The sequence below is a fragment of the Tumebacillus flagellatus genome, from assembly GCF_000714935.1.
In the GTDB taxonomy this organism is placed as follows: Bacteria; Bacillota; Bacilli; order Tumebacillales; family Tumebacillaceae; genus Tumebacillus; species Tumebacillus flagellatus.
The window spans coordinates 1-56,027 of sequence record NZ_JMIR01000031.1 but is presented as its reverse complement, the minus strand read 5'-3'; the positions used below and the strand labels follow the sequence as shown (position 1 = coordinate 56,027).

62 protein-coding genes, 1 tRNA gene, 1 pseudogene and 1 riboswitch (1 of these 65 running past the window's edge) are annotated in these 56,027 nt (G+C 57.5%); of the genes and pseudogenes, 50 read left to right on the top strand and 14 right to left on the bottom strand.

Features of this window, described 5'->3' with window-relative positions:
• Positions 1-345, top strand: the 3' portion of a protein-coding gene (locus EL26_RS24685) for a polymorphic toxin type 15 domain-containing protein (RefSeq protein ID WP_161780749.1). It extends 1,083 nt beyond the left edge of the window; only the last 345 of its 1,428 coding nucleotides appear in the window; its start codon lies beyond the left edge, outside the window; the stop codon is at positions 343-345.
• 14 nt (positions 346-359) lie between these two features.
• Complete coding sequence (locus EL26_RS17625) at positions 360-908, top strand: T6SS immunity protein Tdi1 domain-containing protein (RefSeq protein ID WP_038091912.1); 549 nt, start codon at positions 360-362, stop codon at positions 906-908.
• Between the two features lie 48 nt (positions 909-956).
• Here EL26_RS17625 and EL26_RS17620 read toward each other — a convergent pair whose 3' ends face one another.
• The 4 genes from EL26_RS17620 to EL26_RS17605 all read right to left on the bottom strand — a co-directional run bounded on the left by EL26_RS17620 (position 957) and on the right by EL26_RS17605 (position 4,231).
• The gene (locus EL26_RS17620; protein ID WP_038091909.1) at positions 957-1,349 is read right to left on the bottom strand and encodes a hypothetical protein; all 393 of its coding nucleotides are present in this window, start codon (positions 1,347-1,349) and stop codon (positions 957-959) included.
• A 92-nt stretch (positions 1,350-1,441) separates the two neighbouring features.
• Positions 1,442-1,981, bottom strand: coding sequence for a DUF1697 domain-containing protein (locus EL26_RS17615; RefSeq protein ID WP_038092126.1), 540 nt, complete (start codon positions 1,979-1,981; stop codon positions 1,442-1,444).
• Positions 1,982-2,085: 104 nt separating this feature from the next.
• Positions 2,086-2,958 carry a YheC/YheD family protein gene (locus tag EL26_RS17610; protein ID WP_038091906.1) on the bottom strand — a complete coding sequence of 291 codons (873 nt, stop codon included), beginning with the start codon at positions 2,956-2,958 and terminating at the stop codon, positions 2,086-2,088.
• Positions 2,959-3,049: 91 nt separating this feature from the next.
• Entirely contained in the window at positions 3,050-4,231 is a 1,182-nt protein-coding gene (locus EL26_RS17605) for an MFS transporter (RefSeq protein WP_038091903.1), read from the bottom strand.
• A gap of 208 nt (positions 4,232-4,439) precedes the next feature.
• Here EL26_RS17605 and EL26_RS17600 point away from each other — a divergent pair.
• From EL26_RS17600 to EL26_RS26280, 6 genes and pseudogenes are all read left to right on the top strand, one after another.
• Positions 4,440-4,516 (top strand) — tRNA-Asp (locus tag EL26_RS17600).
• Positions 4,517-4,614: 98 nt separating this feature from the next.
• Entirely contained in the window at positions 4,615-5,571 is a 957-nt protein-coding gene (gene gluQRS, locus EL26_RS17595) for a tRNA glutamyl-Q(34) synthetase GluQRS (RefSeq protein ID WP_081857305.1), read from the top strand.
• 99 nt (positions 5,572-5,670) lie between these two features.
• A complete protein-coding gene (locus EL26_RS17590) occupies positions 5,671-6,561 on the top strand; it encodes a WXG100 family type VII secretion target (RefSeq protein ID WP_038091898.1) in 891 nt (296 codons plus the stop codon).
• 163 nt (positions 6,562-6,724) lie between these two features.
• Positions 6,725-6,997: an HNH endonuclease signature motif containing protein gene (locus EL26_RS26745; RefSeq protein ID WP_420802072.1), complete on the top strand. Its 273-nt coding sequence runs from the start codon at positions 6,725-6,727 to the stop codon at positions 6,995-6,997.
• Positions 6,998-7,021: 24 nt separating this feature from the next.
• Positions 7,022-7,492 carry an SMI1/KNR4 family protein gene (locus EL26_RS17585; RefSeq protein ID WP_038091896.1) on the top strand — a complete coding sequence of 157 codons (471 nt, stop codon included), beginning with the start codon at positions 7,022-7,024 and terminating at the stop codon, positions 7,490-7,492.
• Between the two features lie 129 nt (positions 7,493-7,621).
• Positions 7,622-7,819 (top strand): annotated as a pseudogene (locus EL26_RS26280) (SMI1/KNR4 family protein); the annotation flags it as partial.
• A gap of 40 nt (positions 7,820-7,859) precedes the next feature.
• On the opposite strand, the gene EL26_RS17575 reads toward EL26_RS26280, so the two are convergent.
• Together EL26_RS17575 and EL26_RS17570 are read right to left on the bottom strand one after the other, a co-directional pair.
• Positions 7,860-8,345, bottom strand: a complete 486-nt coding sequence (locus EL26_RS17575) for a CBO0543 family protein (protein ID WP_038091895.1) — start codon at positions 8,343-8,345, stop codon at positions 7,860-7,862.
• Entirely contained in the window at positions 8,335-8,835 is a 501-nt protein-coding gene (locus EL26_RS17570; protein ID WP_038091894.1) for a CBO0543 family protein, read from the bottom strand. The genes EL26_RS17575 and EL26_RS17570 overlap by 11 nt, the downstream gene beginning before the upstream one ends.
• 112 nt (positions 8,836-8,947) lie before the next feature.
• On the opposite strand from EL26_RS17570, the gene msrA reads away from it, so the two are divergent.
• The 5 genes from msrA (at position 8,948) to EL26_RS17545 (ending at position 13,336) form a co-directional block, all read left to right on the top strand.
• The gene (msrA, locus tag EL26_RS17565; RefSeq protein ID WP_038091892.1) at positions 8,948-9,919 is read left to right on the top strand and encodes a peptide-methionine (S)-S-oxide reductase MsrA; all 972 of its coding nucleotides are present in this window, start codon (positions 8,948-8,950) and stop codon (positions 9,917-9,919) included.
• Between the two features lie 133 nt (positions 9,920-10,052).
• Entirely contained in the window at positions 10,053-10,988 is a 936-nt protein-coding gene (locus EL26_RS17560) for a hypothetical protein (protein ID WP_038091890.1), read from the top strand.
• Positions 10,989-11,077: 89 nt separating this feature from the next.
• Positions 11,078-11,551, top strand: a complete 474-nt coding sequence (gene ybaK / locus EL26_RS17555; RefSeq protein ID WP_202962866.1) for a Cys-tRNA(Pro) deacylase — start codon at positions 11,078-11,080, stop codon at positions 11,549-11,551.
• 141 nt (positions 11,552-11,692) lie between these two features.
• A complete protein-coding gene (locus EL26_RS17550; RefSeq protein ID WP_038091879.1) occupies positions 11,693-12,121 on the top strand; it encodes a MarR family winged helix-turn-helix transcriptional regulator in 429 nt (142 codons plus the stop codon).
• A 42-nt stretch (positions 12,122-12,163) separates the two neighbouring features.
• On the top strand, positions 12,164-13,336 hold the full coding sequence (locus EL26_RS17545; protein ID WP_038092122.1) for an MFS transporter: 1,173 nt from the start codon (positions 12,164-12,166) through the stop codon (positions 13,334-13,336).
• Between the two features lie 21 nt (positions 13,337-13,357).
• On the opposite strand, the gene EL26_RS17540 is transcribed toward EL26_RS17545, so the two are convergent.
• Entirely contained in the window at positions 13,358-14,233 is an 876-nt protein-coding gene (locus EL26_RS17540; protein ID WP_052036530.1) for a GNAT family N-acetyltransferase, read from the bottom strand.
• Positions 14,234-14,304: 71 nt separating this feature from the next.
• On the opposite strand from EL26_RS17540, the gene EL26_RS17535 reads away from it, so the two are divergent.
• Positions 14,305-14,802, top strand: coding sequence for a VanZ family protein (locus EL26_RS17535; protein WP_152559308.1), 498 nt, complete (start codon positions 14,305-14,307; stop codon positions 14,800-14,802).
• A gap of 27 nt (positions 14,803-14,829) precedes the next feature.
• Here EL26_RS17535 and EL26_RS17530 read toward each other — a convergent pair whose 3' ends face one another.
• On the bottom strand, positions 14,830-15,648 hold the full coding sequence (locus EL26_RS17530) for a YhfC family intramembrane metalloprotease (RefSeq protein WP_038091876.1): 819 nt from the start codon (positions 15,646-15,648) through the stop codon (positions 14,830-14,832).
• Positions 15,649-15,811: 163 nt separating this feature from the next.
• On the opposite strand from EL26_RS17530, the gene EL26_RS17525 reads away from it, so the two are divergent.
• Entirely contained in the window at positions 15,812-16,960 is a 1,149-nt protein-coding gene (locus tag EL26_RS17525; protein WP_038091873.1) for a P-loop NTPase family protein, read from the top strand.
• 31 nt (positions 16,961-16,991) lie between these two features.
• Here EL26_RS17525 and EL26_RS17520 read toward each other — a convergent pair whose 3' ends face one another.
• Both EL26_RS17520 and EL26_RS17515 read right to left on the bottom strand, forming a co-directional pair.
• Positions 16,992-17,246, bottom strand: coding sequence for a hypothetical protein (locus EL26_RS17520; RefSeq protein WP_038091871.1), 255 nt, complete (start codon positions 17,244-17,246; stop codon positions 16,992-16,994).
• 69 nt (positions 17,247-17,315) lie between these two features.
• Positions 17,316-17,702, bottom strand: a complete 387-nt coding sequence (locus EL26_RS17515) for a VOC family protein (protein ID WP_038091860.1) — start codon at positions 17,700-17,702, stop codon at positions 17,316-17,318.
• A gap of 90 nt (positions 17,703-17,792) precedes the next feature.
• On the opposite strand from EL26_RS17515, the gene EL26_RS17510 reads away from it, so the two are divergent.
• Positions 17,793-18,260, top strand: coding sequence for a GNAT family N-acetyltransferase (locus EL26_RS17510; RefSeq protein WP_238546144.1), 468 nt, complete (start codon positions 17,793-17,795; stop codon positions 18,258-18,260).
• Between the two features lie 118 nt (positions 18,261-18,378).
• Positions 18,379-18,918, top strand: a complete 540-nt coding sequence (gene lepB, locus EL26_RS17505; protein ID WP_038091851.1) for a signal peptidase I — start codon at positions 18,379-18,381, stop codon at positions 18,916-18,918.
• 63 nt (positions 18,919-18,981) lie between these two features.
• On the opposite strand, the gene EL26_RS17500 is transcribed toward lepB, so the two are convergent.
• Positions 18,982-19,287: a YciI family protein gene (locus EL26_RS17500; RefSeq protein WP_038091849.1), complete on the bottom strand. Its 306-nt coding sequence runs from the start codon at positions 19,285-19,287 to the stop codon at positions 18,982-18,984.
• Between the two features lie 72 nt (positions 19,288-19,359).
• Between EL26_RS17500 and EL26_RS17495 the strand changes: the two genes are divergently transcribed.
• A complete protein-coding gene (locus EL26_RS17495; RefSeq protein WP_038091848.1) occupies positions 19,360-19,878 on the top strand; it encodes a DoxX family protein in 519 nt (172 codons plus the stop codon).
• 86 nt (positions 19,879-19,964) lie between these two features.
• Here EL26_RS17495 and EL26_RS17490 read toward each other — a convergent pair whose 3' ends face one another.
• Complete coding sequence (locus tag EL26_RS17490) at positions 19,965-20,582, bottom strand: GNAT family N-acetyltransferase (RefSeq protein WP_038091846.1); 618 nt, start codon at positions 20,580-20,582, stop codon at positions 19,965-19,967.
• A gap of 170 nt (positions 20,583-20,752) precedes the next feature.
• On the opposite strand from EL26_RS17490, the gene EL26_RS17485 reads away from it, so the two are divergent.
• From EL26_RS17485 to EL26_RS17475, 3 genes are all read left to right on the top strand, one after another.
• Positions 20,753-21,676, top strand: coding sequence for a MerR family transcriptional regulator (locus EL26_RS17485; RefSeq protein WP_052036528.1), 924 nt, complete (start codon positions 20,753-20,755; stop codon positions 21,674-21,676).
• 39 nt (positions 21,677-21,715) lie between these two features.
• On the top strand, positions 21,716-22,198 hold the full coding sequence (locus tag EL26_RS17480; RefSeq protein WP_038091844.1) for a DUF1722 domain-containing protein: 483 nt from the start codon (positions 21,716-21,718) through the stop codon (positions 22,196-22,198).
• A 119-nt stretch (positions 22,199-22,317) separates the two neighbouring features.
• Positions 22,318-23,829 (top strand): DUF4077 domain-containing protein, encoded by a 1,512-nt coding sequence (locus EL26_RS17475; RefSeq protein ID WP_038091842.1) that lies wholly within the window; start codon positions 22,318-22,320, stop codon positions 23,827-23,829.
• 167 nt (positions 23,830-23,996) lie between these two features.
• Here EL26_RS17475 and bluB read toward each other — a convergent pair whose 3' ends face one another.
• On the bottom strand, positions 23,997-24,635 hold the full coding sequence (bluB, locus tag EL26_RS17470; RefSeq protein ID WP_038091841.1) for a 5,6-dimethylbenzimidazole synthase: 639 nt from the start codon (positions 24,633-24,635) through the stop codon (positions 23,997-23,999).
• Positions 24,636-24,657: 22 nt separating this feature from the next.
• Positions 24,658-25,581, bottom strand: coding sequence for a DUF4097 family beta strand repeat-containing protein (locus EL26_RS17465; protein WP_038091838.1), 924 nt, complete (start codon positions 25,579-25,581; stop codon positions 24,658-24,660).
• 148 nt (positions 25,582-25,729) lie between these two features.
• Here EL26_RS17465 and cobT point away from each other — a divergent pair, with 148 nt between their 5' ends.
• From cobT to EL26_RS24040, 29 genes are all read left to right on the top strand, one after another.
• Complete coding sequence (gene cobT / locus EL26_RS17460; RefSeq protein WP_038091836.1) at positions 25,730-26,749, top strand: nicotinate-nucleotide--dimethylbenzimidazole phosphoribosyltransferase; 1,020 nt, start codon at positions 25,730-25,732, stop codon at positions 26,747-26,749.
• 59 nt (positions 26,750-26,808) lie between these two features.
• A riboswitch (cobalamin riboswitch) is annotated at positions 26,809-26,993 on the top strand.
• Between the two features lie 163 nt (positions 26,994-27,156).
• Positions 27,157-28,953 carry a precorrin-3B C(17)-methyltransferase gene (cobJ, locus tag EL26_RS17455; protein ID WP_038091834.1) on the top strand — a complete coding sequence of 599 codons (1,797 nt, stop codon included), beginning with the start codon at positions 27,157-27,159 and terminating at the stop codon, positions 28,951-28,953.
• A 16-nt stretch (positions 28,954-28,969) separates the two neighbouring features.
• Positions 28,970-29,935, top strand: a complete 966-nt coding sequence (locus tag EL26_RS17450; protein ID WP_038091833.1) for a sirohydrochlorin chelatase — start codon at positions 28,970-28,972, stop codon at positions 29,933-29,935.
• Complete coding sequence (cobK, locus tag EL26_RS17445; protein WP_052036527.1) at positions 29,932-30,759, top strand: precorrin-6A reductase; 828 nt, start codon at positions 29,932-29,934, stop codon at positions 30,757-30,759. The genes EL26_RS17450 and cobK overlap by 4 nt, the downstream gene beginning before the upstream one ends.
• The gene (locus EL26_RS17440; RefSeq protein WP_038091830.1) at positions 30,707-31,369 is read left to right on the top strand and encodes a precorrin-8X methylmutase; all 663 of its coding nucleotides are present in this window, start codon (positions 30,707-30,709) and stop codon (positions 31,367-31,369) included. Before cobK ends, EL26_RS17440 begins: the two co-directional genes overlap by 53 nt.
• 2 nt (positions 31,370-31,371) lie before the next feature.
• Positions 31,372-32,508 (top strand): cobalt-precorrin-5B (C(1))-methyltransferase, encoded by a 1,137-nt coding sequence (locus tag EL26_RS17435; RefSeq protein WP_038091827.1) that lies wholly within the window; start codon positions 31,372-31,374, stop codon positions 32,506-32,508.
• The gene (gene cbiE / locus EL26_RS17430; RefSeq protein WP_173424627.1) at positions 32,471-33,700 is read left to right on the top strand and encodes a precorrin-6y C5,15-methyltransferase (decarboxylating) subunit CbiE; all 1,230 of its coding nucleotides are present in this window, start codon (positions 32,471-32,473) and stop codon (positions 33,698-33,700) included. Before EL26_RS17435 ends, cbiE begins: the two co-directional genes overlap by 38 nt.
• Positions 33,697-34,419, top strand: coding sequence for a precorrin-2 C(20)-methyltransferase (gene cobI / locus EL26_RS17425; RefSeq protein ID WP_038091822.1), 723 nt, complete (start codon positions 33,697-33,699; stop codon positions 34,417-34,419). Before cbiE ends, cobI begins: the two co-directional genes overlap by 4 nt.
• A complete protein-coding gene (cobM, locus tag EL26_RS17420) occupies positions 34,416-35,210 on the top strand; it encodes a precorrin-4 C(11)-methyltransferase (RefSeq protein ID WP_038091820.1) in 795 nt (264 codons plus the stop codon). The genes cobI and cobM overlap by 4 nt, the downstream gene beginning before the upstream one ends.
• Complete coding sequence (locus EL26_RS17415) at positions 35,203-36,336, top strand: cobalt-precorrin 5A hydrolase (protein ID WP_038091818.1); 1,134 nt, start codon at positions 35,203-35,205, stop codon at positions 36,334-36,336. Before cobM ends, EL26_RS17415 begins: the two co-directional genes overlap by 8 nt.
• A gap of 35 nt (positions 36,337-36,371) precedes the next feature.
• Positions 36,372-37,769: a cobyrinic acid a,c-diamide synthase CobB gene (locus EL26_RS17410; RefSeq protein WP_038091817.1), complete on the top strand. Its 1,398-nt coding sequence runs from the start codon at positions 36,372-36,374 to the stop codon at positions 37,767-37,769.
• Between the two features lies 1 nt (position 37,770).
• Entirely contained in the window at positions 37,771-38,316 is a 546-nt protein-coding gene (cobO, locus tag EL26_RS17405; RefSeq protein WP_038091815.1) for a cob(I)yrinic acid a,c-diamide adenosyltransferase, read from the top strand.
• Positions 38,317-38,378: 62 nt separating this feature from the next.
• On the top strand, positions 38,379-39,512 hold the full coding sequence (gene cobD / locus EL26_RS17400; protein ID WP_052036526.1) for a threonine-phosphate decarboxylase CobD: 1,134 nt from the start codon (positions 38,379-38,381) through the stop codon (positions 39,510-39,512).
• Positions 39,497-40,243 (top strand): bifunctional adenosylcobinamide kinase/adenosylcobinamide-phosphate guanylyltransferase, encoded by a 747-nt coding sequence (locus tag EL26_RS17395; protein ID WP_081857300.1) that lies wholly within the window; start codon positions 39,497-39,499, stop codon positions 40,241-40,243. Before cobD ends, EL26_RS17395 begins: the two co-directional genes overlap by 16 nt.
• On the top strand, positions 40,240-40,980 hold the full coding sequence (gene cobS, locus EL26_RS17390; RefSeq protein WP_038091813.1) for an adenosylcobinamide-GDP ribazoletransferase: 741 nt from the start codon (positions 40,240-40,242) through the stop codon (positions 40,978-40,980). The genes EL26_RS17395 and cobS overlap by 4 nt, the downstream gene beginning before the upstream one ends.
• Positions 40,971-41,567: a histidine phosphatase family protein gene (locus EL26_RS24045; protein WP_052036525.1), complete on the top strand. Its 597-nt coding sequence runs from the start codon at positions 40,971-40,973 to the stop codon at positions 41,565-41,567. The genes cobS and EL26_RS24045 overlap by 10 nt, the downstream gene beginning before the upstream one ends.
• The gene (locus EL26_RS17380) at positions 41,564-43,081 is read left to right on the top strand and encodes a cobyric acid synthase (protein WP_052036524.1); all 1,518 of its coding nucleotides are present in this window, start codon (positions 41,564-41,566) and stop codon (positions 43,079-43,081) included. The genes EL26_RS24045 and EL26_RS17380 overlap by 4 nt, the downstream gene beginning before the upstream one ends.
• Positions 43,057-43,725, top strand: a complete 669-nt coding sequence (locus EL26_RS17375; protein ID WP_081857298.1) for an adenosylcobinamide amidohydrolase — start codon at positions 43,057-43,059, stop codon at positions 43,723-43,725. Before EL26_RS17380 ends, EL26_RS17375 begins: the two co-directional genes overlap by 25 nt.
• Positions 43,726-43,923: 198 nt before the next feature.
• A complete protein-coding gene (gene cbiB, locus EL26_RS17370; protein ID WP_238546142.1) occupies positions 43,924-44,922 on the top strand; it encodes an adenosylcobinamide-phosphate synthase CbiB in 999 nt (332 codons plus the stop codon).
• Between the two features lie 23 nt (positions 44,923-44,945).
• On the top strand, positions 44,946-45,695 hold the full coding sequence (gene cobA / locus EL26_RS17365; protein WP_038091811.1) for a uroporphyrinogen-III C-methyltransferase: 750 nt from the start codon (positions 44,946-44,948) through the stop codon (positions 45,693-45,695).
• A gap of 92 nt (positions 45,696-45,787) precedes the next feature.
• Positions 45,788-46,858 carry an FG-GAP repeat domain-containing protein gene (locus EL26_RS17360; RefSeq protein WP_038091809.1) on the top strand — a complete coding sequence of 357 codons (1,071 nt, stop codon included), beginning with the start codon at positions 45,788-45,790 and terminating at the stop codon, positions 46,856-46,858.
• Between the two features lie 220 nt (positions 46,859-47,078).
• Complete coding sequence (gene gatC / locus EL26_RS17355) at positions 47,079-47,369, top strand: Asp-tRNA(Asn)/Glu-tRNA(Gln) amidotransferase subunit GatC (protein WP_038091805.1); 291 nt, start codon at positions 47,079-47,081, stop codon at positions 47,367-47,369.
• Positions 47,370-47,371: 2 nt separating this feature from the next.
• Complete coding sequence (gene gatA / locus EL26_RS17350) at positions 47,372-48,814, top strand: Asp-tRNA(Asn)/Glu-tRNA(Gln) amidotransferase subunit GatA (RefSeq protein ID WP_038091802.1); 1,443 nt, start codon at positions 47,372-47,374, stop codon at positions 48,812-48,814.
• A gap of 14 nt (positions 48,815-48,828) precedes the next feature.
• Entirely contained in the window at positions 48,829-50,274 is a 1,446-nt protein-coding gene (gatB, locus tag EL26_RS17345) for an Asp-tRNA(Asn)/Glu-tRNA(Gln) amidotransferase subunit GatB (protein WP_038091799.1), read from the top strand.
• Positions 50,275-50,346: 72 nt separating this feature from the next.
• Complete coding sequence (locus EL26_RS17340; RefSeq protein WP_038091796.1) at positions 50,347-51,255, top strand: diacylglycerol kinase; 909 nt, start codon at positions 50,347-50,349, stop codon at positions 51,253-51,255.
• Positions 51,252-51,854, top strand: coding sequence for a cyclodeaminase/cyclohydrolase family protein (locus EL26_RS17335; protein WP_038091793.1), 603 nt, complete (start codon positions 51,252-51,254; stop codon positions 51,852-51,854). Before EL26_RS17340 ends, EL26_RS17335 begins: the two co-directional genes overlap by 4 nt.
• A 12-nt stretch (positions 51,855-51,866) precedes the next feature.
• The gene (rlmD, locus tag EL26_RS17330) at positions 51,867-53,258 is read left to right on the top strand and encodes a 23S rRNA (uracil(1939)-C(5))-methyltransferase RlmD (RefSeq protein ID WP_038091792.1); all 1,392 of its coding nucleotides are present in this window, start codon (positions 51,867-51,869) and stop codon (positions 53,256-53,258) included.
• 191 nt (positions 53,259-53,449) lie between these two features.
• Positions 53,450-54,658, top strand: a complete 1,209-nt coding sequence (locus tag EL26_RS17325) for a DNA cytosine methyltransferase (protein ID WP_152559306.1) — start codon at positions 53,450-53,452, stop codon at positions 54,656-54,658.
• A 3-nt stretch (positions 54,659-54,661) separates the two neighbouring features.
• Positions 54,662-56,027 (top strand): ATP-binding protein (locus EL26_RS24040; protein WP_173424626.1); only part of this gene is annotated, 1,366 nt, incomplete at its 3' end.

Below are 56,027 nucleotides of genomic sequence, written 5' to 3'. Positions count from 1 at the left end.
GGAAGGGCTCTTGAAGGGAATTCTGCTCAGCAAGCTGCAAGAGAGAATGCCTACTTAGAGAAAGTGAGTGAATTAAGAAGACAAGGGCTCTCTAAAGCAGAAGCTGAAAAGCAAGCATCAGAATGGATGGATACTCAAGCTGCACTTCATAATCCAGACCAAATTGCAGGTGGGGACCCATTACATATTGGAGGTATGGGCGATAAAGCGATAAACTCCTCTATCGGATCGCAATGGAAATATCGTATAGATACAATAGACGAACAAGTTCGGAAAATGGCTGAAACCATGACAGAGTTTGAGCGACAAAATACGTTTTTGAATATAAAATTCAATTTTGGTTGAGAAGGAGAAGGACGATGAGCGATAAGATTTTTCAAGACTTCGTACTAGAGAACCAAGTTCCACAGGAAACTGCAGATAAATTTGCTGGAAAAATCCCCGCAGAGCTCGCAGCGATCTGGCAACAATACGGCTTCGGAACCCTCCTCACCGGGTATCTCAAAATCATCAACCCGGATCAATTTCAAGACGTGCTGCACACCTCCTACTTCCGCAGCCGTGTCGCCATCCCGATTTTGGCGACGGCGATGGGCGATTTGATCACATGGGAGGAAAACCGCTACGTCCGACTTGTGAACTACCGCAAAGGAAAGTTTCAAGGGATCTCGGCGGGCTTTGAGTTCTTTTTCTCCGATCTGGAAGACCCCCAATTTCTGACAAAGGACCTAGACGCCGCCCCGTTTCTGGAAGCCGTTCGAGAATACGGAGCGCCCAAGTACGACGAATGCTTCGGCTATGTCCCGCTTCTCGCCCTCGGGGGTGCGGAGAAAGTAGAAAACTTGAAAAAAGTGCAACTCCTCGAACACCTCCGCCTCATCACCGAGCTCGTGGGCCCCATCGAATAAAGCAAAAAGGCTCCCCCTCCAAACCATCACCAAGGGGAAGCCTTTTTCTCATGAACTCCAAACCGCAACCAACAAACACATCACACAAGCAACGCCCGTCAGCGGGGCCATCACCACTTTCTCCATCCGGCTCTTCGACGCGAGATTCCCGAGCGTGTTCAAGCCCATGAACGCCGTGATCACCCAAACCAACACCAACGTCACCGTGTGATTCACATCCATCGCCAGCAAGCCGCTTCGCACCAACAACACCAGCGTCAAAAAAACCAACACACACGCAGCGAGCAGACTTGCCAACCGCATGTGCCCCGGCAACACGCCTTGGTGCTTGCCGCCCCAGCTCAGATGCGCGAACGGCAGCCCCGCTGCGAGCAACAGCTGAAACAACGCCACCGCGCCAAAAATCACGGCGCTGATCACCGCAGGGATTTGAGCATTCATCTCCAGACGTCCCCTCTCCCAATCCCTCACTTCCAATTTAAACCAATTATAGCACAACTCCCGCAAAAGTGCGTTTTTTACTTCCCTCAACTTCACTCCATTGCCCGCACCATCTCATACAGCTTCACCATCGTCTTCAAATTGCGCGACGTCTGCGGGAGGAGCTTCTGAAATTTCTTCGGCACGTTGGATTCCAAGATGCTCTGCCGCAACAGCATGTACAACTCCCGCCCGATCAGCCGGTACTCGTCGTCGCCCAGCGGCAAGTCCGGCAACTTCTCCAACACCTCCTGCGCGGGTGCCACTGTCAACAGGTTGATGTGGATGCTGTCCCCCTCGCCCAACGTCTCCGCTTGAAACGGCGATTCCTCCACGATTCGCTTGAATTCCTCACCCGTGCGCACCAGCACGGAGATGGACATCCCGAACGCCTGCCGAATTCCTTCCTCGATCTGCCGCTCCAGCGACTCGGGCGTGCTCTCGTCCGCCTCAAACACTACATTCCCGCTCTGGATATACGTCTGGACCCGGCGCAAACCTGTCTCTTCCAATAACTTGCGCAAGTCGGCCATTTTGATTTTGTTGTTCCCGCCGACATTGATTCCTCGCAACAACGCTGCATAGATGGTCATCGTGATGTACACCGCCCCTTTATTTTTTTACTCCGAAATTATACCACAAGCACCACGCAAAAAAGAGAACGGGCCCGCATCGCTCCCGTTCTCCACGCTTTTTGCTAGTGTTCCTCGTCCGTCTCTTCCTCGAACTCGCCGTCCACCGTCATCTCCATCGCGCCAAACAGCAGTTCCAAAAAACCTCTCTGGCGCGCATGGTACCGCTCCATCATCTGCTCATACAGCGTCTGATCCGGCAGTTTCGCAAACAGCTCATGACTCGGCCCGCCCAGCGCGTCGTTGGCGTTGACTTCGATCAGCCAGAGACCGCCGTCGGCATCGAGGCACACATCAAATCCGATTTCCACAAAGTGCGGCACATGCTCCAGCAGTTCGCAAACCGCGAGGCTCCCGTCCTCCAGTTCTTCCCGAAGCGACTCCGCGCAAATCCCGCCGGAATCGGACTCCGTGCCGGCCTCGCCAAACACTTCGCGAACCATCTCCTCCAGCGTCATCACCTGCCCGCCGCTGATCTCCACGTTCGAGACCACGCCAACGCCTCCGCCGACGCGAACGAGTTCGCCCGCATACACCCAGCCGCCGCCGTCCGGGTCGCGCTGCAGATGCGTCCGGATATCAAACGGACGCCCTTGAAAAAATACAACAGGCGCCGCCTCCTGCACGATCGCGTCAATGCCGTCATACGCCGCCACGACCGATTCCAACTCCACTTCTTGCGCTTCTGCACCTTGCAAGCGCCAGATCAAACGGCCCTCGACTTCTTGAAGCATTCCAACGCTGCGCCCGCCCCACGTGTCCACAGGCTTGAGAAACACGGACGAAAACCGCGCCAACATCCCGCGCACCGCGTCCAGGCTCAACGCCTCCGTCACCGGTAGATGAAACGGGCCAAGGTCTTCGCCCTCCAACAAGCGGTACATCTCCCACTTGGTGTAGTTTCCACGCTCTTCGTCATACCGCGCTTTTTCCTTCATGAGCCGCCTCCTGCTTCTGCCACGAGTTGGCATGTTTTTGCAGGATACCATATGAAAAAACAGCGGGTTTCGTTTCTGTGTTTCGGTGTCTTTACCCGGCGCGTCGTTCCAATCCTCGGCTCCAAGCGGTCAGCACGACCGCCGCCAGCACCATCAGTCCGCCGATCCAGCCGGTGTGTATCAGGCCGATCGAATCGGTGATCAGCCCGCCAAAGTACGACCCGATGGCGATCCCGGCATTGAACGCCGCGATGTTGATCGCCGACGCCACGTCCACGCCGCTCGGAACATAGCGCTCTGCCAAGATCACGACATACACTTGCAACCCCGGCACATTCATAAACGCAAACAAGCCCATCAAGAGAATCGTCAGCAAGCCCGCGATTTGAAACGGTGCGGTCAACGACAACACCGCCAACACCACAGCTTGTACGACAAACATATAGAACAGCGCGCGCAACGGATTGCGGTTTGCCGCTTTTCCGCCCAGCACGTTCCCGACGGCGATGGCGATCCCGTACGCGAGCAAGATCACCGTCACGGCCGATTCGCTGAATCCCGTGATCGTTTGCAGCAGGGGAGAGAGGTACGTAAACACCACAAACGTCCCGCCGTACCCGAGCGCCGTGATGAGGAACATCAGCAGCAGACGCCCGTTCGTGAGCAGTTTGGCTTGGTCGCGGAACGTAGTTCGCCCTCCTGGACGCAGGTTCGACGGCACGAGCAGAGCATTGGCGAGAAACGCCGCCACTCCGATCGCGACAATCGCCCAAAACGCAATCCGCCACCCGAAGTGCTGTCCGAGAAACGTGCCGATCGGCACGCCGGTGATCGTCGCCACCGTCAGACCGGAGAACATGATCGAGATCGCGCTCGCCCGGCGGTTTTCCGGCACGAGATCGGCGGCGATCGTCGAACCGATCGACATGAAGACACCGTGCGCGAACGCCGACACCACGCGCCCGATCAACAAGAGCGCAATCGAGCCGGCACTCGCCGCCGCGCTGTTCCCCAGTAAAAAAACAACCATGATCCACAACAGCAGCGATTTGCGCGACATCCGCGACGTCAACGTCGTCAAAATCGGAGCGCCGAGCGTCACGCCCAGCGCATACAGCGAAACGGTCAACCCCGCCGTCGTGATCGGGATGTTCAAGTCCTGCGAGATCAATGGCAAGAGGCCGACGCTAATAAATTCGGTCGTCCCGATGGCAAAGGCACTGACGGCCAACGCCAAGAGGGACAACGTGCTTGTTCTTTTTTCCATGTTCATGACTTTCCCTCCTTAGAGTTATTTTGCCGGTGTGAGCCAGCCATGAACTGTATTATCGGGCATACAGACGGTGGAGGATAGAACGTACTTTTTTGTGATATAGGCACGAAAAAGTTCCTGTCCCGCGATCCCGGCAGTGCAGGTAATTTTTTCTGTGAAAAAGGTCTTGCATACGCCAGTGTATTTTGCTATGATACGGTTGTAACGAGGAGCTGTGGTGTAGAGGCCTAACATGTCCGCCTGTCACGCGGAAGACCGCGGGTTCGAATCCCGTCAGCTCCGCCACTTTAATTTCAGAGACATTTGGAAATGCAGGGGAAACCCTGCATTTTTTGCTATTTACCTACCTACCTACCAACTTCCCATACTGGGGGATGCGAACGATGAGACGAGGACGATTTGCTCCCACTCCTTCTGGACGACTTCATATCGGCAATGCCCAAACCGCCCTGCTCGCGTGGTTGCAGATGCGCGCTGTCGGCGGGGAATTTGTGTTGCGCATGGAAGACATCGACCGCCCGCGCTGCAAGCCGGAATATGCCGAGCAGATGCTCGACGACCTCCGCTGGCTTGGACTCGATTGGGACGAAGGGCCCGACACGGGCGGCCCGCACGCGCCGTATGTGCAGAGCCAGCGCGTAGACTTGTACGAGCAGGCTGTGGACAAGCTTTGGCAGGACGGCCGCTTGTATCCCTGCTACTGCTCCCGCGCCGAATTGCACGGCATCGCGGGCGCTCCGCACGGGCTGACTTCCGAAGGTCCGGTGTATCTCGGCACCTGCCGGAATCTGAGCCCGGAGGAGCGCGCCGCCAAGGAGAAAGTCAAAACTCCGTCTTGGCGCTTCAAGTTGCCGGAGCATCCGCTTGCGTTTACCGACGGAGTGTTGGGAGAGCAGCACGTTCCGGCGGGAGCGGGCGGTGATTTTGTGGTCAAGCGGGCGGACGGGATTTTTTCCTATCAGATCGCGGTGGTTGTGGACGATGCGCTGATGGGAATCACCGACGTGTTGCGCGGCGCAGACCTGCTCGATTCCACGCCGCGTCAACTGCTGCTGTATGAAGCGCTGAGTTGGCAGGCTCCGCAGTTTGCGCACGTCCCGATGCTGCACGGCCCCGACGGAGCGCGCCTCTCCAAGCGCGACGGCGCCGTGATGCTGACCGAGATGCGGCAAGCGGGCACCCGACCGGAGAAACTGCTCGGCTGGCTGGCGTACTGGTGCGGCCTCCTCGACCGCCCCGAGCCCGTGCAAGCGTCCGATTTGATCCCCGCTTTCGATCTCGCCAAACTCGCGCAAGCCCCCGTCTCCGTCACCGAGTCCGCCCTTCGCGACTTGATGTAAGAAGACCTGAAAAGCCCAGACTCCGCTCACTCACGGGGTCTGGGCTTTTTTGAAGTTTCCGATTTTGGTAAGATTGAGAGAAAAAGGGTGGTCGGTTTTGTGTTTCAAGCGGACTCCTACAATTTACGATACGTGGCCCATCAGTTTACGGCGGGGGCCAACGCGCTGAGGGGACAAGGCAAGCGGTACAGCGACGCGTCACATCACCTTTTACAGTATTGGAAAGGCGATGCGGCTCAAAGTTTTAACCGAGTCCATGAACAAATGGCGGGAGATTTGCAAAAGGTAGCCAGTGCTTTAGAACAAGCGGCAACACAACTTCAAACACTTGCCAATCGGAATGACCACATTCAAGATTTAAGAAGACAAGCTCAACAGGTTGAATGGCAGTTGCAAAATCTTAATACTTCTGACCCCCACTATGAGAGTGAGTCTCATAGCATCCGACAAAGGGCGCGTGACCTATATTATGCGGCTGAGATGGAAGCGCGTGCGGCAGATGAGCAGGCAGCGACAGCTTTGCGGGAAATTGAGCCTGTGCTGCATTCGCTGTTTGTCTATGCGGTACAAAACCATGCACCGAGTCAAACGTCAACGCCAAAAGTACGTCATTGGTGGGAAAAAGCGCTGGATTTTTTGACAGGTGTCGAATATGCGGTTGCATCTTCGGAGACTTGGGGATTGCTTGACCTCGTTGTTGATGACAAAGCGGATTTTAGAAGTGATGAATATGTGCAGGGCAAGATCGTCGGTGACTATATTTCAACCGGGATCGGAGTTGTAACGGCCTTGGACGGTCTTCTTCTGGCAGCGGGAGGGCGTGCTGCTTTCATGGACGGGAGTTGGGGCGGTCGCAGGAGCCGGCGTTTCTGCGGTAGGTGTAGCAGAAGCTGCTTATGGTGCAGGAGCGGCCCTCAAAGGACTCAACAATCTTCAAAAAGACGAAACGCTATTAGAAGCCCGCAGAACTCAATCTGGTTCAGCACCTAGTAATCAAGAAGTTAAAGTGACAGCCGATGATTATGCAAATGTAGTCAATTCAAATCGGCCTTGGAAGTGGAGTGACATTCCCGGAGGAGAAAATCTGACGGCAGGTCAAAAAACTGCTTTGAAACGAGAAGCAGTCGAAAAGGGACTTATTCCTGAGATCACCATGAAGCCAGGCACACAATACCCTGATTTCGAAAAAGCAGGTGTCATCCAAAAGGTTGATGAACTGCCGGAGAGTATGTGGCAGTCCTCGGATAGTGCTCAATTTGAGTGGCTAGACTCACGCATACCAGGCGGTCGTCCAAAAGGAACAACGTGGCATCACTCTGAGATACCAGGTAGAATGGAATTGGTTCCATTTGGAGTTCATAACATTACCTTTCATAAAGGCGGTAGGAGCCCAGGTTTATGGGCATATAGGCCGTCTGGAAGATAGTAAGTAAATGGAGGAGGAATCAGAATGAAGTTTTTAGAGGAAAGCATCTTACCGCCCCCGACAGACCAGAGATTGAAGTCCTTTGAGAGGGCTTGCAGAGTCGAGTTGCCGAGTGAATTTCATGACTTATTGAAAACGTATCATGGAGCAACTCCGATCACGAATGTATTTCATGGTAAGGGGAGGGAGTTTTTGATCGAGAGACTTCTTTGCCTCTTAGAAGATCCTGCTTCAGATGAGACTCATGGGTGGTATGACATCGAGGTTGTATTGTCACAAATTGATACACGGCTTACTGATGATGAGAACTTAGTGGGTGCAAATGTCATCCCGTTTGCCAGTTTATTCGCAGGCGATTTTGTGTGCTTGGACCTGAGGAATCAAGGAAAACAATCGGTTGTTGTGTGGCTTCATGAAGAATCTGAAGATTTCAACCCCGTGTTTCTAAACGTTGCCGGAAGTCTGTCGGAGTTTTTCTCGATGTTGTCTGAATAATGGGGGCCGTCTCTTTGATCGAATCCATCCCGTCTTCTTGGCGGGCCATTTTCACAACAACAGAGTCCTCCAAGCGGATCGAACTTCTGTTGCAAATCTGGAAAGCGCATTCGGGGTCTGAACTGCGGAATACCATCCCCCGTCCAGATCGACCTGACCACAACGTACGGCTTTTTTCACAACGGCATGGGAACCTACGTCGCCATTGACACGCAAAACAGCGACAACGGCAATGCCGTGTTGTGGTCTTCAAAAAAAAAGCCCCGCTACCACATCAACTTCTGGGATGTTGTCGACGAATGGATCGTCATCGGCTTCCAAAAATAAAGCAGGTCGCGTTCAACCTGAAAAGCCCAGACTCCGCAACTCACGGGGTCTGGGCTTTTTTCTCTTGTACGAGACCTTGGCGGTACCACTCGGTAAACACATATGTCAGCGCGATTTTCATGAAGAACGCCACCCACGACGCAAACCAATTCCAGTGCCGATACGCGCTCAACGATGTATAGATCTCTACCAGATCCGCGAACGTCGCAAGTCCCGCTCCCGCCAACAACAAGAACAACAGATTCTGCCAGCGCGTCCGCGGGGCGTACAAAACCGCCAGCATCACAACCGTCGGATACGCGATCGTGAAAAGCGTATAATTGATCCTCGTCGCATGAGGAAACTCGCGCACCGGGTATTCCACCCACCGCATCTGGACGACGATCAATTCAACCATCCACCCCAACATCTGATAAAAAAACCCCGCCATCAGCGCCTCGCGGATTTTGTTCCTCGGGACGAGCAAAAACCAGAGGAGAAGCGACACGACCCCGGAGGCAACCAACACCCAACGTTCAAGGGACACGGGCATCACCTCCGGGCAACGCTTTGCGAAACCACAAGTAAAACACCCGCGTGATCCAAAACGTCAGCCAGATCGAAACAAACGTCCAATACCACTCCCACTTGATGTAGCGGATCAAGTCCGTATACACTTCCAACACCTTCTCATACGCCGTAATCCCCGACGTAAACAACAGATAATGCAACAACCCCCGTGCGAGACCTTTGCCTTCGGGGTAATGGAGGTTGAACAACACACACAGCGCCGGATACGCATAAAACTCAAACACAAAGCTTGTCGAATTGGCATAGCTGAATTCCCGCACGGGGTATTCGAGCATCCGTTTCTCCACGACGAACGGACCTCCGGCGCCGGTTATAATCTGGTTGAACAAAAAAATCACCCATGCATCCCGCAGCCGCTCTCTCGGCACAAACTTCCACAGCAACAACGCGATGACCAAACAGGAACCAACGAGGATCATCTTCTCCACCCAAAGCAAGGGCGCCATCCCCCTCTGGAAAAACACATCTTCACGCAAAGTGTGCCACATCCAGCACGGAATATCCTTTGGTGATACAATGAAAGGTATCAGGCTGCAAAAGCAAGAGGAGGTTGTGTCAATGAGCGAACAGGTAACGTCCGAACGCCGCGAACTGGCGACGTTTGCCGGAGGTTGTTTTTGGTGCATGGTGACCCCGTTTGAGGAGTTGCCGGGCATCCACGGCATCGTGTCCGGCTACATCGGCGGGCACACGGAGAATCCTACATACGAAGAGGTCTGCTCGGAAACCACCGGTCACGCCGAAGCGGTGCAGATCACGTTTGACCCGGCGGTGTTCCCGTACACCAAACTGCTCGACATCTTCTGGCGGCAGATCGACCCGACCGACGCGGGCGGCCAGTTTTACGACCGCGGCGAATCGTACCGCACGGCGATTTTCTACCACAACGAAGAACAGAAGCGTCTCGCCGAGGAATCCAAGCGCGAACTGGAAGCGAGCGGCGTGTTTGACAAGCCGATTGCCACCCAGATTGTGCCCGCAGGCAGGTTCTACCCGGCAGAAGAGTACCACCAAGACTACCACAAGAAAAATCCGGCGCACTACAAGCGCTACCGTCAGGGCTCCGGGCGGGACGCCTTCATCGACCGCCATTGGACCTTGCGCAAAAATCACGAAGAACTCCGCGAGAAGTTGACGCCGATCCAGTACGCCGTCACGCAGGAAAACGGCACCGAGCCCCCGTTCCGCAACGAATTCTGGAACCACAAGGAAGAGGGCATCTACGTGGACATCGTCTCCGGCGAGCCGCTTTTCTCTTCGCTTGACAAGTTCGATTCCGACTGCGGGTGGCCGAGCTTCACCAAACCGGTCTCGATGTCCAACGTGACCGGACAAGTGGACACGTCGCACGGCATGGTGCGCATGGAAGTCCGCAGCCGGCATGCCGATTCGCACCTCGGCCACGTGTTTGACGACGGGCCGGGCCCGGACGGTTTGCGTTTTTGCATCAACTCCGCCGCGCTGCGCTTCATTCCCAAGCAGGATTTGGAGAAGGAAGGGTACGGGGAGTATCTGGAGCTGTTCAAGTAATTTTGCCGGAGCAAAAAGGCTCCCTGTGCCAAGCGTGCGCAGGGAGCCTTTTTTGCGTGGATGATTCTGGAAAAACGTGGTATAGTGTATCTTTGGAAAAAGAGATAGAGTACAGAAGGGGTAGGGTGAACCTATGAGTAAAAAAACTTGGATCATCACACTGGCAGCCGTCAGCGTCTTGCTGAGCGCGGGGTGCAGCGCATCCACCTCGGGTAAGGCCGCGACCGATGAAGAACGGCAACAGGAGTACACGTTGTATCACCAGTGGTGGATTGGAACCATGAGCAGCGAAGCGTCCATCCAAAACTATGCCAAAGGCGTCCTGCCTCTGCTCGATGAATCGAGTTCTGTCAAAAAAGGGTGGACAGAAGCGGCCAACAGTTATCAAAAATTGATTGAGGAAAACCGTGCAGAGTCCAGAAAACTGTCCCCGGAATTGAAAGCGGTTCATGACAAGTATGCGGACTACCTGAAGCAGGAAATGGACTACTACAAGACACAGGCCAAAAGCAACACGCACCACGGAAAAGAGATCCTGTCAGACCTGACATCCCATTACAAAAACGACGCGGCCGCCGAGGCCAAACTCTATATGGACGCTGACAAACAGTATGTGAACGAGCACCGCTTGCAAGATACTGCCAGCGTTCCCAGGGGGGCTGCGGTGCTTGACAAAGACCGCGATTACGAGTGGCAAGTGTACCAGCAGGCGATGATCCCGATTCGCCTCAAGGATGTCAAGCCAGGCTTGGTGGCTGGCGTAAACGGGAAGGACGATCCGGCAAACGGGAACTTCGACATGGAAATCAGCGCGCTCGGCCCGGCGTATCAGGAACTGTACACGAAGGTCAAAGCGGAGTCCAAAAACCTGAGTCCCGAATTGAAAAAAATCAACGACGAGTACGCGAAGTATTTCAAATTTCAAGCTGACTTCTACAAGCGGGCGAAGATCACCAAGAACAACGACAAAGACCTGCTGCTGTTCGGAAGCCACGGCAAAGACGCCGCGATGATGAATCGGGCCTATCTGAGAGATCTCAATCTCTACTTAACTACATACCAACTGTAAACGTCATCTGTATCAAACGCTCCCTTCCGTTGAGAGAAGGGGGTGTTGGCCCTCAATTTCGGATTTACGATCTACCGGCAGAAAGGACGATCTCCATGAAAACCACAGCGTGCCGCATCTTGGACACGATGAAGATTTCGTATACGCTGCATGAATACACTGTCAACGAGGACGAACTCGACGCGGTGACGGTGGCGGGCAAAGTGGGACTGCCGCCGGAGCAGGTGTTCAAGACGCTGGTGCTGCGCGGCGACAAAACCGGCGTGCTGATGTGCTGCATCCCCGGCAACGCTGAACTCGATCTCAAAGCGATCGCCGCCGTCTCCGGCAACAAAAAAACCGAAATGGTCCCCGTCAAGGAAATCCAAGCTCTCACCGGCTACATCCGCGGCGGCGTCTCTCCCCTCGGCGTGAAGAAACGCTACCCGTTCTATCTCGAAGCAAGCGCCGAACATCTCGACACGATCTCCATCTCCGCCGGAAAGCGCGGCTTGCAAATCTTCCTCTCCGGTCCCGACCTCATCCGCGCCACCGAAGCGAAACTCGTTGAGATCTCCCGCTGACGAGGTTCGGAGTAACAACCCCGACGGCAAGGCAATCTAAGAAAAGTCCAGCCCGCACTCGCTTGGGCAGGACTTTTTTTCTTGACTCGAAATATATGTTAGACATATAATTGTCATGACAAGTAAAAGGAGCGACGCACTATGGACACACCCATCGGCTTCCTCATTTCCCAAACGTTTCGCAAGATCACGCAGTTGCTCACGATGCGTCTGCGCGAACACGACATTACACCGGAGCAGTGGTCGGTGTTGTTTCGCGTGTGCGAAACAGACGGTCTGAACCAAAAAGAACTCGCGATGCGCGCCGCCAAGGACCAGCCCACCACCGCCCGCATCCTCGACGCCCTTGGCAAAAAGGGCTTGATCGAAAAACAACCCAGTCCCACAGACCGCCGCGCTTTCCTCGTCCACGCGACGGCGAAAGGCCAAGCGTTGATGGAACGAACCATTCCGCTGGAAGCGCAAGCGATTCAAGACTCCGTGGAAGGACTGGACGCCGGGCAGCTCGATTTGCTTCGGCAGATGCTCGGACAGATGATTCGAAACGTAGAGAGATACGAGAAAGACTAGGAGGTTCAGGGAGTGGAAGAATCCAGAGGGACAACGAAAGAGATGCCCCAAGAAAAACTATGGACGAAAAACTTCATCGTCCTGACGCTGTGCAACTTGTTCCTGTTCATGAATTTGCAGATGGTGTTGCCGGCGCTGCCTTCGTATGTGAAAGACCACTTTCACGCCAGCGACGTGACGGCGTCGCTCGTGACCACGCTGTTTGCTTTATCCGCCATCGTCTCCCGCCTGATCGCGGGCCAAGCGCTGCAACGCGGCAAGCGCAATCTCGTGCTGTTTCTCGGCATCTGCATCGCGCTGCTCGCGACCATGGGCTACTACTGGTGCGGCACCATCGCGATGTTTTTGCTGATGCGCGTGCTCTACGGCATCGGCTTCGGCATGGCGAGCACGACGTTCCCGACGATGACGTCGAACGTCATTCCGTTTAAGCGCATGGGCGAAGGCATGGGCTATTACGGACTTTCCACGTCGCTTGCGATGTCGCTCGGCCCGACCATCGGCTTGGCGTTGCTCGCAAGCGGCTTCGGCGGACTCGTTTCCGGCGCGACTTTTATGGTGGCGATCATTCTGCCGATGCTTTTGCTCGTGGCTCCCTTGCTCCGTACCCCGCCGCAAGCGGCACCCGCCACCGGGCATGCGCGCAAACTGTTCGACCGCAAGCTGTTGGTTCCGTGTCTGTTGAACTTCTTGCTCTCGATCGTCTACGGCGGTCTGCTCAGCTTCATGGCGCTGTTCGGCAAGGAAGTCGGCATCGCCAACGTCGGCGTGTTCTTCCTCGTCAACGCGGTGTCCGTCGTGCTGGTTCGCCCGCTCTCCGGCAAGATTTTTGACAAAAAAGGCCACGGCGCGCTGATGTTCCCCGGTGCCTTGCTCGTGATCTTGGGGCTGTTGATTCTGTCGTTCTCCAAAGGTCTGCTGCTCCTCTCCGCAGCGGCGCTGATCTTCGGCGCGGGCCTTGGCGCGTTGCAGCCGTCGTTCCAAGCGTGGATGATCAAAGTCGTCACGCCGGAACAGCGCGGGATGGCGAACGGCATGTACTTCAACTCCATCGACCTCGGTGTCGCGCTCGGCGCTCTGTTGCTCGGGACGGTGGCGATGAACACCGGCTACGCGATGATGTACCGCTTGGCTTCGGTGATCATGGTCGTGTTCCTGATCGTCTACATCGCAAGCCTTGCAGGCAATAAGAAAAAACCGCTGCCGATTCGGTAGCGGTTTTTTCTTGCGTGCGACCTAAAAAGCGGCAGTCGGCTGGAGTTTGAACGGGGACGCCAGCGGAAAGTTGCCGCGCACCATCAGGTTTTGATACGCGGCGGGCACGACCTGCACCGGAACCGCGCCGTCGAGGAACGCGTCGGGCGCAAAGTGAAACTCCACCCGCGTGAACGCGTCCGGGATCACGGCAAGCAGTTCGTCCCACGTCGGCAGCTTCCATCCTGCCACGTCGAACAGCCGGAGCACGCCGTCGCGGACTTCGTAGACGAGCAGCGCGCGCAAACTCTCCGCGTAGAACAGCCGCTCTTGCCAGGACGGATCATACAGATTCAACGCAAACGAACTCCCGTACGCAAGCGGCGCAAATCGCTTTGACACCGGTTGATTCTCCTGGAACATCTCCCGCACGAGCCCCGTCTCTTGTAAAAAATCCACTTTCCGCAACCCGCCCGCCTTCGCCGGCTTCGAAATCTCCGCCGTAAACAGATGTTGCTTTAAAAGCTGAAATCCGTACGGCCGATACAACTCCGGCGCGTCTGTTTGCAGAAACGCCAAGTCCGTCTCGCGGTCGAGGTCGGAGAGCAACTCGGTGAACACGCGCTTCATCAGCCCGTGCCCGCGATACTCCGGGTGTGTCATCACCGACTGAATGCCCGCCGCTTGCACCGCTTGGCCGTCGAGAAGCAACGGAAGCGCGAACTTCGACGCATTGGCAACGGCCAGATTGCCGTCAAACAGAGTGTAAGGAGAGTAGGTCGGATTCCAAAACCCGCGTGAATGATACTCGCGCAGCAAAGCCGCGTCGATGCCAAAAACCGTTTGAAACAGCGGGTAGAGCCGTTCGCGCAAGGCGGTTTCGTGAGCATACTTTTTTCTCAAGATCAAAGAAGGCATGACGACAACTCCGTTTCATAAATTGGGTAGAGTGAGGGTGGACAGACCGAGAGAAGGGAGTGCCGAAGCTCGTGATTCGCATCGACTTTCCGACGTTTTTGCTGCCTGTTTTGGCGCTCTGGCTCTATTGGAGACGCAACAAGTTTCGCGAGGCAGGGCGCGAATTGTGGATGAATTTGTTTTTTCTATACGGGTTGGCGGTGACGTACGTGACGTTCTTCCCGCTGACGATTCGGGTGAGTGCGGCGAGGCATGTGAACATGATCCCGTTTGTGGAGATGAAGTGGCTGTTGTACCGTCCCCTCGTCGCCGTGCTGAATTTGGGCGGCAATGTGGTGATGTTCGCGCCGTTGGGGTTTTTTCTGCCGATTCTGTGGGCGCGGGTGCGCGGATTTTGGAAGACGGCGGGCATCGGGATGCTGCTGTCGCTTTCGATCGAGTTTCTCCAGTACTTGACGGCAGATCGGGAAGCGGACATCGACGATGTGATGCTCAATACGACGGGTGCCATCCTCGGCTACTGGCTGTACCTGCTGTGGAACTCCATTCAGAAAAAAGCCGAGGCGTAGCGGCCTCGGCTTTGTGCGTGGTGCGGCTTAGTTGCCGACGGAAGTTCCGTTCGACGGAAGCGACGGGTTTCCTGCAAACAGGCGCTTGGCGACTTTGGCGATGAAGTACAGCGCGATCAAACCTGCGAGGAGATTGAAACCTTCGATCAGGTAGACGTTTACCTTCAGCGTGCTCATCAACGCGACTCCGAAGTCGAGCGCCGCGTGCAGGAAGATCGCCAAGAGCAAGAACACGTGGCGGCCGTTGTGCACGCCGTAGAGGACGAGCAGCGACATGGCGATGTGGAAGAGCACAGCCGGGATGCGTTCAAAGCCGCCCAAGAGTTGCATGCCAAACCCGGTGTTGAGCAAGGTGTCTTGGAGCGCGGCGAGTTGGTCGGCGGGAACTTTGCCTCCCAGCGTGGAATCGAACGTGCCGGTGTTGATCAGCGTCATGTACAGCAAGTTGCTGGCGCCCATCATGATCATGAGGAACACCGCTTCAAACCCGCCGTGGCCGATCCCGTAGGCGAGGCCGTCGTGGTACGAACGTTTGCCTTTCAGCCAGAAGCGGAAGCCGACCCAACGGCCGACTTCTTCAAACACACCGGCGGCGAGACCGCCGTAGAGCGCGTAGTAGAGCGGTGTTTTGAACAGTTCGACGGTGGTTTGGTTGAATTGCAGGAAATAGACGTGCATCGCTTTCTCCAACACTTGCGAGAACAAAAACCACACCAACGCGCCGATGCCGATCGCTTTCCACGAGATCTTCTGCGTGCGGCGGAAGTAGATCAGCAAGACGACGGGAAACGCGATGCCAAGCAACGCGCCGAGGATGAGTCCGACAAAACTGGAACTGGGAATCATGGGAGAGCCCCCTCTGTGAGATGATGTAGGTGATGATTTAGACGTTTAGATAATTAGGTATCTGTCTAAATGTAGGATACAGCGGGCAATCTCCTTTTGTCAACCTAAAATGGATTTTTCTAGTATACTAGGAGAAACAGGTTGGAGAGAGGATTGGATTTGTATGATCAAGACGAAGTGCATTTGTCTCGAAGGCATTCCCGGCTCGGGGAAATCGACGACTTCGGGGTTGGTGGCGCTGCAAGCGGAGCGAAACGGCGCGAACGTGACATGGTTTCATGAAGTGGCGCGCTGGCATCCGGTGAATTTGTTTCGCAAAGCGGCGTTGTCGCCGGAGGAGTTTCAAGGAGTTTGCCGAGGGCTGTCGGAGCACGTTCGCGGGCGGGTCGAGGCGGCGTCGACGCGGCGCGGGACGTATCACGTCGTGGATTTGGATGTCTTGCGCCGGAGCGGCGGGCAAGATGCAAGGGATGCGCTGGAACCGTATGATGTGTGGACGTGGCCGAATGAACGAGACCGTGCGTTTGCGCTGGAACTCTGGCAGGCGATGGTGGAGGAGTATCGGGACAAGGACGAAGTGATCATCCTCGACGCGAGCTTGTTTCAGTATCCGATCTACGGCATGCTCTGGGAGCAAACGCCGCGTGACGAGATCAAAGCGTACGTCCACCAGTTGCTGGCGATTTTGGAGCCGCTGAACCCGGTGTTGATCCATCTCTATCAGGCGGACTCGGAACAGTTGATCGAAAAGCTCCTGCGCATCCGGGGCGACGCGTGGGTGGATCATATCGTGGAGCGGGATCGGGAGCGGCCCTATTACAAAAACAGCGACGTGCCGGGGCGTGAGCGGATGCGCCAGTTCCATCTCGAACTGCGGGAGAGGATGCAGGAGATGTTCGAGGAGACGCCGTTTCGCAAGCTCGGCATCGAGAACAGTGCGGGCGAGTTTGCGCGGTATGATCGGCAGGTGCTGGAGTTTCTGGAACTGGAGCACATCCCCGACCCGGTGCTTTCAGAGGACGCGTTGCAACGCGTTGCTGGGACGTACACCAACGACACCGTGCAAAAAACGATACGCCTGATCCCCGACAACGGGACGCTCTATTTCGAGGGCGGCATCAACCGCCGCGTCCGCTTGATCCCGAAGGATGAGTCCACGTTTACGTTCCAAGACTCCCCGGTGGTCCTGCACGTCGGGGAAGATGCGCTGACGCTCGGCGGCGTTGAGCTCATCGATACTTGGACGGAATCCGGCTTGGTTTACCAAAAACAAGTAACCCACCCGCGAAAAAAGACCCCGCCACATCGGTGACAGGGTCTTTATTTTGCAAACGACTTCGCGGTTAGGAGAGCAGGTTGTTGCACGCTTGAAGTTGCGCCTGCACTTCGTCGATGTCTTCTTGAATCTCGCCCTCCGGTCGACCAAAACTCTTTCCGAGGTGCGCGCGGGCATGGCCGTTGCGCTCGTGACCTACCCATTCACCTTCCAGACCTTCCATGCGGTGCATCAACGTGTCCAGCGCGGCACGGGAACAACTCGCACCCTGCTGCGCAGCAGCGTTTGCGGCGTCCAAATTCAGGTCGTCTTGGTAGCTCATCGTATGACCCCCTCTGTGGAAAGTGGATGTGCGCGAAGCCGAGTGTAGTATGTGCCGCTTGCCAGACCGCTACTCAACCACGTAATTCGAGATCTCGATCAAGTTCTCGTCCGGATCGCGCAGGTACACCGAGAGAATCGGGCCGGCTGCTCCGGTGCGGCGAACCGGGCCTTCGACGATCGGCACGTTGCACGCTTTCAAGTGCGCGATCACCTCGTCGAGCGGCAGCGACGTGATCAGGCAGAGGTCGATCGCTCCGGGTGTCGGGTGGAGCGCTTTGGGTTCGAATTCCTTGCCTTTTTGGTGCAAGTTGAATTTCTGGTTGCCGAACTTCAGCGCTTTGCGGTCGCCGAGGAACGTCTCCACTTCCATGCCCAGCACCCGCGTGTAAAACTCCACCGTCGCCGGAATGTCCTGCACCGTCAACACGAGATGATCCAACCGGTCAATCTTCATAACAAATGCCCCCGTTCGGAAAAAGGAATCGACACGCTACTCTCGAATTGTACTAGAAGAATCTGTAAGTTGTCATGGGGGTTTTACAAAGTGAACATCGAAGTACGATTGGCTGCGAGCGACGATCTGCAAGACCTGCTCGACATGCGCTATGAGTTTACCGTGGAAGACTACCCGGATACCGCCTCGGTTTCGCGGGAGGAATTTTCGATTGCATATGAGGCGTTTTTTTCCGACATGCTGAAGGGGGAGGCGTGGAAGGTGTTCGTGGCAGTCCATGACGGTCGCGTCGTCTCGCACATGTATCTCCAGATCATCGAGAAGGTGCCCCGCCCGGGGCGTCCGCACCGTCACTTCGCGTACGTGACCAACGTCTACACCCGCCCTGCGTATCGCGGGCAAGGGATCGGAGCACAGGTGCACCAATGGATGGAGAAGTGGGCGCGGGAGCAGGACTTGGAGATGCTGATCGTCTGGCCGAGCAGCGGATCGGTGAAGTTTTACGGGCGCAACGGGTTTGTGCGCAACGCGGAGATGATGGAATTGGACCTGACTTGAAAGGTTCTTTTGAGTTATGAACATTCTGTGAGTGTTGGCAACGCATGATTGACGATCCTGACAGGATGACCTACGATTACAATACATAGTTGTATGCTCAGGAGAGAGAGGGAGAGCCTTGAAGCCGGAAACCAAAAAAAATCTCATCGAGTGGGGCCGCACCATCATCATCGCCGTGGTCTTGGTCTTTCTGTTCCGCCACTTCGTAGCGGAAGCGTTCTATATTCCGAGCCAGTCGATGGAGCCGACGCTGAAAGTGGGCGACCGCTTGTATGTGGAGAAGCTCTCCTATGAATTTGGAGACATTCATCGCGGCGACATCGTGGTCTTCACGCCGCCTCCGGCTGCCAAAGTCCCGGCTGATGAGGACCACCTGATCAAGCGTGTCATCGCGTTGCCGGGCGAGACGGTCAAAGTGGAAGACGGGATCGTCTACGTCAACGACAAAGCGCTCGACGAGCCGTACGAAGCGGAGAAGCCGACGATGGATTACAAGCCGTTCACCGTTCCGGCGGGCGAGATCTTCGTCATGGGCGACAACCGCAACAACTCGTATGACAGCCGCTACTGGGGCACACTCCCGATCAAGAACGTTATCGGCAAGGCGTTCGTGCGCTACTATCCGTTCAGCCATATGTCCGCCCTGTATAACAAGTAATCGGTATCGCAAGTAACAAAGAACCCCCATTCGCCTCCGGGCGGATGGGGGTTTTCGTTCTTCTTACTTCTGTCCGGCGAACAGCGACGCGCGGTACGGGTGCAGTTCTCCGTTCATCACGCCGAGTTTGATCGCGGGATCGTTCTCCATGATCTCGCGGGCTTCTTCCTCCGAGCCCGCTTTGAACACGCAGAGGCCGAACGTGCGGTCAAGGCAGGGGCCGGCGAGGAGCAGTTGGCCTTTTTCCAAGAGGTCTTGGAGGTACTGGAAGTGACTGCCCATGGCCTCCATCTCTTCGGGCAAAACTTCTTCCAAAAAGCCCGGGCGCACCGGGCGGATTACATATACAAATTCGGTGACTCCTGACATTTACAAGGCACCCCTTACGAGTTAATATGTAACTACAAAGAGATAATATTTATTATTGGAGGCGAAACTTACATGAACGAATGGCTTCGTAACAGCAAGGTGGCAGCAGCACTGTTGGTCTTGGTCCGCATCTATGTCGGGTGGAAGTTCCTCGACGCCGGATGGGGGAAACTCACGGGCGGCAAAGCGTTTGACGCCAGCGGACTGCTCAAAGGAGCAGTGGCCGCTTCGCAATCGGCGAAACCGACCGTGCAAAGTTGGTACGGCGATTTCGTCAACGGATTCGCCCTGCCGCACGTCGGGTTGTTCAACTTCCTCGTGCAATGGGGCGAGCTGCTGGTGGGGATCGGCCTGATCTTGGGCGTGTTCACGACGTTCGCGGCTTTGATGGCGATGTTCATGAACTTCAACTACCTGCTGGCGGGCGCGGTCTCCACCAACCCGAACCTGATCTTCTTAAGCATCTTCTTGGTGGTGGCGGGCTTCAACGCCGGGAAGTTTGGCGGCGACTACTACCTGATTCCGTTCCTGCGCGCGCAGATGCAGAAAATCCGCTCCAACCGCATGCGCGGACTTACTGAAACGGCGTAAACGGTGAGAACGGACGCCGGGCTTCCGGTAGTGCCGCGAGCGGCACGAAGTCGGCGGTGACGAGTGTCGAGTTTGCTCCATTCCAATTAGACATGGGAGGCCTCCTGATCGCGGGGGGTCTTTTTGTTGTCGTGCGGAACGATCCATTCGCGGGTCAACGACGGCAGGTTCAGTTGCACATGGACGAGGTGCCAGCGATCTTCCATGCCCGGTTCGTAGAGAAACGGCACGAAGCGCAGTTTCAAGTACGTTTTCAGCGCGGGCAGGCGGTCGTCGGTCGTGCCGATCCAGATGTTGCGGTAGCCGCCGCGAATCAAACGCCGCAGCGCAACGGCGGTGACCAGCTCGCCCAACCCTTTGCCGCGGTGTTCGGGATGCACGACGACATAGCCGATCGAGCCGCCAAACGGGAAGCGGTAGTGGCCGCCCTGCGGATTGTGCAGCGCCGAACCGGTCGCGACGATCTCGCCGCTCTCCCGTTCCACGATGAGAAACAGTCCTTCGGGCAAGCAATGGTTCAGAAAATCCAGATACTTTCCGTCCTCCATCCCCCAACCTTCGCCTGCGAGCAGCTTCAGCACCGCCGGGGCGTCCTCGTCGCGGTAGAGCCGCAATTGGTAGCCCTGCGGCACCGACGCGTCGGGCGGATAGGGAATCAGGGATTCAGGAAACATCATGTAGAGCGGTTTCAGACGTTCTGGCATGGGCATGTCTCCTTTTTGAATTCTGATCTTATTATAAAGAAAAAAACGCCGCCCTGCACGCGGCGCCTCCTTCCTCGTCACGCTGTCTCCGCCAAGAATATCGGGAGGGGGAATAGATTTTTTTGTATCGTGGTTGTAAAATGATTGTACAATCATACAAGAGAAAGAACGTGGGATTCGTGTACAATATCAAATCTGTCGCCAAGATGCTGGACATGCCGGCGGTGACGATTCGCGCGTGGGAGCGGCGGTACAGCGTCGTGCTCCCTACCCGCTCTGAATCGGGGCATCGGCTGTATACGGAGCAAGACATTGAGGATCTGCGCTGGTTGAAAGTGCAGACGGAAGAGAAGGGCGTGAACATCTCGCAAGCGGTCAAGATGCTGGAGAAGCTGCGGGAACAGCGCCAGGTGGTGCCAAAGCCCGCTGCCGACCGCAGCGAACTGCGCGCAGGCGAGAGTTTTGAGTCGATTCGCGAGCGGTTGCATGACGCGATGATCTCGTTTGATGCGGAGCGCGCCAACCAATTGCTGGCGCTTGCGTTTTCTCTGTTTCATTTTGAAGATGTGTTCCATGAAGTGCTCGCCCCGCTGCTGCACCGGATTGGAGACGAGTGGGAGCAAGGCACCGTGTCGGTGGCGCAAGAGCATTTTGCCAGCTCGATGGTCACGCAGAAGTTTTATCAGTTTTTCAACGTGTTCGGAGTGAATCGCGCCTTGCCGAAAGTGCTGGCGTTCTGCCCGGAGGGCGAGCAGCACCAGATCGGGCTGTTGTTGTTCACGCTGTTCCTGCGCCGACACGGGGTCGATGTGATCTGCTTGGGAACCAACACGCCTGCCGACGGCTTGGAGACGTTGATCGAGCAGCATCGGGTGGAATGGGTGTCGCTGTCGATGACCGACGAGGGGTTGTTGCCCGACGTGGAGGCGTTGGTTCGCCGCTTGCAAGCCAAGTTTCCAACGCTTCAGTTCGTGCTCGGCGGCCAGGGGTTCCGCGACGTTTCGGAAGACCTGCGTTCGTTTCTGCTCGGAGGAAGTTTGGAGGAATGGAACCGGTGGTTTGCCGCTCTGCAAAAGCGCAACGAAATCGGGTAGCACCATCGGACTGCCGCCATCGAGAGAGGAGAGATGCACATGCGCATCACAGATGAAGAGTTCTGGCGGACGCTTCAGGCGCGACGGGCGCGAGTGCTCGGGGAACTGCGCGCTCGGGAAGCGGAGACGATCGCGCTGACGGAATTGGAACGCCTCTGGTACACCTGCAAGTTTGTCGTCCTCGAAGGCGACCCCGCCTCGTACTTTCGCATCCGCGAGCTGTTCAACTCCCACCGCAAAGGGCAGTTGACGTTTGAAGAAGTGAAAGCCGGCGTGTTTCAATGCTTCACCCACGCGCTGACTTGTCCGGTGCAAGAGCCGAACCTGCTGAACTTGCTGACCCACATCTGGGGGTTCTTGCGCAAACACGTTCACGGCGAGGACGACCGGGCGCAGGTGTTGCGCGCGATCGACGCGCTCAACGGAGGGGATTACACGGTCGTGCCGGACTTGTATGTCCTCTTGGATTCTCTGCATTTTAAATACGGAAAGCCGAACTTACTTAACCCCGTGCTTGTGTAACGATCCGGAAAGAGGCCCTTTTTTTGAAAGGGCCTTTTTGCTTGCAGGAATCGTGTCGAGAATTGGCGAATTTCTCGCTTGTCTGGATTTTTTTAATACAGATAAAGGGGGGCAACAAGATGTGGAAATGGGTGAAAGAGCGCTGTTTTTCAGGGTTGGAGCGGATCGAGAGACGCAACAGTTTGTTGATGTTTATCATCTGGTTCAGTTATGCGTTGGGCATCGTGGAAATCGCGGTGTCGGCACCGAACTCGATGTTTGACATGCCGTATCCGATCTACTTGATCGGGGGGTTTCTGTTGACCATAACGGGCTCCGTGCTCTCGAACATTAAAAAGTTCCGAGAGGCGTTTAAGTTTGTGATCATGACCTTGCTGGTGGGCATGACCGGACTTTTGTTCTATCTGTTCAACGAACATGCGCCGATCTACCAGATGCTCTACTTTGTGTTGGGTGTGTCGGTGTTGTATCTCAACGGCAAGTTGATCTGGTATACGTGGGGCATCTCCTCGGGGCTGACGGTGCTGGGGTACACCGTCTGGCATGACTTCATGTTCGTGAAGAGTTCGACGGGGGAAATGGGAACGGAATTGCTGTTTCTGTTCATCACCAATTTGGCGCTCTGGGGGGTTGCGTCGATTGGCCGCACGTTGATGGGTCGCCTGTATCACGAGGGCGAAGCGACCAAAGCACAGGCGCTGGAGCTCAAACGGACGCAAGAGATGATCGTGGAGACGGTTGCGGAGCTGAAGGCGAACTTCGGGCTGCTGGAACAGAACATGGGCATCTCCCGCCAATCGTCGGCGGAAATCCGTCATGCGTTTCAAGAGGTTGCCGTCGGGACGCAGTCGCAAGCGGAGAGCATGACGCACTCGATGATGGAATTGCAAACGATGGAGAACGCGATGAAGGAACTGGTGCATCAGGTGCGGGACGCGGCGACCAACGTTAACGAGAGCCACGAGCTGTCGCAAAGTTCGGTCGCGACGATTCAGCAGTTCCAGAAGCACATGCAGACGTTGGACGGCGTGATTGCGCAGTCGGTGTCGGTGATTCGCGAGCTGCGCGAACAGGCGAACCACATCAACGAGATCGTCGAAGCGATCACCGGGATTTCCAACCAGACGTCGCTGTTGGCGCTCAACGCCAACATCGAAGCGGCACGGGCGGGCGAGCACGGGCGCGGGTTTGCGATCGTCGCGGACGAAGTTCGCAAACTGGCGGATCAGTCTCAGACGTCGGCGAAGCGCATCCAAGACATCCTCGCCCGCATCTACGAGCAAGCGATCACCGTGGAAGAGCAAGTGTTGCGCGGGGAGAGCGTCCAGACGGAGAACGGGAAGATGCTCGGCACCGTGTTGACGAACGTCGCCAACCTGGGCGAGTTTATCACGTCGATCGACGAGCTGATGAAGCGGTTGTTGCAACGCCAGACCCAGTTTGCACACCAAGCGCTGCAAGTCGTCGAGGAAGTCACCGTCGCTTCGAGCGTCACCGAAGAGACGTCGGCGGCGACGGAGCAGGTGTTGGCGTCTGTTGAGGACGAGGGCACGCGCCTGCAAGAGTCGATGCAGGCGCTTGCCAATGTGTCCAAGCAGGTGGAGCGACTGGCTGAACTTCTCGAACACTAGGGGAATGAAAAAAGCGTCTTCGCGGGGACGAAGGCGACCGGATGAAAGAAAAAGACTGTCTTCGCGGGGACGAGGGCGGTCGGAGGCAAGGCAAAAAGACCGTGCTTCGCGGGGGCGAAGACGGTCTTTTTGGCGTATCGAAACGGGGATGCAGGGGGAGTTGCAACCTACCAACGATCGCGATGGAGCAGCGATTGGAAGTTCTCCCGCTTCGCCCAACCGGACTCCTCCAAGATCGGCCGCTCCGGATAGTGGTCGGTGTAGCCGAACGACAGCAGGGCGACCGGCTCGATGTGCGGCGGAATCGCGAGGATGCGGCGGACGTCGCTTTTTTTATAAAAAGAGACCCAGCCCATCGCGATTCCCTCCGCATACGCGGCCAGCCACATGTTTTGGATCGCGCAGGCGACCGAGAGGATGTCGGTCTCCGGGATCGAGTTGCGGCCGAGCACATGATCGCCGCCGCGCGTCGGGTCGCACGTGATGCAGACGGTCAGCGGGGCTTCGCGCAGCCCTTCAACTTTCAACTGCAGGAAGTGATCTTCGCGCCCTTCGGCGGCGAAGTGGATCGCGAGCGCCCGGCGCTCTTTGTCGGCGGCGAGGGCGAGGGCGTCCTTGGTCTCTTGCGCTTGGATCAGAATGAAATCCCAAGGCTGCATGAAACCGACAGACGGCGCATGGTGTCCGGCGAACAGAATCCGCTCCACTTTCTCGTCCTCCAGCGGCGTCGAGAGAAATTTGCGAATGTCGCGGCGGTTGTGAATCGCTTCGTAGACGGCGCTGCGTTGGTCGGGGGTAAAGTTCATGGGAATCGTGCCTCGCGTCGGGTTATTTTTTGCGCACATTCAAATTGCCGCTGTTGTTTTCGATCGTCAGTGTCGGGCCGCCCGAACCGACAGTGCCCTCATGCCGATGCTCGGAGGAGCTCAGGTTGGTGAGCGCAAAGTCGCTCCGGAAATCGCCCGACGACGAATGGTGGTTCAAGTGGAACGACGAGTCGGACGGCAGGATGAGGGTGATGTTGCCGGACGCGGTGTGCGCGTTTACGTTGCCGTTCAATTTGTCGTAGGAGAGCTCGATGTTGCCCGATGCGGCTTGCGCGTTGACTTCCCCCGTCAGCCCGTCGAGCGTCACGTTGCCCGACGCGCAGTTGGTGGTGACTTTCGGGGAGTTGATGCGACGCCCGAGAATATCGCCGGACGCGGTGTGCAGGTCGAGCACCGCCGACGTTTGGTCCACAGTCAGGTCGCCCGACCCCGTGTCAAGCTGGATGCTGTCGGCAGTCGTATGGACGATGTCTTGGTTGCCGGAGCCGGTCTTGGAGAGCAGCGTTTTGACTTTCAGGTCTTGCAGTTTGGTGTTGCCCGAACCGGAGTGGATTTCGAGGCGGTCATACTGCTTCTGCGGCAAAGTGATCTCAAGCCCGAGGGATTGCGGACCGAAGCCGATGAACCCCGACGGATGCGTGATCTGGATGATCAAGTTGTCGCCGTTGGTTTTGACTTCCAAACCGTACGCGTCGGCGCGGCCCTTGCCGTAAAAGTGTGCGGTCGCTTGGGAATCCAAGCCGGGGATGATGTGCACGTCCGCCGAGGAAACGTCGACGGAGATCGTCTTGACCGCAGCGGCTTCGACCGTTTGGGTCTCGTCATACGTGGAACTCGACCACGCCCGCAAGCCGAAAAACCCCGCCGCGCCGAGCCCGACGACCAAGACGCCGAACAGCGCCAAATTGCGTTGCCAGTTTTTCATAAGGGATCGTACCTCTCTCACTGTGAGTCGTTGTACTTATAGACGACCAGAAATTTGCAAACCCTGCAAGTGTTTTGACAAAATTTTTTTCGTGAATTAGAATAGCCCGCAAGTCAGCTTGGCGACCTGCCAAGCGAGAGAGGAAGAGATGAGAATGGTCAAACAGCTCCATCTTGCGGTGATGGAAGAGGCGCGAAATCGTTGGGATCAGTTGACGAAACCGCCGGGCAGCCTGGGCAAATTGGAGGAGATCGGCATCCGGCTCGCCGGCATCCAAGGGACGGTGTTTCCGTCTGTGGAACGGCGCGCGGTCGTCGTCATGTGCGGCGATCACGGCGTGACGGCGGAAGGGGTCAGCGCGTTTCCCTCCGAAGTGACCGGGCTGATGATGCAGAATTTCGCGGGCGGCAAAGCGGGCGTGAACGTGCTCGCCCGACAGATGGGCGCGGACGTGCACGTCGTCGATGTCGGCAGCCGCTGCGAAGTCGAAATTCCCGGCGTGCTTCGGAAAAAAATCAAGTCCGGCACCGACAATCTCGCCGTCGGCCCGGCGATGACCCGCGACGAAGCGCTCGCCGCTTTGGAAGTGGGGCGCGAGACGGCGCGAAATCTGAGTGCTGACGGCGTGCAGGTGATCGCGCTGGGCGAGATGGGAATCGGCAACACGACGCCGAGCAGCGCCATCGCCGCCGTGCTCACCGGACATCCGCTTGCAGAGTTGGTCGGGCGCGGGACGGGCATCGACGAGAACACCCTGTCGCTGAAGGGGCAAGTGATTCAGCGGGCTCTCGACGTCAACCAACCGAATCCCCAAGACGCGCTGGACGTGCTGGCGAAAGTCGGCGGTTTGGAGATCGCGGGTCTTGCGGGCGTCGTGCTCGGCGCGGCGGAAGCGGGAACGGCGGTGCTCGTCGACGGCGTGATCGCGGCGGCGGCGGCGTTGACGGCGTATCGGATGGAGCCGGCAGTCGGCGCGTATCTGTTTGCGTCGCACTTGTCGCAAGAACCGGCGCATCGCGTGATGCTTGCGGCGATGGAGTTGTCGCCGCTGTTGCAGTTGGAGATGCGGTTGGGCGAAGGAACGGGGGCCGTTCTCGCGATGCCGCTGCTGGAAGCGGCGACCCGTTTGGTGCGCGAGATGGCGACGTTCGCCGACCTCGGTTTGTAGACAGGCAGAAGGTTTTGGTATATAGTCGTAGAAGAATTCATAGTTTTGAACAGTAGGTAAATTCCATAGAGATCACCAGGTGCTCGCGAGAGCTGAATAGGGAAGCCGGTGTAAGTCCGGCACGGTCCCGCCACTGTATGTGGGGAGCGACCTCCAAGTTGCCACTGTAACCCGTTGGGGTATGGGAAGGCGGAGGAAGCGTTGATCCATAAGTCAGGAGACCTGCCTGTGTGTGCAGTCCATCACTTCTTACGGGAGATAGGAGGTATGGCGGTCGACGTGACTTTTTGCTGTTCGTGCGTTTTTTTCATGTGCACGGACGTTTTGAATAAGGACGAAGGCGCCTTCCTGTCGGGGGAGGCGTCTTTTTTTATTGCCCTGCGAGGGGACGGAGAGGAGTGCGGGAGATGGCGACGAGAGGCAAATTGCTGATCATCGGCTTCGGGCCGGGAAGTTTTGAGCAGATCACCGAGCGGGCGCGGACGGCGATTCAAGAGTCGGACGTGATCATCGGGTACAACACGTATGTCGATTTGATTCGCGGGTTGCTGACCGATCAAGAGATTGTGCGCACGGGCATGACGGAGGAGGTCAGCCGGGCGATCGAAGCGGTTCGCCAAGCGGAGTCGGGCAAGAAAGTGGCGGTCATCTCTTCCGGTGACGCCGGGGTTTACGGCATGGCGGGCTTGGTGTACGAGGTGCTGATCGAGCAAGGGTGGACGGAAGCGACGGGCGTGGAAGTGGAAGTGATCCCCGGCATCTCGGCGATCAACTCCTGTGCGTCGCTGCTCGGCGCGCCGGTGATGCACGACGCGTGCACGATTTCGCTGAGCGACCACTTGACGCCGTGGGAAGTGATCGCAAAACGGGTGGAAGCGGCCGGGATGGGCGATTTCATCGTGGCGTTGTACAACCCGAGGTCGGGCCGCCGGACGCGGCAGATCGTGGAGACGCAGCGGATTTTGCTGAAGTACCGTTCGGCAGATACTCCGGTCGGGTTGGTGAAAAGCGCGTACCGGGCGAGTCAGCAAGTGGTGCTGACGACGCTCGGCGAGATGCTGGAGCACGAGATCGGGATGCTGACGACGGTGATCATCGGGAACAGAAGCACCAAAGTGTACGACGGCAAGATGATTACGCCCAGAGGATACCAGCGCAAATACACGCTGGATCGGGCGGAGCAGCCGATCAAGATGAACGAGCGGCTGCGCGAAGAGCACGAGCCGTGGGCGTTGCACGGCGGCGTGTCGGCAGGGCGCGGGGAAAAAACGAAACGGGCTGGAAGCGTGGAGGAAGACGCGAGCCGGTCCCTTGGCGTCGCGCTTGCGGAAGGCGCGAATCCTTCGGTTGGCGTCGCCCTTGAAGCAAGAGCAAACTCTTTCGGCGGTGTTGCTGTCGTTGAAGACGCGACCGAAGTGGTGAACGCAGCCGCCGCCCCCGCGCGCAGTTCCGCCGACTTGGCGATGGAGGCCGTCTCTCTGCTGGTCAACCGCGGGGTCTTGGAGACCTCCGTCGTCGCGCGCGAGGCACAGGTGCAAGGAGACCTTTTTTCCCAGCCGTTGATCTTGGAGATCGCCGTCTCGCCCGGCGTGGGCAACAAAAAACTCACGCCCGCGCAGATGGCCGTTCTGCTGGACGTGGTCGGGGAGGACGGCGAGTTTGAGTACACGCCGCACCACTACGTGATCCTCCGCGTGCCGACCCGCGAGCCGGAACTGATCTCGGAGGCGCTGACCGCCGCCGGAATGATCGTTCAACCGCTCGGCGACGTCGTTCAGATCAAAGCCTGCGACTTCTGCAACTTGGAAAAAACCGAATCACTCCCTCAGGCCGAAGAACTCCTCCGCCGCTTTGGCGGGCTCTCCGTCCCCAAGGAGTTGAAAATCGGGTTCGCCGGCTGCGGCATGGCGTGCTACGGCTCCGTCAACGAAGACATCGCGATGGTCTACCGCCGCGGCAAATTCGACCTCTTCCTCGGAGGCAAAGCGATCGGGCGCAACGCCCATCCCGCCCAGCGCGTGGCGGAAGGGCTGGAACCCGAGCAACTTCTCGCGGCGGTCGAAGAAATTCTCGCCGCTTACAAAGGCAAAGGTCACCCGGACGAACGATTCCATAAATTCTTCAAACGAGTCGGCGACGTGGCGGGCTTCCACCACGAAGACTACCAAGCGCCGCTCGTCATCGAATCCATCTGCGGAGATTGAGAAGGGGGAAGAGATCATGAGTCATGCGATTCTATTGGTCGGACACGGCAGCCGCGTGCAGGAGGGCAACGACCAACTGCTGGCGTTTGCCAAACGGGTGGAGGCGAGGCTTGGCGAGCGCTATCCGGTGATTGAGACTTGCTTCTTGGAATTAACCACTCCGACGATTGCGCAGGGGATTTCCGCGTGCGTCGAGCGCGGGGCGACGCGGGTGACGCTGGTGCCGATCATCCTGTTTGGCGCGGGTCACTCCAAGATTCACATCCCGCACGCCATCGACAACGCCCGCGAGCAATACCCAGGCGTGGAGTTCTCGTACGGCAAACCGATCGGCGTGCATCCCAAGGCGTTGGAGATTCTGATGTCCCGCTTGGAAGAAGCGGGGTTGGAGATCGAGGCGCGGGAAGGAGAAGCGCGTCGGGACGAAGCGATTTTGATCGTGGGGCGGGGGAGTTCGGACCCGGATGCGAACAGTGATCTTTTTAAAGTCTCGCGGCTGTTGTGGGAGCGCACGCCGGTGAAGTACGTGGAGACCTGTTACATCGGCGTGACCGACCCGAACTTGGAGGACGGGTTGAGACGGTGCCGGGCGTTGGGAGCGAAGCGGGTGTACGTGTTGCCGTACTTCCTGTTCACGGGCGTGCTGATTCAGCGGATCGAGGACTACATGGAGAAGTTTCGAGTTGCGTTTCCCGAGATGGAGATGCGGTTGGCGGAATACTTCGGGTTCCACGATGCGCTGATCGAGCTCGTAGAAGAGCGCGCGGAAGAAGCGGCGGCGGGAGACGTGAAGATGAATTGCGATCACTGCCAGTACAGACTGGGCGCGATGGCGGATCATCACCATCATGATCACGATCACCACCATGATCACGAGCACCATCATGATCACGATCACCACCATGATCACGAGCACCACGATCATGATCACGAGCATCACGATCACGAGCACGTCCGTCTCACCAAGGAGGCCGTGAAATGATCCTGCACCTCGCCGGAACCTCCGACGCCCGCGAACTTGCGATTCTCATCCGCGACGCGGGGTACGAACTGACAGCATCCGTCGTCACCGACAACGCGGCGCACTCTCTGCAAGAAGCGGGAGTCCCGGTTCGCGTCGGCCGCCTGACCGCCGACGAAATGGCAACCTACATCCGCGAACACAACATCCGTGCCGTCGTCGACGCCGCGCACCCGTTCGCCGAAGAAGCGCACCGCAACGCGATGGCCGCCACCGAAACGTGCGGCATCCCGTACCTGCGCTTCGAGCGCGAAGCGCTCACGTTCGCCGACCATCCGCGCCTGCACTACGTCGACGACTACGCCCAAGCCGCGGAAAAAGCCGCCGAACTCGGCGGCAACATCTTGCTCACCACGGGCAGCAAAACCTTGCAAATCTTCAGCACCCGTTTGCTTGGTGTTCCCGGCGTCACCCTCTACGCCCGCATGCTGCCGCGCGTCGACAACATGGAAAAGTGCGCGGCGCTCGGCATCGAACAAAAACACATCATCGCCATGCAAGGCCCGTTCAGCGCCGAACTCAACCTCGCGCTCTACCGCAATTTCGCCATCGACGTGATGGTGACCAAGGAGAGCGGCAAAGTCGGAGCCGTCGACGACAAAGTGCAAGCCGCCCTCGAACACGGCCTCCACGTCATCTTGATCGGACGCCCGGGACTTGCGTACGGCGATGTGTTCACCGAATACCAACCCCTGCTTGAAAAACTACACCATCTGCAAGGAGAGCTGAGACATGGACACCAACACGAGCTTCAAACCGCTGACCGTGCAACCGCAAGAGATTGAAAGCTTGAGCTTTGACATCATCACGTCGGAGATCGGCGAGCACCCGTTCACACCGGAACAGTACAAAGTCGTCCAGCGCGTCATCCACGCTTCCGCCGACTTCGATCTCGGACGCAGCCTCGTCTTCCACCGCGACGCCATCGAAGCGGGCATCGCGGCGATCCGCGCAGGCAAGCCCGTTTTTGCGGACGTGCAGATGATCCAATCGGGCATCTCCAAGCCGCGCATCGAGAAATTCGGCGGGCGCGTCGAGGTCTACATCTCCGACGCCGACGTGATCGCCGAAGCGAAAAAACTCAACCTCACCCGCGCCATCGTCGCCACCCGCAAAGCGGCGGCGGAATGTCCGGACGGCATCTTCGTCATCGGCAACGCGCCGACCGCTCTGCTGGAACTGCTGCGCCTGATCCAAACCGGCGAAGCTCGTCCGTCGCTGATCGTCGGCATGCCGGTCGGCTTCGTCTCCGCCGCCGAATCCAAGGAAGAACTCGCGAAGCTGATCGACGGCGACGTGCCGTTCATCACCAACATCGGGCGCAAAGGCGGCTCGCCCGTCTCCGTCGCCGCGCTCAACGCGCTCTCCCTTCTCGCCGAACAGCAGCAAGCATGACCATGAAAGACCCGGAAAAAGACCCGTCCCAGATGCGGCGCGGCTACACCACGGGCGCAAACGCAACGGCGGCGACGAAAGCCGCCTTGCTTGCGTTGATCACCCAAGAGCCTGTGCAGTCGGTCGAAATCCTGCTCCCCATCGGCGAGACGATCGCGTTCCAGATGGTCTGCTGCGGCGTTGAAACAGACCGCGCCGTCTGCGGCGTGATCAAGGACGCAGGCGACGATCCGGACGCCACGCATCTCGCGCTGATCCTCGCCGAAGTGTCTTGGGTTCAGGGTGAAAACTCCGGCGAAATCCACCTCGACGGCGGCATCGGCGTCGGGCGGGTGACCAAACCCGGCTTGCCCGTGCCCGTCGGTGAAGCGGCGATCAACCCGGTTCCGCGCCGCATGATCCGCAAAGTCGCCGCCGATCTGCTCAACGAGTACGGCATCACGCAGAACGTGCGCATCGTCATCTCCGTCCCCAAGGGCGTCGAGATCGCCAAAAAAACCCTCAACGAGCGACTCGGCATCGTCGGCGGCATCTCGATTCTCGGCACCAAGGGAATCGTCGTGCCGTTTTCGACGGCGGCGTACCAAGCGTCGGTCGTGCAAGCGATCAAAGTCGCGCGGGCGGGCGGGTGCGACCACCTCGTCCTCACCACGGGCGGCAGTTCGGAGAAGTATGCGATGAAACTCTACCCCGAGCTCCCACAGGAAGCGTTCATTCAGATGGGCGACTTCGTGGGGTTCTCGCTTCGTCACGCCAAACGGCAAGGGGCAAGCCAAGTTTCGCTGGTCGGGATGATGGGCAAGTTCTCAAAGATCGCCCAAGGCGTGATGATGGTGCACTCCAAGTCGGCACCGGTTGATTTCGGTTTTCTAGCGGAAGTCGCCGCGGACTGCGGCGCGCCGCCGGACCTGCTGGCGGAGATTCAGACCGCCAATACGGCCACCCAAGTCGGCGATCTGATGCAGGGTGCGGGGTTGGGGATTTTTTTTGAAAAACTGTGCGGGCACGCGTGCCGTCACAGTCTCGACGAAGTCGGCGGCGGCCTCCGGGTGGAGACGGTGCTGACGACAATGAAAGGCGATTTGTTGGGAAGGGGTGCCATTGATGAACGAAATTCATGTGATCGGGATCGGGGATGACGGCGCGGCCGGACTGTTCCCGGCCCAGCGGAAATTGGTGGAGGAAGCCGGGCTGGTGATGGGCGGGGCGCGGCATCTGGCGTTTTTCCCGAAGTTGACGGGGGAGACGTACACGATTTCCGGCAAGTTGACGGAGTTGGTCGAGCACTTGCAAGAAGCGCGAACGGGGACGAACTCCATCGTCGTGCTCGCCTCGGGTGATCCGATGTTTTACGGCATCGGCGCGTACTTGAGCAAGAAAGTGCCGGGCCTGATCATCCACCCGCACCTGTCTTCGATCCAACTCGCCTTCGCCCGCGCCGGTCTCGGCTGGCAAGACGCCCACATCGATTCCCTGCACGGAAAAAGCATCAAGGGTCTCGCCCAGCGCATCGACGGCAAGCCGAAAGTCGCGCTGCTCACCGACGATACCAACACGCCGTCGACGATTGCACGGTATTTGCAGCAGTACGGCATGGACGAGTACGAGATGATCGTCGCGGAGAACTTGGGCGGTGACGACGAGCGCGTGCGCAAGTTCCGGCACCTGCACGAAGTCGAGGGCGCGGAGTTCGCGCCGCTCAACGTCGTCCTCCTGCTGCACAAACCGGACGCCCACGTCCCGCGCTGGACGCTCGGCATCGACGACGAACACTTCGCGCAACGCAAGCCGGACAAGGGCTTGATCACGAAGCGCGAAGTCCGCGTGCTCTCGCTTTCCGAATTGAACCTGCGCCCGGACAGCACCGTCTGGGACATCGGCACGTGCACGGCATCGGTCGCCATCGAAGCGGCGAAACTCGCCCCGCTCGGCCGCGTCTTCGCCATTGAAAAAAACGAAGCCGACCTCGACAACGCCGAGCAAAACGCCCGCACCTTCCGCACCGACCTCCACTTCTACCACGGAAAAGCGCCGGAGTTCCTCGACGCGTGGGCCGATCCGGACGCGGTGTTCATCGGCGGAAGCGGCGGCGAGATGGGCGAGGTGCTGCGGATCGCGTCGGAGCGCCTGCGTCCCAACGGCCGCATCGTGCTCAACGCCGCAACGATCGAGACGCTGTACGACGCCACGCAGACGTTCACGAAATTGGGCATGACGTTCCGCGTGACGCTTCTGCAAACGTCGCGCAGCAAGCCGATCCTCAACATGACACGATTTGAAGGGTTGAACCCGATCTATATCATCACCGCTTGGAAGGAGGAAGTCGCATGACCGCAACCACTGTCAAACTGGGCACACTCTACGGCCTCGGCGTCGGCCCCGGCGACCCGGAATTGATCACCGTCAAAGCGTTTCGGATTCTCAAGGAAGCCGACGTGATCGCCTATCCGAAAAAACGCATGGGCAGCAAAAGCTACGCTCACCAAATCATGGAGACGTACATTCAACCGGGGGAGAAGGAACTGCTCGGCCTCGTCTTCCCGATGACCAAGGACGCCGACACTCTGCAAGCCTCTTGGGAGAAAACGGTCGCCACGATCTGGGAGCCGCTGTCCCAAGGCCGCGATGTCGCGTTCGTCACGGAGGGCGACCCGAACCTCTACTCGACGTGGATTCACATGGCGCGCACGATGAAATCGCTGCATCCGGACGTGGAGATCCACTCGGTGCCGGGCATCTCATCCGCGCTGGGTGCCGCCGCACGCCTTGGCTTGCATCTGGCAGACGGCGACGAGCATTTCGCGATCATTCCCGCGACGGACGACCGCGAGAGCATGAAGCAGGCTGTGGAGTCGCATGACACGGTCGTTTTTATCAAAGTCGCGAAGGTGATGGACCTGATGATCGACGTGCTGACGGAGTTGGGGCTGGATCGCAACGCGTCCGTCGTCACGAAAGTCACGTCGGGCGAAGAGCAAGTGTGGCTGGACATTCACGAGTTGAAAGGGCAGGAGCTGAACTATCTCAGCCTGTTGGTGGTGCGCAAATGAACTTGAAGCCGCAAGTCTACATCGTGGGTGCGGGCCCCGGCGATCCCGACCTGATCACCGTGAAGGGCCTCTCGATTTTGCAAAATGCCGACGTCGTGCTCTACACCGATTCGCTGGTCAACGACGAACTGATCGCCCGCGCCAAGCCGTCGGCGGAAGTGTTGAAATCGGCGGGCATGGACCTCGACGAGATGGTGGAGCTGATGATCGACCGCGTGCAGCAGGGCAAGAGCGTCGCCCGCGTGCACACCGGCGACCCGGCGATCTACGGCGCGATCATGGAGCAGATGGGCCTGTTGAAGCGGGCGGGCGTGGCGTATGAGATCGTGCCCGGCGTCTCGTCCGTTTTTGCTTCGGCGGCGGCGCTGCAAGCGGAACTGACGATTCCCGAACTCACGCAGACGCTGATCCTCACCCGCGCCGAAGGCCGCACTCCCGTCCCCGAACGGGAAAAACTGACCGATCTCGCCAAGCATCACTGCACCATCGCGCTCTATCTCAGCGCCACTTTGACCCGTAAAGTCATGGGCGAGCTGTTCGACGCGGGATGGACGCCCGATACCCCCGTTGCGGTCGTGCAACGCGCCACGTGGCCGGATCAAAAGATCGTCCGCACGACGCTTGGCGAACTCGACAACGCGATGCGCGAACACAACATCCGCTCGCACGCGATGATTCTGATGGGCTGGGCGCTCGATCCGACGCTGGTGGATCAAGACGGACACCGCTCCAAGCTGTATGACAAGGAATTCACGCACAAATTCCGCAAAGGGGTGCCGTCGAATGCCTAACCCCTATGCCATCGTCGCGATCACGAAGCACGGGGTGGAGAAAGCGCGTCACTTGCACGCGCACTTGCCCGGTTCGGACCTTTATTATATGAGGAAATTCGCGCAGGGCGATGAGGAAGAGCGGGGGATTCACCTGTTTGAAGGCTCAGTTCGACTGATTTTGCCGGACCTGTTTCAACGCTACACGGGAATCATCCAATTCATTTCGCTCGGGGCGGTCGTACGGATGATCGCTCCGATTTTGAAAGATAAAAAAACAGACCCCGGCGTTGTCGTCGTCGATGACCGCGCCCAGTTTGCGATCTCCGTTCTGTCGGGGCATCTGGGCGGGGCGAATGAACTGACGCGGGTGGTCGGGGAGTTGCTCGGAGCCGTTCCGGTGGTGACGACCGCGTCCGACGTGCAGCAGACGATTCCGGTCGACCTGTTCGGGCGGCAGTTCGGCTGGGAGATCGAAAGCTTCGAGCGCGCCACGCCCGTTTCGGCGGCGGTGGTGAACGAAGAGCCCGTCGTGATCGTGCAAGAGTCGGGCGAGCGGAATTGGTGGTCGTATGACAAACCGTTGCCCGGGCATTTCCGCGTGGTGTCCACGTGCGGCGAGGCGATGGAACTTCGTGAGCCGTGGCCATGGAACGCCGCGCTGGTCATCACGCATCGCGTGCTGGCTCCCGAGGAAGAGAGCGTGTTGCTCGCCAACGGCGTCCTCTACCGCCCGAAGAACATCGTGCTCGGGATCGGCTGCAACAGAGGCACTTCGCGGGAGGAGATCGAAGCGGTTGTTGCAGAGACTCTGGGAGAACTTGGTTTTTCGATCAAAAGCGTCCGCAACATCGCCTCCATCGACCTGAAGAAGGATGAAGTCGGGCTCCTCGACCTCTGTGCTCAGTATGGCTGGGGGTTTAAGACCTATGCGCCCGCCGAGCTCAACACCGTCGAACTGGCGAACCCGTCGGAAACGGTCTTTAAATACACCGGAGCCTACGGTGTCAGCGAACCCGCCGCGCTTTTGTCTTCAGGGGCCTCGCACTGGGTTTTGGAAAAAAAGAAATCGGGCAACGTCACGATCTCCGTCGCGCTGGTTCCGAATCAGCCTGAAACGGCTTCCCCTGTCCCCAGCGCACATTGAGCGATATCCAACCGCAAGGAGGCGTCATTTTTTCTATGAAGGAAACCATTCTTCACCAACGCCCCCGCCTCGTCATCGGCGGTACGGGAAGCGGCGTCGGCAAAACCACCGTCACGCTGGGCTTGATGGCGGCGTTCAAGCGTCGCGGCCTGCGCGTCCAAGGCTTCAAGTGCGGCCCGGACTACATCGACCCGACGTACCACACCTCCGTCACCGGCCGCCCCTCCCGCAATCTCGACACGTGGATGACGACGCCCGAAATCATGCGCGAAGTGTTCCTGCGCGGTTCCCGCGACGCCGACCTCTCGATCATCGAGGGCGTCATGGGCTACTACGACGGCAAAGACCCGCGCACCAACCAAGGCAGCACCGCCGAAATTTCGCTGTTGCTCCAAGCCCCGACGATTCTGCTCGTCAACATCGCCAGCATGGCACGTTCCGCCGCCGCGATCGTCAAGGGTTTCTGCACGCTGACAGACGATGCTCCGATTGCCGGCGTGATCGTAAACCAAGCGGGCAGCGCCGGGCACATCTCGCTCGTCCGAACAGCCGTCGAGCAGGAATGCAACGTCCCGCTCTTCGGCGGTTTCACGCGCACGGAGGGCATTCAAATTCCGGAGCGGCACCTCGGCTTGATTCCGGCGGTGGAGCGGGGCGAATTGGAGCCGCTTTTTCAGAAGTTGGCAGACTTGGTGGAGGAGCATCTCGACCTCGATCAAATCCTCGCCGTCGCGCAATCCGCACCGCCGCTTGCCGAACCGGAGACTCCGCTTCTGTTTTCAGATACTCCCGCACCCGCGCAGGTGAAAATCGCCGTCGCCCGCGACGCCGCGTTCAACTTCTACTACGCGGAGAACTTGGAGCTTTTGCAGCAGTCGGGTGCGGAACTTCAATTTTTCTCCCCGCTCGCCGGAGAGAAAATCCCCTCCGACGCCGACGCTCTGTACCTCGGCGGCGGCTTCCCGGAGGAATTTGCGCGCGAGCTGCAAGACCACACGGACGTCCGCTCCGACATGCACGCCCGCATTTCGGATGGACTTCCGACCCTTGCGGAGTGCGGCGGCTACATGTACCTCTGCAACACGATCACCGACCGCGCCGGAGACGCGTTCCAGATGGTCGGCTTGATCCCGTCGGACGTGAAGATGCAGGACCGCCTCGCCGCCCTCGGCTATCGGGAAGCGTCGGCGGCGACCCCGCACTTTTTATTGGAAGCGGGCGAACAAGTGCGCGGACACGAGTTCCACTACTCCACGTCGACGGAAGCCGCGCCGAAAGCGTACGTCACCAAAGGGTTGCGCGGTCAGAAGGAAGAGGGCTTCACCACTCCCAACCTCGTCGCGGGGTACACGCATCTCTACTTCCCGTCGAACCCGCAAGTCCCGCGCCGCTTCCTCTCCGCTGCCGCCGAATACCGTCGGAGGAGGGTCTGACATGGACCGCACGAAACGTCGCGGCATGACCCTCGTTTACACGGGCGACGGCAAAGGAAAAACCACCGCCGCCCTCGGCCTCTGCTTGCGCGCCGTCGGACGCGGGTACAAAGTGCTGATTCTGCAATTCATCAAAGGCCCCCAACGCACCTACGGGGAAAAAACCGCCCTCGCCCAACTCGGAGTCGACATGCGCCAGTTGGGCATCGGCTTCACATGGACGAAAACGCCCGAAGAACACCGCGCCGCCCTCGCCGACGCGTGGCGGATCGTGCAGCAGGAAGTCCGCTCCGGCGACTACGACGTCGTGGTGCTCGACGAGCTCAACAACGCGCTTTCGATCACCAAGTTTCCGATCGACGACGTGCTTCCGCTGAATGAAGTGCTTGACCTGATTCGCACGCGCCCGTCTTACACGCATCTCGTGATCACGGGGCGCAACGCGAAGCAAGAGGTGCTCGACCTCGCCGACTTGGTCACGGAGATGCAACCGGTGAAGCATTACTACGACGAAGGAATTCCCGCTGTATACGGTGTGGAGTTTTAAATGACGGTGCGCACTTGCAATGGTAGAATTTTCTGCATGACCATGCGAGGAGGATTTTTTTCATGAAGACGATGGAACGGCTCGCCGACAGTGAACGAGTAGACCTGATCGAACGATACGGACACGGCGGCGACATCTGGACAGCGGAACAGCGCTTGGGCGTGCCGCGCGCGGAGCTGTTGGACTTCAGCGCCAACATCAACCCGCTGGGGCCGCCGGAGTCGGTGTGGCAAGCGATCCGCGAGAACTTGTCGAGCATCACCGCGTACCCTGACGCGAAATCCCGCGAGCTAAAAACCGCACTGGCACGCCGCTACCGTCAACCTGTAGAGAAGATCAGCGTCGGCAACGGTGCCGCTGAAATCCTCTACGGCATCCTGCGGATGCTGCAACCGCAGACGGTCGGGGTGGTGCATCCCTGCTTTTCGGAATATGCAGAGGCGGCCGACGTGGCGGGAGCACAGTTGTACGGCGTGTATGCCCGCGAGGAAGACGATTTCCTCCCGTCGCGGGAGGCGTTGTTGGACGCGTGCGGGCGTGTCGACGTGATGATCGTCGGACACCCGAACAACCCGAACGGCAGACTGTTGCCGCTCGCGTGGTTGCGCGAGATGGCGGAGCGGTTGCGGGCGAGAGATCGTTTTTTGCTGGTGGACGAGGCGTTTTTGGACTTCTTGCCGGGAGCACAGACGCTGGCGGGAGAGTTGGAGCAACATCCGAACGTGGTGTTGCTGCGCTCGATGACGAAGTTTTTCTCGATTCCGGGTCTGCGGCTGGGGTTTGCGTTTGCCGCGCCGGAGTTGACGGCAAGCATCGAGCGCGAACTGCCGCCGTGGAGCGTGAATTCGCTGGCGCAGGCGGCGGGAATTGCCGGTGTGTTGGACTTGGCGTTTGAGGCGCGGACGGTCGAGTGGTTAAGCGAGGAACGTCCTTTTTTGACAGCAGAGTTGGAGCGGCTGCCGGGTGTGAAGACATACGGAGGCGAAGTCAACTTCGTGCTGTTTCGCTGTAAGACGCCGAACTTGCAAGAGGAAGTCGGACGACTGGGCGTGCTCATCCGCAACTGCGCCGCGTATCCGGGCTTAGGGCCTGGCTTCTATCGCGTGGCGGTGCGCGGACGAGAGGAGAATCTGCGTCTGTTGCGCGCTTTGCAACAGGCGATCGAGGAGGGAAGCCCCGCATGCCCTACACCCTGATCACCGGCGGCGTCCGCTCCGGTAAAAGCGCCTGGGCCGAGCGCGTCGCAGGTCTCTCCCGCCGCGTGCTCTATGTTGCAACGGGTCAAGTTTGGGACGAAGAGATGGAGCGGCGGATTGATGTGCATCGCGACAGACGCCCTGCACAATGGGGGCTGTTGGAAGTGCAAGCGGAGTTGGCGGAACCCTTGATGGAAGCGATGCAAGACGCAGGACAGCCTTGGGAAGGCGTTCTGATCGACGACCTCTCGACGTGGGTCTCCACGGTGTTGCTCCAACTGCCGGAAGAGGAGTGGCGTTCGGAGGGGACGAGAAATCGCCTATTTAATGAAGCTACGCAACTCGCCGCCCGCTTGCGGCAGAGTTCCGTCCCCGCCACCGTCGTCACCAACGAAACGGGGCTGGGCGGCGTTGCGCTGACCCCGCTCGGTCGCGCGTTCCAAGACTTGCTGGGCGTTGTCAACCAAATCTTCGCGGCACAGGCGGAGGACGTGTACTTGGTTGTGTCGGGACGACCATTGAAACTGCCGAACGTGGAAGAGACGTTTCTAGAGGAAAAAAGGAACGAACATCACCCGGAGAATGCGAGTCTCATAGAGGAGCAAAGCAACGAATGGTTTTCGGGGAGTGCGGAGCGGATGTCCCAAGGGACTCCAAATACGAAGGTATTTTCTTTCGAGGAGAGCTTTTCACAGATCGACCTTGCCTCACGAGGAGGCACGGACTTATGAGTTCTTTTTTCCACGCACTTGGTTTTTTAACGCGTCTGCCTGTGCCGCGCAACTTGAACCCCGACGCTTGGAGCAAGAGTCCGCCGTGGTATCCAGTGGTCGGCGTCCTTCTCGGCGCGTTGCTCGCACTCGTCGGGTACGCGCTCGAATTTCTCACCCCGCCCGCCGTGACTGCGATTTTGCTTTTGACCCTCTGGGTCTTCCTCACAGGCGGCCTGCATCTCGACGGGCTGATGGACACGGCGGACGGATTCGGCAGTTACCGCAGCAAGGAGCGCATCTTGGAGATCATGAAAGACTCCCGCGTCGGCGGCATGGGCGTGCTCGCCGCCATTTTGCTGCTCGGCACCAAGGCGGCGGCGCTTTTTTCCCTGCAAGGGTCGTCTCAAATCATCGCGCTGGCCGCCGCCCCCGTGCTTGGACGGATGGCGATGACCGCCGCGCTGTACGGGTTTCCCTACGCCCGCGAGGAAGGGCTGGCACAGAGTTTGCGCAAGGACGCGCGGGTTGAGGGATGGGTTGTTTTTTTCTTCTTCCTGCTGGTGTGTTTGTTTGTCGGAAGAGTCCTCGGAATCTTCACCCTCGTCCTGTCCGCCGTCGCCTGCACACTCCTCATCCGTTCGTCGCTCCGCAAAATCGGTGGGCTGACGGGCGACGTGTACGGCGCTCTCTGTGAAGTGACGGAAGCGGTCGTGCTGCTCTCCGTCGTGGTCGCGAGGAACCTCCAATGGATCTGATCTTCGTTCGACACGGCGAAACGGAAGGCAACGCCCGCCGTCTCTACATCGGGCGCACCGACCTTCCGCTGAATGACCGAGGACGGGAGCAAATCATCGCTTTGCGCGAAACCCTCGCGCCTCAACTCCGCTCCGTCACATCGGCAACGCACAGCCCCGCGGCACGCACGACGCAAACCGCGCAACTCCTCTTGCCAAGCGACGTCCCGTTGCAGCCCGACCCGCGCCTCGCCGAACTTCACTTCGGCGATTGGGAAGCCAAGTCGTACGCGGAACTCGAAGCCGCCTGCCGCGACCGCCTCTGGCGCTGGTACGACGACCCGTGGACGGTCGCCCCGCCGGGCGGCGAAACCTTGACGGAACTCGACGCACGGCTGACGGCGTGGCACGATTCTTTTTTCCAGACGAAAAAAACAACTCGGCTCGTCGTCTCCCACGGCGGCCCGATCCGATATTGGTATGCGAAGTACGTCTTGCAAGACCCCGCCCGATTCTCGGCTCTGCACCTCCCGCCCGGAGGTTTTCTGCATGTCCGCCGCACAGATGCGGGTTGGCAGCTCATGAAAGGAGATATCACAGCCCCATGACCCAACTTCGAGCTCTCATGATTCAAGGCACCTCGTCCGACGCGGGCAAATCGCTGCTCTGCACCGGACTGTGCCGCATCTTTCAGGAAGACGGCGTTCGCGTCGCTCCTTTCAAATCGCAAAACATGGCGCTCAACTCCTACATCACCCGCGACGGCGGCGAGATCGGGCGGGCGCAAGGCGTGCAGGCGGAAGCGTGCGGCGTGGAAGCGACGGTCGACATGAACCCGATTCTGCTCAAGCCCAAAGCGGAGATGAGCTCCGAAGTGATCGTGCACGGCAAGCACTTTGCGGACCTCGACGCCTATTCCTACCGCAACGAGTACGTGCCGCTGATGATCCCGAAAATCCAAGAGTCGATCGACCGCCTCGCACAGCAATACGACTTGCTCGTCGTCGAAGGCGCGGGCAGCCCCGCCGAAATCAACTTGAAGGATCGCGACATCGCCAACATGCGTATCGCCGACATGCTGGACTGTCCGGTGCTGTTGGTGGCGGACATCGAGCGCGGGGGCGTGTTTGCTTCCTTGGTCGGGACGCTGGAGCTGTTGGAGCCGCATGAAAGAGCCCGCGTGAAGGGCTTTCTGATCAACAAATTCCGCGGGCGCAAGGAACTGCTCGACTCCGGTTTGCAGTGGTTGGAGGAGCGCACCGGAATTCCCGTGCTCGGCGTGATTCCGCACTTTGACCACGGCATCGACCCGGAGGACTCGCTGGCGCTGGAAACCTTGCGTCTCAAAGCGCGCGACCGTGCGGACGCCGACCTCGACATCGCCGTGATCAAGCTCCCGCGCATCTCGAACTTCACCGACGTCGCCCCTTTGCAAGAGGAACCGGGCGTCAACGTCCGCTTCGTCTCGTCCGCCCGAGCGCTCGGAAAGCCGGACTTGATACTGCTTCCCGGCAGCAAGAACACCGTCGATGACCTGCTCTGGCTGCAACAGACAGGTCTCGCGGAAGCCATCCTCGCCCGCCAAGCGGCGGTCGTCGGCATCTGCGGCGGTTTTCAGATGTTGGGCGATGTGTTGCACGATCCCGACGGCGTGGAGTCGGTGCACCCGCAGGTTGCAGGTTTGGGTCTGCTGCCTCTGGAAACCACCTTCCTTGCTGAAAAAAAGACCGTTCGCAACCGCGGTCGTCTGCTTGCTGCTTCCTTTCAAGAGCACGAGGTGGAAGGGTATGAAATCCATCTCGGGCGAACGGAGCGGAGAGCGGGGAGTGCGTTTTTGCAATTTGAATCGGGGGAGGAAGACGGAGCGGTGTCGGCGGACGGGCGGGTGTTCGGCACGTACTTGCACGGGTTGTTCCAAAACCGCGCGTTCACCCGCGACTTCCTCAATTCCTTGCGCGTGCAAAAAGGGTTCGCCCCGCTCACGGGAGAGATCGAAACCGAATCGGAACGCCGGGAAAAAAGCTACGCAGCCCTCGCCGCGCATCTGCGCCGGCATGTGGACGTGGAGCGGATGTACCGGATCATCGGAGGAACAGCATGTCTTGGATTGAGCGAACGATAACGGAAGGCGTATTGATGTTGCGGGGCGACCGCCCGTTTCTGACGCTCAGTTCTTCGCTGCATGGCGGAGGGTTGGGGGAGAGGCGTTTTTTGCTGAACGTGCAGGTGCCGCACGGGTATCAGAGCGACGATCCGTGGCGGGATGTGCGGGAGCGGGTGGAGACCTTGGGCTTGCCGCCGGAAGAGACGGTCGCGATGATGACGGCGGCGGATGTGGAGCAAGTGGTGGAGAGTTTTGCAGGAGGCGAGGAGTTTGAGTTGCGGGTGTATGTGACGGCGGGGGTTGGCAATGCGGCACGCGCCGGAGTGAAGCGCAAGACGTATCCAGGCTATCGGGCGGGCACGATCAACATCATCGCGGTGTTCGATGCGCGTTTGACGGAAGCGGCGTTGGTGAACGCGCTGATCACGATCACGGAAGCCAAAACGGCCGTGTTGCAAGACCTCGGCATCACCGATACGCAAGGGCAGCCGGCAACCGGAACCACTACGGATTCGATCATCCTCGCCTCCACGCAAAACTCTGTTTACACGGGTCTCCACCAATACGCCGGCGTTGCGACAGAGCTTGGCAATTCGCTTGCGGTCTGCGTGTACGACGCGTTGAAAGCCTGCTTGTTGGAGGGGGGAGAGCCTGATGCGTGAGGCTGAAAAAAATCCCCTGCTCCAATGCGCCTCTGCAAATGACGGGGAGAGACACATGCGTAAAGGTAGGAAAAACCCGCTTCTCCGATACGTTGTCACTCATGACAATGCGGGTTTTCCTGAACGAGGTAGACTTTTTGCTCAGGGGGTTCTCGTATGATTGGAAGTGCGTTTTTCCCTGAATGGGGAGTCCCTTTTGTGAATGGATTCTTTTTTTCTCACGCGCTTTCGATCGCTCTGATCCTGCCGCTCGCGTACCTCGTCGACCTGTTCGTGGGCGACCCGCGATGGCTGCCGCATCCGGTGGTGATCATCGGCAAGTTTGTCACTCGGCTCGACCGCTTGCTGCGCCGCGCTTCCGACAGCAAACGCACGGCGCGTCTCAAGGGCTGTCTCTTTCCGCTCTTGATCGTCGGCGGCACTTATTTCGTCACGTACGAGCTGCTCCATCTCGCGTCCCTGCTCTCCAAGTGGCTTTCCTACGCTTTGGAAATCTGGCTCATCTCCACGACGATCGCCACCAAGGGACTCGCCCAAGCGGGACGCGGCGTGTACGAGGCATTGAAAGCCGGCGACTTGCCGCTGGCGAGACAACGCCTCTCCTGGATCGTCGGACGCGACACCGAACATCTCGACTGCGGCGAAATTTCGCGCGGCGGGATCGAGACGGTTGCGGAGAACATCGTGGACGCCGTGACGTCGCCGCTTTTCTTCGCTTGCCTCGGCGGGGCGCCGCTGGCGATGGCGTACCGCGCCGTCAACACGCTCGACTCGATGATCGGCTACAAAAACGAAAAATACCTGCATCTCGGCTGGGCCTCCGCCCGCCTCGACGATTTTGCCAATTGGGTTCCGGCCAGGCTGACCCTGCCGTTTCTCGTTGCCTCCTCTACTATATTGAAGTATAATGGTAGGAATACTTGGATTATTGCGTTGCGCGACTCCGCGAAGCATCCGAGCCCGAACAGCGGGATTGCGGAAGCGGCGGTCGCGGGGGCACTGAACATCCAATTGGGAGGAAACAATTCCTACGGAGGCGTTCCCTCGTTTCGCGCGCACATGGGCGATCGGGGAGTTGACACCGCGCCGCGGCATATCTTGCAGACGATCCGTCTGCTCTACCTCACGACCGCGCTGTACCTGCTCGCAATGACTGCGGCGCAGGCACTCCTTTGGTTTCTCGAAACGATGACTTGATGGATAGAAGGAGAGGAACTCTCATGGTAGGAAAAGTCTACTTGGTAGGCGCCGGGCCCGGTGACCCGAAACTGATCACCGTGCGCGGAGTGGAATGCATCCGAGAAGCAGACGTGATCGCCTACGACCGTTTGGCGAATCCGAAGCTGTTAGAATACGCAAGACCCGACGCAGAACTGCTCTACGTCGGCAAACTGCCCGACCGTCACTCCCTCCCGCAAGCGGAGATCAACGCTCTGCTCGTGCAGAAGGCGCTCGAAGGCAAGATCGTCACGCGCCTCAAGGGCGGCGATCCGTTCGTTTTCGGACGCGGGGGTGAGGAAGCGGCGGAACTGGCGGAGCACGGCATCCCGTTTGAAGTGGTGCCGGGCGTGACGGCGGGGATTGCCGCGCCTGCGTACGCGGGCATTCCGGTGACGCAGCGCAATGTCGCGTCTTCGTTTGCGGTGGTGGCGGGACACGAATGCCCGGGCAAGGAGCAATCGAGCATCCGCTGGGACAAAATCGCAACGGCTGTCGACACTCTTGCTTTTTACTTGGGGATCAAAAACCTGCCGCTGATCTGCGAGCAGTTGATCCGGCACGGGCGCGACGCCGAGACGCCGGTTGCGATCATCCACTGGGGCACGATGCCCGAACAGCGCACGGTGGTGGGGACGCTGTCCACCATCGTCGACATCGCCCGCGAACAGGAGATCGCGAATCCCTCGATCATTTTGGTCGGGGACGTTGTGAAAGTTCGGGAGAAGATTCAGTGGTTTGATTCGCTCTGAGTTGTGTACTTAGATCAAGCCCAACGCGGAATTGCGTTGGGCTTTTTTGTTTGGCGTGCATACACTGAAGAGAACATGTGAGGTGAACGCCCATGCAATTTACGATCATCCCCGATTCTCTCTACGGGGCTTCTGCGCGGGTCAACGGCAAGTGGCTGGGCATCGTGGAATCCCGCCCGGTCTCTTTCACCGTCCCGGACTCCGGCGAATTCTACCTGCTCGTGGAACTCTCCCCGCTGCAAGCCGACCCGTCCGGCGACGTGTTCGCCCTGCCGATCGCCCGCGTCTTGCACATCCGCGACGGTCAACTGCTGCCGCCCGACACTGAACCGGACGGCGTCCTGCATCTGCGCCGCGCACCGAAAACCATCGAACTCCACTTCCGCTACCCCAAACTCGACGCGCCGCACCGCAACTTGGAAACTCTGCCCCGCCCCGTGCAGATCGAATCGATCGACCTCGACAAAGACGCCCGCCTCGACGCCGTGGAAACGTACGCTACCAACCGCAGCGGTCACGTCCGCATCCGCTTGGCGGACGGACAACTTCTGTACGAGGATGTGTTTCCCGACCCCAAACTCCGCGTGGAACTCGCCGACATCAACCGGGACGGACGCCCGGATGTGCTGGTGTTTTGGACCGACCCGGAGGAACTCGACCCGCTGTCGGCACCGAAATTGATGCTGTGGGAATCGCCGGACGGGAGCCTTGATGTTTTTTCCGGATTCACGGGCGTCAAGCGCATCGGCGGCGGAGATGTGCTGATGGAGCGTACCCGCTCGTCCGACTACCTCTCCGTCACCGACCTGCTGCGCTACACCCGCCAACCGGGCGAGTCCGCGCAGTTCGTGCCCGTCCGCCGCGAAGAGCAATGCCTCCAACGAGCGCTCACCATCGAAGAGACCGCCGACGCCTACCTGACCGCACTCGAACTCCAAGACGAACTCGGCGCCGAACACTACCTCTCGCGCGGCACCAAACTCAAACTCGATCCCTTCTACGCGCACCACCTCGACACCGTCAAACACTCCGCTCTCCACGCCGTGCTCTACCACTGGATCTACCCCGACTACTACGACGATGAAAAAAAACTCCTCTTCGAATTTACCCACCAACCCGACAAGTGGAGCGAGTGGAAAATCACCCGCGCCGTCCCGCTTTGAAAAAGGGGAAAAAAGGAAAGCCTCCTCCGTTCGCGAAGTAGAAACACGAACGGGAAGGGGGCTTTTTTTCGCGATAGGTCGATGATGAACGAACGGGTGAAGCTCCGTGGTGTTTTCTTTGCGGCATTGGTGGCAAAAATGGGATTGTGTTATAATAAGCAGATATATAAAAAGAAAATCCCCCTTATGGAGGCGGTTTTTTCTATTCGGAGGTGTGGAGATGAGCATCACCCTGCAAGAAGTGGAACACATCGCTCACTTGTCCCGTTTGGCGCTTTCGGACGAGCAAAAAGCCAAGATGACGGAGACGCTCGGCAAGATTTTGAACTTTGCCAACGAACTGCAAGAACTCGACGTCGAGAACGTGGCACCGACCACGCATTCTCTGCCGCTGAAAAACGTGTTGCGTGACGATGAACCCCGCACCTGGTTGACGCAAGAAGAAGCGCTGTCTCACGCTCCGCAATCGGAAAACGGCCACTTCAAAGTCCCGGCCGTCATGGAGGGCTAAACATGTCGCTTCTCAACGATTCGATCCGCAACTTACATAAGAAGATTCAAGACCGTGAAATCAAACCGTCCGAGCTGGTCAGCGCATCTCTGGAGCGCATCTCGGCGACCGACGAGAAAGTCCGCGCCTACCTCTCCGTCCACGGCGAGGTTGCGATGGAGCGCGCAAAGCAGTTGGACGAGATTCCCGCCGACGCCGGGTTGCTTTACGGCATTCCGGGCGCGATCAAGGACAACTTGAACACCAAGGGATTGCCGACCACCTGCGGGTCGAAGATCTTGGAAACTTATACATCCGCGTATGACGCGACCGTCGTTTCCAAACTGAACGACGCGGGCGTTGTCTCGGTGGGCAAGACCAACATGGACGAATTTGCGATGGGCTCAACGGGTGAGAACTCCGGATTTTTCCCGACGCACAACCCGTGGGACCTCTCCCGCGTGCCGGGCGGTTCTTCGTCCGGTTCGGCGGCGACTGTCGCGGCGGGACAAGTCCTGTTTTCCTTAGGTTCCGACACCGGCGGCTCGATCCGTCAACCGGCGTCGTTTTGCGGCGTTGTCGGTCTGAAGCCGACGTACGGCCTCGTTTCCCGGTTCGGCCTCGTCGCCTATGCGTCCTCGTTCGACCAGATCGGGCCGTTTACGCAGACGGTCGAAGATAACGCGATCGTGCTGCAAGCGATCGCCGGGCACGACCCGCTCGACTCGACGTCCGCCAACCTCTCCGTGCCGGACTATCTTGCCGCGTTGACCGGCGACATCAAGGGTCTGCGCATCGGACTTCCTAAGGAATACTTCGGCGAAGGCATGGATGCGGGCGTTCGCGAACAGATCGAGAAAGCGATTCAAACCCTCGAAAGCCTCGGCGCTGTCGTGGGTGAAGTCACGCTGCCGCACACGAAGTACGCCGTGGCGACGTACTACTTGCTCGCGCCGGCGGAAGCGTCTTCGAACTTGGCGCGTTTTGACGGCGTGCGTTACGGTTTGCGCGTGGAAGGCGAAAACTTGATCGACATGTACAAGCGCACGCGTTCGGAAGGATTTGGCGAGGAAGTGCAGACGCGGATTATGCTGGGCACGTACGCGCTTTCGTCCGGCTATTACGACGCGTATTACCTGCGCGCCCAGAAAGTTCGCACCTTGATCAAGCAAGACTTTGACGCTGTGTTTGAAAACTATGACGTCATCCTCTCGCCGACGGCGCCGACTCCTGCGTTTGCGCTGGGGTCGAACGTTGGCGATCCGGTGACGATGTATTTGAACGACATCTACACCATCCCGGTCAACTTGGCGGGCGTTCCGGCGATTTCCGTACCGTGCGGCTTGACGAACGGGCTGCCGGTCGGCGTGCAGTTTATCGGCAAACATTTCGACGAATCGACGTTGTTGCGCGTGGCGCATGCGTTCGAGCAGGCGGCCGGTTTTTCCGCGCGCGCCAGTCTGTAAGGAGGAAACGACCTATGACGACCACCGTTTCGAAGTATGAAACCATCATCGGTTTGGAAGTCCACGTCGAGATGAACACCCGTTCCAAGATTTTTTGCGGGTGCTCGGCAGAATTCGGTGCGCCTCCGAACACGAACGTTTGCCCGATCTGCCTCGGTCATCCGGGCGTTCTGCCGGTGCTCAACCGCGAAGTGTTGGACAAAGCGATGAAAGCCTCGCTCGCTTTAAACTGCACGATCACCAAGGATTCGAAGTTCGACCGCAAAAACTACTTCTACCCGGACTCTCCGGACGCCTACCAGATTTCCCAGTACGACAAGCCGATCGGGCAGAACGGCTGGATCGAAATCGAAGTGGACGGCTACACCAAGCGCATCGGCATCAACCGCGTGCACATGGAGGAAGACGCCGGCAAATCTACGCATGCGGAGGACGGCTCTTCCACGCTGGTGGACTTGAACCGTGCGGGCGTGCCGCTGATCGAGATCGTCTCGGAGCCGGACATCCGCACGCCGAACGAAGCGAAAGCGTACTTGGAGAAGCTCAAAGCGATCATGCAATACTGCGAGATTTCCGACTGCAAGATGGAGGAAGGCTCTCTGCGCTGCGACGCCAACATCTCGCTGCGCCCGTGGGGACAGGAGAAGTTCGGCACCAAGCGCGAGTTGAAGAACATGAACTCGTTCAACAACGTCAAGAAAGCGCTGGAGTACGAACAAGCCGAGCAGGAGTCCATGATCGAATCGGGCGTTGCCATTGAGCAAGCGACCCTGCGCTGGGACGACGCGGCAAGCAAAACCCACGTCATGCGCACCAAGGAAGACGCGCACGACTACCGCTACTTCCCGGAGCCGGACCTCGTGGAACTGGAGATCGACGACGCGTGGATCGAATCGGTGCGCGCAACGATTCCGGAACTTCCGGCAGAGCGCAAAGCCCGCTACCAGCAGGAATTCGGCTTGCCGTCGCACGACGCGGACGTGTTGACGGCGTCGAAGCGGGTCGCGGACTTTTTTGAAGCGACCGTGCAGACCGGTGTGGAAGCGAAAAGCGCTTCGAACTGGATCATGGGCGACTTCCTCGGCTACTTGAACGCGAACGGCTTGGAGATTGAGGAAGTGCCGCTGCAACCGGGGCAACTCGGCGCGATGATCAAGATGATCGACGTCGGTGAGATCTCGACCAAGATCGCCAAGGAAGTTTTCAAAGAGATGTTGCAATCGGGCAAAGACCCGCAAGCGATCGTCAAGGAAAAAGGGCTGGTGCAGATCTCCGACGAGGGCGAACTGCTGAAAATCGTCGACGACGTGATCGCGAACAACCCGAAATCGGTGGAGGACTACAAAGCAGGCAAGGAAAAAGCGCTCGGCGCGCTGGTCGGCCAAGCAATGAAAGCCACCAAGGGCAAGGGCAACCCCGGCCTGCTCAACAAGCTTTTCCTCGATCGTCTGAACGCCTAACCGCATCACGAACGAAACCCCAAGTCTCGAACTTGGGGTTTTGTTACGGCAAGTCACAGGAGGTGTCGCACGGTGCGACCACGTGCACGATTAATCTACAACCCGTCGGCTGGGAAAGAAGCGCTGCTCCATTCTGTACCGCGAATCTTGGATTTTCTGGAACAGGGGGGGCTGGAAGTTTCGACGGCGATGACCCACGGAGCGAACGACGCGGTGAGAGCTGCTCGTCAAGCGTGTGAAGATCGTTTCGATTTGGTGATTGCTGCCGGCGGCGACGGTACGATCAACGAAGTGATCAACGGGTTGTCCCAGATGGAGTACCGCCCGACGCTCGGGGTTTTGCCGGGCGGCACCACCAACGACCTGGCGCGGGCGCTGCACTTGCCGCGCGATTTGAAGAGCGCGTGTGAGATCATCTTGCAAAACCATCGCGTGCCGCTCGATGTCGGGCGCGTGGGTGACGGGTTTTTCATCAACATCGCCGGGTGCGGGCGGTTGACGGAGATCACGTATGAAGTGCCGAGCAAGCTCAAGACGCACTTGGGGCAGTTGGCGTATTACGTGAAGGGCTTGGAGAAGCTGCCGTTTTTGAAGCCGATTCAGATCGCCATCGACTCGCCGGACTTTGCGTTTGAGGGCAAAGCGATGCTGTGCTTGATTGCGAACTCGAACTCGATCGGCGGGTTTGAGAAGTTGGCGCCGAACGCGAGTTTGCATGATGGCTTTTTTGACGTGATCATCGTGAAGCCGTGCAAGATTCCGGAGTTGGTGCGCTTGGCGACGCTGGCGTTGCGCGGCGAGCATTTGAATTCGGACCGCGTGATCTACTTCCATACGGATCGCTTGACCGTTTCGTCTGCGGAAGAGGTGGAGTTGAACTTGGACGGCGAATTCGGCGGGTTGTTGCCGCGCGAGTTCGAATGTCTGAAACACCACTTGAACGTGCTGGTGCCAAAGCCGGTCGAGGAGGTTTTGGCATGAGCGAGCAGCCGCGAACCCGGGCGGGGCGTTTTGTAGACGAGCCGTTGCCGGAGTTGTGTGACTGGGTGGCGCATCCGGAAGTTCCAAGTCCGGCGGGCGGGACGGTGATTGCCTGCTGCGGAGCGCTCGCGGCGTCGCTTGCCGAGTTGATCGCCCGCGTGGCGCGGAATCGTCTGGAACGGAAGGGGCAAACTGGTAGTGAGATAGTGGAAATTGAACAACTGCTCTCCGAAGCCGGTGCGTTGCGGGTGAAGTTGCTCGAATACGGCGAAGGAGATGTCTATGCGGCGGCCAAGATCATCCAAGGAGATCTGGCCGCTTGCGTGCGCAAGGACGTCGGCAGCCCCGCCAAGATCGCCGGCACGACCGTGAAACTGTTGCGGTTGCTGGACGGCTTGGGGCCGAAAGTGCCGAAGAGTGTGCACAGCGATTTGCGGGTGGTGACGTTTCTCGCGCATGCGGCGGTGTTTGGAATCTGCGAGATTGCGGAAGCGAACATTGTGCTTGCGGGAGGGGCGGACGACCTCTTGCAAGAGCGCATCGACCGCTGGCGAATGGAAGCGAACGATTACCGAGACAGAGTGCTCGCGCAAACATAAGGAGACCGACAGATGGCGAAACCGAAATTCCCCGTACCGATTGAAAAAAACAACTACTACGAGATCGACATCACCGGACTCGGCCACGAAGGGGAAGGCGTGGGCAAGGTGGAGGGCTTTACCGTGTTCGTCCCGCGCGCGTTGCCGGGCGAGCGGGTGAAAGCGAAGATTACGAAAGTGCAGAAGACGTACGGGTATGGGCGCTTGATCGAGACGCTGGTGGCGACGCCGGACCGTCAGGAGCCGCCGTGCCCGATCTACCATCGTTGCGGCGGGTGCCAGTTGCAGCATCTGTCGTATGAAGCGCAACTGCGGCATAAGCGGCAGACGGTTGTGGATGCCTTGACGCGGATCGGGAAGTTGGAGGGCGTTAAAGTGCACGAAACCCTCGGGATGGAAGAGCCGTGGTTGTACCGGAATAAAGCACAGGTGCCGCTTGGCGAGATTGACGGACGCTTGGCGGTTGGTTTTTATGCGCCGCGGACGCATGAGATTATTGAGATGCAGGGGTGTCCGATTCAGCATCCGTATAATGATGAGATCGTGCATACGACGAAGCAGATTTTGCAGGAGCTGGGGATCAAGCATTACGACGAGCAGACGCACACGGGGTTGGTGCGGCACATCATCGGGCGCGTCGGGTTCCATACCGGCGAGACGATGGTGGTGCTGGTGACGAACGGCCGCAAGATCCCGAAGGCGGAGTTGCTGGTGGAGAAGATCCGCGAGCGGATTCCGCATGTTGTGAGCATTATCCAAAACGTGAACACGCAGCAGACCAACGTGATTTTCGGCCGGGAGACGGTGACGCTGTGGGGGAACGATACGATTACGGATACGATTGGCGATATCAAGTTTGATATCTCGGCAAGGTCGTTCTTTCAAGTGAACCCGGTGCAGACGGAAGTGCTGTACGGGAAGACGCTGGAGTACGCGCAGTTGACCGGGACGGAGACGGTGATTGACGCGTATTGCGGGATCGGGACGATTTCGTTGTTCCTCGCGAAGAAGGCGAAGGATGTCTACGGCGTGGAAGTCGTGCCGGAAGCGATTGAGGACGCGAAGAAGAACGCGGCGTTGAATGGGTTGGAGAATGCCCACTTTGAGGTCGGTGGGGCAGAAGTTGTGATCCCGCGCTGGCACGAGGAAGGCGTTAAGGTCGACGTGATCGTGGTCGACCCGCCGCGCAAGGGCTGCGAGGAAGAGTTGCTCGCGACCATTGCGGAGATGAAGCCGGAGCGCGTGGTTTATGTGAGCTGCAATCCGAGTACGTTGGCAAGGGATTTGCGGTACTTGGAGGACCACGGGTTTAAGACCGTTGAGGTGCAGCCGGTGGATATGTTCCCGCATACGTTTCATGTGGAGTGTGTTTCGCTTCTCGTGAGAGATAGAATATCGGGATAAGAATGAAATCTGTGATAGAGAGCTCCTGTTAATTAAGGAGCTTTTTCTCTGTGGTTGGAGAGAACAAGATTTTGGTATTACGGTACCAAATGGTTTTAACATACTTTGTTATGATAGTATTTGTGTAGATGGGTTTGATAATTGTTTTTGATAGCGTTATATGAAAGTAGAAATCGATAGAGGTGTATGAGTTGGAAGGTAATAGTAAAAAAAAACCTGTTGCGATAGATCTATTTTCAGGAGTAGGAGGTATGACTTTAGGTTTCGAAATGGCTGGTTTTGATGTAAGACTAGCTGTAGAACATGATGATATCGCAGCAGAAGCCCATCGTTTGAATTTCCCACATTGTGATGTGATGGAGAACGATATCAAGGAAATATCTGGAAACGATATACTGAATCGCCTTGGATTAAATGTTGGGGATGTGGATGTTATCATTGGTGGTCCACCATGCCAGGGGTTTTCAAATGCAGGCCAACGTGCAATTGATGATCCACGAAATGAGTTGCTTTTGGAATACGCCAGAATCGTACTACAAGTGCAACCAAAGTATTTCGTTATGGAAAATGTAAGGGGATTGATGTCGTTTAATAACGGAGACACTCTAAGGAGTTTTATAGAAGAATTACAGGTGGAATATCAAATAACTGAACCATTACGAGTTTTAAAGGCATCTAAGTTTGGTGTACCTCAAAATAGAAAGAGGTTGTTTGTGTTAGGCGTTAGAAGGGATCTTAATCAAATGCTACCTTATCCAGAGGAAAGTCATATCGATCCTGACGATCTAAGATTTGAATATAATCACCAGTCAGAATCGCATTCTTCTATTGAAAAAAAAGATGGTAAAGAGTATTGCCCGACTGTAGCTGATGCCATAAGTGATTTACCAAATGTTGATGAATTCGAAGAATTGATTGCAGGAGATACCCTACCAATCTCTAATTATAGTAATATGTGTTCTAAATTTGCACTTATTATGCGTAGAGAAATAACTGACTCAACGGATTTTTCTACAGTTCGACCAACATGGGATCATAACATAATCACGAATTTGAAGAGAACCATGCATGATGAACGCATTGTGAAGGAGTTTGCTTCTCTTCTAGAAGGGCAGAACCATAGGAGTAGAAGGAAAAAACTGTTGTCACGAGGTTTGTCTCCTACTATTCGTGCTGGTACCAAGAGTGATAAAGGTTCTTATACTGCGTTAAGACCAATCCATTATAAGTTTCCTAGAGTTATTACAGTACGTGAGGCTGCACGGCTAATGAGTTTTCCGGATTGGATGATCTTCCATGAGACAAAATGGCATGGTTTTAGATTGGTTGGAAACGCTGTTCCTCCTCTTCTTGCTAAAGCTGTAGCAAACGAAATAATCGAGTTGTTGAAAAGGGGATAAAGGATGAAAGCACATACCTATTTACTTCCAGTTAGCGCAAAACTATTCTGGACCATGGGCAAACAAAACTTGAGCATTGCCCGTGCAGTAGCCGAATTTGTGGATAATTCGATAGATGCAAGAGTTGAAGGATTTACTGAGGTCCGTGTATATCTTGAAGAAGATCGAATTGTTGTTGAGGATAACTCAAGTGGAATGAGTATTGAAGAATTGGTGAAGGCACTTACTCCTGCACAAGGGACAAGTAAAGACAAGAGCCATGTGGGGGGATATGGGTTTGGGTTAAAAACTGCATCTGCAGTACTTGGAAATAGAGTCGAAATAGTGACGGCCAGAGAAGATTCTTATATAGCGTATAACGCAATATTGGAAAACCCATTTACACAATCAAATAAATTAGTAGCGGTTGCGGAAACAGAAGCAAATAACGAATGGGGCATAGTTATTAGAGAGGAAAGTAAAAGTGATCTAAAAAATGGAACAAGATTAGTTATTTCTGATCTTAATATCCCTATTGATGATGTCGAAAGAAACGAGGTGTTCGAACACTTCGCAAAGACATTCGGTAATTTTATTTTGAACAAACAATTAGAATTGTATGTTGACGATGAGCTAATCGAGCCATTTGAGTTTGATCGTATATGGCACAAGGATTTCGAGATTACAGTTAGAAATAAATACGGTGATGATTGCAAAGCCAATGGGTGGGTAGGAATTACACGAGTCAGTTCTAATGCGACAACATCGAAAACCAAGAATGGTTTCCACCTATATATAAATGGTCGCCTGGTTAAATATGGGGTGTGGTATGGTGTGGAATATCACAATGAAATGCGGTTACTCACTGGCGAAATCTATCTGGAAAACTTCGAGCCGAATTTAACTAAAACGGAAGTTATGGAAAAAACACATGAATGGAAATCATTCTTGGATGAATTTTCAAAATGGTTTAAAGAAAATAGAATTAGGTACCATGCAAATATGGAAACAAAGGAGCTTACAAGAAAGAAAAAAGAGGCGCTTGCAATAGAAAAGGAACTAAAGGCAGCTAAAGAACCAAGTAAGAGAGTTAAAAGCAAAAAAATATCATTGGAAGTACCGGTTGAGGGCAATAATTCGAAAAATAACAACATTGCAAGAAGTATTTTGGCCAGTGTAATCGCTACTCCTGATGAAACTGATGGTGTAAAAGTTAATGGAGACCTCGGTTCAGCAAGAGACCCGATTCTAAATAACATAGCTTCAATGGAAAACACGACGAGCGAAAACACGACGAGCGAAAACACGACAAGCGAAAACGCGATGAGCGAAAACACGACAAGCGAAAACACGACAAGCGAAAACACGACAAGCGAAAACACGACAAGCG

Bases quoted from the DNA above. Each gene is read 5' to 3' on its own strand.
- EL26_RS17625 (WP_038091912.1), top strand. From the start codon at position 360: ATGAGCGATAAGATTTTTCAAGACTTCGTACTAGAGAACCAAGTTCCA.
- EL26_RS17620 (WP_038091909.1), bottom strand. From the start codon at position 1,349: ATGAATGCTCAAATCCCTGCGGTGATCAGCGCCGTGATTTTTGGCGCG.
- EL26_RS17615 (WP_038092126.1), bottom strand. From the start codon at position 1,981: ATGACCATCTATGCAGCGTTGTTGCGAGGAATCAATGTCGGCGGGAAC.
- EL26_RS17610 (WP_038091906.1), bottom strand. From the start codon at position 2,958: ATGAAGGAAAAAGCGCGGTATGACGAAGAGCGTGGAAACTACACCAAG.
- EL26_RS17605 (WP_038091903.1), bottom strand. From the start codon at position 4,231: ATGAACATGGAAAAAAGAACAAGCACGTTGTCCCTCTTGGCGTTGGCC.
- gluQRS (WP_081857305.1), top strand. From the start codon at position 4,615: ATGAGACGAGGACGATTTGCTCCCACTCCTTCTGGACGACTTCATATC.
- EL26_RS26745 (WP_420802072.1), top strand. From the start codon at position 6,725: ATGAAGCCAGGCACACAATACCCTGATTTCGAAAAAGCAGGTGTCATC.
- EL26_RS17585 (WP_038091896.1), top strand. From the start codon at position 7,022: ATGAAGTTTTTAGAGGAAAGCATCTTACCGCCCCCGACAGACCAGAGA.
- EL26_RS17570 (WP_038091894.1), bottom strand. From the start codon at position 8,835: ATGGCGCCCTTGCTTTGGGTGGAGAAGATGATCCTCGTTGGTTCCTGT.
- msrA (WP_038091892.1), top strand. From the start codon at position 8,948: ATGAGCGAACAGGTAACGTCCGAACGCCGCGAACTGGCGACGTTTGCC.
- EL26_RS17560 (WP_038091890.1), top strand. From the start codon at position 10,053: ATGAGTAAAAAAACTTGGATCATCACACTGGCAGCCGTCAGCGTCTTG.
- EL26_RS17550 (WP_038091879.1), top strand. From the start codon at position 11,693: ATGGACACACCCATCGGCTTCCTCATTTCCCAAACGTTTCGCAAGATC.
- EL26_RS17545 (WP_038092122.1), top strand. From the start codon at position 12,164: ATGCCCCAAGAAAAACTATGGACGAAAAACTTCATCGTCCTGACGCTG.
- EL26_RS17540 (WP_052036530.1), bottom strand. From the start codon at position 14,233: ATGCCTTCTTTGATCTTGAGAAAAAAGTATGCTCACGAAACCGCCTTG.
- EL26_RS17530 (WP_038091876.1), bottom strand. From the start codon at position 15,648: ATGATTCCCAGTTCCAGTTTTGTCGGACTCATCCTCGGCGCGTTGCTT.
- EL26_RS17525 (WP_038091873.1), top strand. From the start codon at position 15,812: ATGATCAAGACGAAGTGCATTTGTCTCGAAGGCATTCCCGGCTCGGGG.
- EL26_RS17520 (WP_038091871.1), bottom strand. From the start codon at position 17,246: ATGAGCTACCAAGACGACCTGAATTTGGACGCCGCAAACGCTGCTGCG.
- EL26_RS17515 (WP_038091860.1), bottom strand. From the start codon at position 17,702: ATGAAGATTGACCGGTTGGATCATCTCGTGTTGACGGTGCAGGACATT.
- EL26_RS17500 (WP_038091849.1), bottom strand. From the start codon at position 19,287: ATGTCAGGAGTCACCGAATTTGTATATGTAATCCGCCCGGTGCGCCCG.
- EL26_RS17495 (WP_038091848.1), top strand. From the start codon at position 19,360: ATGAACGAATGGCTTCGTAACAGCAAGGTGGCAGCAGCACTGTTGGTC.
- EL26_RS17490 (WP_038091846.1), bottom strand. From the start codon at position 20,582: ATGCCAGAACGTCTGAAACCGCTCTACATGATGTTTCCTGAATCCCTG.
- EL26_RS17480 (WP_038091844.1), top strand. From the start codon at position 21,716: ATGCGCATCACAGATGAAGAGTTCTGGCGGACGCTTCAGGCGCGACGG.
- EL26_RS17475 (WP_038091842.1), top strand. From the start codon at position 22,318: ATGTGGAAATGGGTGAAAGAGCGCTGTTTTTCAGGGTTGGAGCGGATC.
- bluB (WP_038091841.1), bottom strand. From the start codon at position 24,635: ATGAACTTTACCCCCGACCAACGCAGCGCCGTCTACGAAGCGATTCAC.
- EL26_RS17465 (WP_038091838.1), bottom strand. From the start codon at position 25,581: ATGAAAAACTGGCAACGCAATTTGGCGCTGTTCGGCGTCTTGGTCGTC.
- cobT (WP_038091836.1), top strand. From the start codon at position 25,730: ATGAGAATGGTCAAACAGCTCCATCTTGCGGTGATGGAAGAGGCGCGA.
- cobJ (WP_038091834.1), top strand. From the start codon at position 27,157: ATGGCGACGAGAGGCAAATTGCTGATCATCGGCTTCGGGCCGGGAAGT.
- EL26_RS17450 (WP_038091833.1), top strand. From the start codon at position 28,970: ATGAGTCATGCGATTCTATTGGTCGGACACGGCAGCCGCGTGCAGGAG.
- cobK (WP_052036527.1), top strand. From the start codon at position 29,932: ATGATCCTGCACCTCGCCGGAACCTCCGACGCCCGCGAACTTGCGATT.
- EL26_RS17440 (WP_038091830.1), top strand. From the start codon at position 30,707: ATGGACACCAACACGAGCTTCAAACCGCTGACCGTGCAACCGCAAGAG.
- EL26_RS17435 (WP_038091827.1), top strand. From the start codon at position 31,372: ATGAAAGACCCGGAAAAAGACCCGTCCCAGATGCGGCGCGGCTACACC.
- cobI (WP_038091822.1), top strand. From the start codon at position 33,697: ATGACCGCAACCACTGTCAAACTGGGCACACTCTACGGCCTCGGCGTC.
- cobM (WP_038091820.1), top strand. From the start codon at position 34,416: ATGAACTTGAAGCCGCAAGTCTACATCGTGGGTGCGGGCCCCGGCGAT.
- EL26_RS17415 (WP_038091818.1), top strand. From the start codon at position 35,203: ATGCCTAACCCCTATGCCATCGTCGCGATCACGAAGCACGGGGTGGAG.
- EL26_RS17410 (WP_038091817.1), top strand. From the start codon at position 36,372: ATGAAGGAAACCATTCTTCACCAACGCCCCCGCCTCGTCATCGGCGGT.
- cobO (WP_038091815.1), top strand. From the start codon at position 37,771: ATGGACCGCACGAAACGTCGCGGCATGACCCTCGTTTACACGGGCGAC.
- cobD (WP_052036526.1), top strand. From the start codon at position 38,379: ATGAAGACGATGGAACGGCTCGCCGACAGTGAACGAGTAGACCTGATC.
- EL26_RS17395 (WP_081857300.1), top strand. From the start codon at position 39,497: ATGCCCTACACCCTGATCACCGGCGGCGTCCGCTCCGGTAAAAGCGCC.
- cobS (WP_038091813.1), top strand. From the start codon at position 40,240: ATGAGTTCTTTTTTCCACGCACTTGGTTTTTTAACGCGTCTGCCTGTG.
- EL26_RS24045 (WP_052036525.1), top strand. From the start codon at position 40,971: ATGGATCTGATCTTCGTTCGACACGGCGAAACGGAAGGCAACGCCCGC.
- EL26_RS17380 (WP_052036524.1), top strand. From the start codon at position 41,564: ATGACCCAACTTCGAGCTCTCATGATTCAAGGCACCTCGTCCGACGCG.
- EL26_RS17375 (WP_081857298.1), top strand. From the start codon at position 43,057: ATGTCTTGGATTGAGCGAACGATAACGGAAGGCGTATTGATGTTGCGG.
- cobA (WP_038091811.1), top strand. From the start codon at position 44,946: ATGGTAGGAAAAGTCTACTTGGTAGGCGCCGGGCCCGGTGACCCGAAA.
- EL26_RS17360 (WP_038091809.1), top strand. From the start codon at position 45,788: ATGCAATTTACGATCATCCCCGATTCTCTCTACGGGGCTTCTGCGCGG.
- gatC (WP_038091805.1), top strand. From the start codon at position 47,079: ATGAGCATCACCCTGCAAGAAGTGGAACACATCGCTCACTTGTCCCGT.
- gatA (WP_038091802.1), top strand. From the start codon at position 47,372: ATGTCGCTTCTCAACGATTCGATCCGCAACTTACATAAGAAGATTCAA.
- gatB (WP_038091799.1), top strand. From the start codon at position 48,829: ATGACGACCACCGTTTCGAAGTATGAAACCATCATCGGTTTGGAAGTC.
- EL26_RS17335 (WP_038091793.1), top strand. From the start codon at position 51,252: ATGAGCGAGCAGCCGCGAACCCGGGCGGGGCGTTTTGTAGACGAGCCG.
- rlmD (WP_038091792.1), top strand. From the start codon at position 51,867: ATGGCGAAACCGAAATTCCCCGTACCGATTGAAAAAAACAACTACTAC.